Below are 57671 nucleotides of genomic sequence, written 5' to 3' on the forward strand. Positions count from 1 at the left end.
CGGCTCCGATCTGCTTCCATACATGGGCCTCGAAATATTTGGCCACCGATTTGCCGCTTGCCTTTTTTAAGACCCAGCCCAATAAAATCGGGTCAATGCTTTTATACACCCAAACCGTACCAGGTTTGTTAACCAATTTTACTTTCATCAATTGGGCAGCCATATCATCAGTATAATAATATTTGGCTTCGTCAGAAAAAAAAGCTTTTATAATCCCGCCCAACGCATCCTGAAACTCGAGTCCCGATTTCATATCCAACAGGTTTTTTAATGTAATCTGCCCGAAAGCGGGATTCGATTTTAATTCAGGGATATATCTTGTTACCTTATCATTCAGACTTTTAATACTACCATCGGCCAATGCCTGGCCAATCATAATAGAAATCATACTCTTTGCTCCCGAAAATATGGTACATAAAGTGCTATCGCTATAACCTTTATCATATCTTTCGTACAGCACACTATCATTCCTGATCACGATAAAAGCATTGATCTGCCCGTTTTTCAAGTAAGTCTTTAATGGAATCAATCGGTTATTCCCATCCTGTACCTGCAAGGTATCTAAACCATTGCGTGGTTTTGCTGCCCTGACAAAATGAAAGGCCGAATCGCTTTTATGCGAAATTTCCTGCGGAAAAATTTTATAGGTTTCGGCGTTTGGTGTTCTATATTTTAATACATTCAACAAATATGGTTTCCAAAGAAATAATGCGAATAGCGATAAAAAAAAAGAATAAATCAGGATTAAAAGTATTTTTTTGAAGATTTTCATGGATAAGCGTTATAACAACAAATATAAAATATTTGGGAAATTATGCCTGCTTTCGAGATTCATTTGTAGCAAAAAGAAGTTGATGTTTAGGTTTGTGCTTCCACCTCCTATGGCTCCATAGCCAATATTCGGGTTGTGCATTAATTATTTCTTCCAAAAAACGGGTATGTAGTTCAGTAATTTCGAACCCTGCTGTTTCAGCCGGATTTAAACAAAGCGGCACGCAATCAACATCATAAAAACCTCGTTTCAATACATTTACTTTAAAATAAAATATAGGCTGATTAGTGCGCTTCGCAATTTTTTCAATTCCTAGTTGTACAGAACTGGCCTGATGCATAAAACTTGTCCAATAATGCGATTCATCTTTGGAGGGTGCCTGGTCATTTCCGAAACTAAATATACTTGGTTTATCCTTACTCGCCTGCAAAGCCCGCACAGTTTGCCGCATAGCAATTAACTTATTACCAAATTTACTTCGTACTTTTTTAAACCAACTATCAAATGTAGCATTGCTTAAGGGTTTGTAAATTGGATAATGATCTGCAGAAAAGTTAAGTCCAATACCCAAAGTGCCCCACTCCCAGTTACCATAATGTGCTGAACAGATCAACACGCTCTGGCCGCGATCTAAATATTCCTGAACCTGTTCTTTATTTTTAAAAATAAAACGCTTTTCTATTTCTTTTTTTGAGATGCTGCTCATCTTAACGATTTCGAATATCAATGACGCCAGGTAGCGGTAGTAACGTTTTTCGATGACCACGATTTCTTCCAACGTTTTATGGGGTAACGCATTCAATAAATTTTCCCTCACCACTTTCCGACGGTAGCCGAAAACAAAATAAAGCAGCAGATAAGCTCCATCGGCCAAAATGTATAAAACAGACAGTGGAAACAGAGATAATACGCTTAAAAAAAATATTCCCAAATAGGAAATCCCCTTTTTTATCATATATAAGTAGTTGAAACGCTAAATTAAAAAGCAATTCAACAAATTATGCCACAAAAATGTTAGGTTTTAATTTCAGATAAATAGATTATACCATAGCATCCAAGATGTTCTGATCTTTAAATATCGTTTCAACACGTTTTGGTGGGCGTTTGTATTTCCACCTACGGTGACTCCACAACCAATAAGCAGGTGCCTCTTTGATCATGTCTTCCAAGAAATGGGTATGCTGTTCGGTAATCTCAAATTCAGCGGTTTTTGCTGGGTTTAAGCAGATCGGAACACAATCTACCTCGTAATAACCCCTTTTTATAGTGTTAATTTTGAGGTAAAAAACTGGACGGTTGGTTTTTTTCGCAATCTTTTCTACCCCCAATTGAATTGAAGATTCCTGGTTTAAAAACGTTGTCCAATAGGTCGAATCCTCTTTTGATGGCGCCTGGTCACTTCCGAAAGTAAACATAGTAGCTTCATTCTTGGTGGCTTGTATGGCCCTTAAGGTTTGGCGCATAGATACCATATGGTTACCAAACCTACTCCTCATATCCAGAAACCAATTGTCAAAAGCATCGCTGCTCAACGGCTTGTAAATCGGGTAATGTTTGCCGGAAAAGTTTAAACCAATAGCCATACACACCCATTCGTAATTGCCATAATGTGATGAGCAGAAAAGTACACTTTCATTATTTTTAAGATAGGCTTCTACCAGATCGGTATTTTTAAACTTTACCCTTTTGTTTAATTCCTTTTTAGAAATGCTTTTCATCTTGATCACTTCAATAAAAAGTGAAGACAAAAATTTATAAAAACGCTTTTCTATATCATTAATTTCTGAAGTACTTTTTTCGGGAAATGAATTAATCAGGTTTTCCTTAACTACTTTTCTACGGTAGCCGAAAACGTAAAATATTAACACATAAAAAGCATCTGCCAATCTGTATAAAATAAATAGCGGTAATAGAGAGAGCACATTTAATAAAAATATACCCACCTTGGATAACCCTTTATTAATCATGATTGGGACGATTAGTTTGCTTTTAAAATACAAAATTAAAAGTCATAAGAACATCAACTGCCATACAAATGTTATTTTTTTATTCCTGCAGGTTTTATGAAGAATTTATGACAAAATTACTTTAGCGGTTAACAATTCATTTTAGCCTACAACTAGTTATCTGAAGGATTTTCCTAGTACGTATGCTTCATTAAGCCATTTTAAACCTTGGTTTTGGGTAGTTTTTAACAATCTATATATAGACAGGTTTTACACCACAATACTGCAATACACTTTTCTTTAATTGATTAACGCTCAGTCGGCAAAAAAACAATCGATAATACCAGGGTGGCTGAAAATAAAAAAGCCCCGATTTTAATCGAGGCTTTAGCAACATATATTTTATGTCCCCTTTTAGGGATATTGGGGTTAAGCGAATTGCTTTCCTTTAACTTTACGTTCTTGCTCAGTTAAGAAGATTTTGCGTAAACGCATGCTTACCGGAGTAACTTCGATGTACTCATCTGCCTGGATATACTCCATAGCCTCTTCTAACGAAAATTTAATTGCCGGTGCAATACGGGTGTTATCATCAGTACCTGATGCACGCATGTTAGTTAAAGCTTTACCTTTTACGATATTGATTACCAAGTCGTTATCACGGATATGCTCTCCTAAAATTTGTCCTTCGTAAATATCAACTCCCGGATCTACAAAGAAACGACCTCTATCCTGTAATTTATCAATAGAATATGCAGTGGTGGTACCTTTATCCATCGAAATTAATACGCCATTTAAACGGCCAGGGATCGTACCTTTCCAAGGTTCGTAAGCTTTGAAACGGTGTGCCATAATTGCCTCACCAGCAGTAGCTGTTAAAACGTTATTACGTAAACCGATGATCCCACGAGATGGAATTTCAAATTCTAAGTGTTGTAAATCACCTTTTGGTTCCATAATCAATAACTCGCCTTTACGTTGCGTTACCAATTCGATTACTTTACCAGAAACTTCTGCAGGTACATCTACAATCAAAGTTTCAATTGGCTCATGTTTTTTACCATCGATTTCTTTGACAATAACTTGTGGCTGACCCACTTGCAATTCATAACCTTCACGACGCATCGTTTCGATTAATACTGATAAGTGAAGAATACCACGGCCATATACCAACCATGAATCTGCACCTTGGGTTTCAACAACTTTCAACGCCAGGTTTTTCTCCATTTCTTTTATCAAACGGTCTTTGATACGTTGAGAAGTTACCAATTTACCTTCTTTACCGAAGAAAGGAGAGTTATTAATGGTAAACAACATGTTCATTGTTGGCTCATCAATGCTAATTACTGGTAATTGCTCTGGTGCTTCAAAATCAGCAATAGTATCACCAATTTCAAAACCATCAATACCTACAACCGCACAAATATCGCCAGAACTTACTTCAGTAGCTTTTACTTTACCTAAACCTTCGAAAGTATAAAGTTCTTTTACTCTTGATTTAACAATTTTGCCATCGCGTTTAATTAAAGTAACCGGTTGGTTTTCTTTAATTGTACCACGGTGAACACGACCAATTGCAATACGACCTACGAAAGAAGAATAATCTAATGAGGTAATCTGCATTTGTAAAGTACCTTCGTTTATTGGTGCAGCAGGAATATTTTCTACCACCGCATCTAACAAAGCAAAAATATCAGTTGTTGGTTTTTGCCAGTCAGTACTCATCCATCCTTGTTTAGATGAACCGTAAATTACAGGGAAATCCAATTGCTCTTCAGTAGCTTCAAGGTTAAAGAACAATTCGAAAATCTGCTCGTAAACCTCTTCAGGGCGGCAGTTTTCTTTATCTACTTTGTTTACCACCACAATTGGCTTTAAACCCAGTGCCAAAGCTTTTTGCGTTACGAAACGTGTTTGAGGCATTGCACCTTCAAAAGCATCGCAAAGTAAAAGTACACCATCGGCCATTTTCAAAACACGCTCTACCTCACCGCCAAAATCCGCGTGACCAGGTGTATCGATAATGTTAATTTTTACGTCTTTGTATTGAACAGATACGTTTTTAGATACAATCGTGATACCACGCTCACGCTCTAAGTCGTTGTTATCCAATATCAACTCTCCTGTTTGTTCGTTGTCACGAAAAATAGAACAAGAGTGTAAAATCTTATCAACCAACGTGGTTTTACCGTGGTCAACGTGTGCTATAATAGCTATATTTCTAATCTTTTGCATAAAATGCGCCTCAAATTTGGCGCAAAGATAGTGTTTTGAAATGGATTTTCTACTATATCTGTTACTATTTAATACGATGATAATGTTGTAATTATCTCATTTTTAAATAGAAAAGCAGCGCGCTTTATTGTGCAATCAAATAATAGGTTTGAACAAGATGTATAAAAAAGAAAACATAATCTTTAACTTAGTCGCAATAATGCCAACCCATTCCCTATTTTAAAACCTAATGAAAATTGAATCTCACACCTTGAACAATACCAATATTGCAGAAATTATTTCAGAAGAAATAATCATTAATAATGCAGCAGATGGATTGGATTTACTAGGGAACCTATACTACCAGGGATTTGATAAAATCATGATCCATGAACATAATATTACACCCGATTTCTTTGACCTTAAAAATGGAATGGCAGGAGAAATTCTCCAAAAATTTTCAAATTACCGGATAAGCCTTGCAATTATTGGCGATTTTAGTGCATATCAAAGCAAAAGCATTAAAGATTTTATTTACGAAAGCAATAAGGGCAAACACATCAATTTTTTAAATTCAACAGCCGAAGCGCTAACAAAGCAAGGGTGATGAAATTTATATGTTTAACCAATCCTGATAAGAAATCACCCCTAAATCAGGTTTAGCCTCGCCATCCAAAATAGCAATAAATTCCAACGCATGCCCATCGGGGTCATTAAAATAAATGGCTAAAGCGGGCATCCAGGCGAAAACCATAGGTTCGTGATCACCACTTTTGAGAAAATTATAAGGCTTGAGGTTATTGGCTTCAAGAAACGGGATCGATTTATTCAGCACATCATCCACATCGCACCGGAAGGCAAAATGCCTGATGTCGATTTCATCTTTTGGTTTTTCCCAAATACCCAGCATGGCTTCCTGGGGCTTTCCGATCCAGAAAAATACAATCCTGCGTTCTTCTTCATAATGGCATTGTGTTAAACCTAAAACATTACTGTAAAAATCTATTGATCTTTCTAAATCTGCTACATAGATATGTGTTTCAAATAGTCCCTTTATCATATTGTGAAATTAGAGATAAGTTACTGCCTCAAAAAATCATATTTTTCGATATAGCTATCAATAAAATTTATTTAAGCCTTTGGGTTACCAAAACACCAGTGTTGTATTAAAGGTAAAATAACCAGGGCAGTATGAATAACCGGTTTTTAAAATATACAGGCAGATTTTGTATTATTCTTATCCTATTGATCGGAATTTATTTTGTCACAGCATTTTGCGCCTCAAGAATAACGGTAAACCCTAACCCTACAAACCCTAAAGAAATTGCGATTTACATTATGACGAATGGTGTACACACGGATATTGTAGTGCCTACAGTTACCGCGCAGATAGACTGGACGAAAGAAATCAGTTATCAAAACACTTTAGCTGCCGATAGCACTTATCTATACCTGGCCATGGGCTGGGGCGATAAAAAATTCTACCTCGAAACGCCAGAATTTTCAGACCTTAAACTTAGCAATGGATTAAGGGCCATTTCGGGTTTAAGCACATCTGCTATGCACACCACCTATTACAAAAATATACCGGAAGATGCGAACTGCAAGAAAATTATCATCAGCAAAGCGCAATATCTGCAACTGATCGATTATATCTTAAATAGTTTCAAAAAAGATAAAGCCGGACATCTGATCAATGTTAAATCGAAGGTCCATTATGATGTTGGTGATGCCTTTTACGAAGCAAGAGGCAGTTACAGCATTTTTAAAACCTGCAATACCTGGGCAAATGGTGCATTAAAAGCTTGCGGGCAAAGGAGCTGTTTATGGACGATATTTGATACTGGTATTTTTTTAAAGTATGAGTAGATGAACTTTTTTATAACAAGCATCATCTCGACTGAAAAGCAGTGGAATGGAAAGACCTACCTCGAGATAGATTTCTCGACTTCGCTTCGCTCAAAATGATAGTAAATTAGGGGAGTCTTATACCTCAAATGCCCAATCTAAAAAGGCTGGCATTACACTTTCCCAGGTCGGAACATCGTGTTTGCCACCAACTTTTTCGTAATAAAAAACATTTTCAGGCCGTTTGTAACCTTTATTTAGAAGTATTTTAACAATATCTATTGTATCATCTATCGAATCGATGATCATATTTTTATTCCTGTCGGCCTTTTCGTCTTCGGTTCCGGTCATTAACCAGAATTTCATATCTGGCTTGGTAGAAGTATTTTCCAGTTGCTGATGCATAATACGGTCGGCATCGGTATAACCTTCGCTCAGGTCTTTTTTTCTCCACCAAAATGCTCCGGAAAAAACACCAATGGCATCAAAAGCAGAAGGATTATTCCAGGCGATATCAAAGGCAGACAAACCACCCAGAGAAAACCCCGCGAAACCTACTTTACCGGTTATCGGCATCGCAATTTTCTTTTTAACAAAAGGCAGAAGTTCTTTGATTACAAAATCGGCGTATAAATCGGCTTTCGCTCCGCGCCCTTTAAAATCGGGCATACCCGCTACACCATATTCCATAAGGCGGTCTTCTGATGCTTTAATCGCCACAACAATTAACCTATGGTTCCTTTTGCCATGATGGGCTTCTTCCAAAATCCGGCTAAAATCCATTTTGGCCACATCCTGCCCATCATTTAATAAAAGAAGCTCTATTTTCTCATTCCCTAAAATACCTTCAGGTGTGTAAATATCTATTTCTACCTCATGCTTTAAATAAGCCGAGGGTATTTTAAAGTTACTGGTATTAACTTTTACCGATAAAATTGTGGTGTACATCATAATCAAAATCCCCTATCACATGGTTATCGCCTCAGAATTAGGGTGCAAAGGTACAAATCTCCGTAAACTATTAATTATCATAGGTTAATTTTTATAATACGCCTTTAATTTGCATCATTTTACTGCTTAAACAATTCTTTTTGTAGATTTTAATTTATACCTTAAATCATTCAATTTTTATTATGGTTAAAGAAGAACATAAGAAATGGTACAGCCCGAATTTAAGTGGCGAAATCGACATGCTCATCTTTGGTCACGGTGGCATCCCTATCCTACTGTTCCCGACAAGCATGGGTCGATATTTTGAAAACAAGGATTTCAAACTTATAGATTCTGTTGAGGGATTTATCAATGAAGGAAAAATTAAAATCTATTGCCCCGATGGCGTTGACAAGTTAAGCTGGTACAACAAAAATATTCATCCTGCCGACAGGGTTAAAAACCACATCTGGTACGATAAGTATTTATTGGAAGAGGTAGCCCCTCTGGCAAGGCATGAAACCGGGCACAGTAAAATTATTACCGCTGGCTGTAGTTTTGGAGGCTATCATGCTGCTAATTTCGCCTTCAGGCATCCCTGGCTGGTTAGCCATATGTTCAGTATGAGCGGAGCTTTCGATATTTCTGGCCAGTTGGATGGTTTTTATAATGACGATGTTTATTTCAACAACCCGGTTGATTATCTGCTGAATAACAGTAATCCCGAGCTACATTATATGAAAATTGTTTTGGGTACTACAGACCGTGATATGTGCAGGCCCGATAATGAGCGTTTATCCAATATTTTAAATAAAAAGGGTATCAACCACTGGCTTGATATCAGACAAAATGCAGATCACGATTGGCCCATCTGGAGAGAAATGTTTCCAGATTATATTGCTCAGTTATAGGCTTTAGTCTTCAGCCCGGAGTCGATTTAAGTTACAAGTATCAAACAATTACCCGATTAAGCAATTAAACTTAAAATATACCAATGAAACCATCATAAGCAAACAAGTGTAACCAACTACAAAAGCTCACGATCGCTTCATCATCATTGAAAGACAATTAAAACTATGAAAAAAATAGGGATTTTATTTGGACAGGAACGCTCTTTTCCTGAAGCCGTAATCGAAAGAATTAATAAAAAAGCAGAAAAAGGCATTACTGCTGAAGCGGTTAAAATCGATAAAATATTTCAGAATTCACCATTAGGTTATTCCGTAATCATTGATCGTATTTCGCAAGATGTACCATTCTACCGTGCCTCGCTAAAAAATGCTGCCATTACTGGAACTGCTGTAATTAACAACCCATTTTGGTGGAGCGCCGACGAAAAATTTTTTAACAATGCCCTGGCCGAACAAATTGGTGTACCCGTACCCAAAACTGCCTTAATCCCTTCAAGAGAACATCCAACAGGAACAACATCCGAATCTTTTTCTAACCTCGAAATGCCATTAAATTGGGATGCGATTTTCGAGTATGTAGGTTTTCCGGCGTATATGAAACCCTATGACGGCGGAGGCTGGAGGGATGTTTATAAGCTTCATGATAAAGAAGACTTTTTTGATAAACACAGCGGCACCCAACAACTGGTAATGCTTTTGCAGGAAGAAATCATCTTTGAAGAATATTTTAGGTGTTATTGTATAGGCGGCAAATATGTGCGTATTATGCAGTACGATCCACGCAACCCGCATCACTTACGCTATGCAACAGAAGGTAAATCGCCAGATCCGAAATTGCTTAAAACAGTTGAAGAATACACCTTAAAGCTATGCAAATATTTGGGGTACGATTTCAATACCGTTGAATTTGCGGTGCGTAATGGCGTGCCTATTGCAATCGATTTCTGTAACCCTGCCCCCGATGCCGACATTAAGAGTGTTGGTCAGGAAAATTTTGACTGGGTGGTAGAAACCACAGCAAATTATGCCATAGAAAGAGCTAAAGTACAAAAAGACGGGCAAGATAATTTAACCTGGGGCGAATATATTAAATCGTCTGTCGGCGGTAAACCGCTAATAGCTAAAACTGCACCAAAAGTGGCTAAAACAGCTGCACCAAAGAAAGTTACGGCTACAGAAAAGGCTAAAACTGCAACAACAGAAAAAACAGCTGCAAAACCTAAAAAAGCTGCAGCAAAAAAATAATTGGGATTTAATTTTTAATCAATAGATAGAAGGATGAACGAGTTTACGCTGGGCATAGAAGAAGAATATATGGTAATTGATCCCGTTACCAGAGAGCTTACTTCTCACGACCAAAAAATTGTAGAAGCCGCCCAAAAAATCCACAAAGACCAGGTTAAAGCAGAAATGCACCAGGCTGTGGTAGAAGTTGGAACCGGTATTTGTAAAACCACCACCGAAGCTCGCGAAGAGATTTCTCAACTGCGTTATACGGTTTCACAGCTAGCCGGAGAGCAGGGCTTAAGGATTGGGGCCGCTGGTACACACCCTTTCTCGCATTGGGAAAAGCAGTTGATTACAGAACACCCACGCTATAATGAAATTGTGAACGAACTGCAGGAAGCCGCACGTTCTAACCTCATTTTTGGCCTGCACGTACACGTAGGCTTTCAATCTCGCGAGCTGGCCATTCATATTGCCAACCAGGTGAGGTATTTCTTGCCACATGTTTTTGCGCTTTCTACCAATTCTCCATTCTGGGAATCGCGGAATACGGGTTACAAATCTTTCCGTACTAAAATTTTCGACAAATTTCCACGTACAGGTATCCCTGATATTTTTAATAGCATCGAGGATTACGACAACTATGTGAAACTGCTCATTAAAACCAATTGCATGGATAATGCCAAGAAAATTTGGTGGGATATCCGTGTGCATCCGTTTTTCGATACTGTTGAGTTCCGCATTTGCGATTGCCCGATGTTGATTGATGAAACGATGGCTTTTACTGCATTATTTCAGGCATTATGTGCCAAACTATACAAACTGCGCTTGCAGAATATGGAGTTTATCAGCTATTCGAGAGCATTAATCAATGAGAATAAATGGCGGGCTGCCCGTTATGGAATTGATGGGAACCTAATCGATTTCGGGAAAGAAATGGAAGTGAACTGCCGCAACCTTATTTTAGAATTGTTAGATTTTGTAGATGATGTGGTGGATGATTTAGGCTGCCGTGATGACATTAATTATGTGCATAAAATATTAGAGCATGGTACAGGCGCAGATAGGCAGTTGGCGGTTTACCAACAAACTGGTAACTTTGAGGCGGTGGTAGATTACATTACTACTCAAACACTTATAGGCGCAAAGTAATTTTATAATGGATAAAAGTAGCTTAAAGGTGGCCGTTATTGACATGAATAACGGCGCACCTAATCAGGGTATGCGGGGAATTCAGGAAATTTTATCCCGTTTTAAAAACGATAACAATATCGATTTAACCTTTGATATGTTTGATTTAAGGCAAAAAGGAGAAATACCAGGCATCGGTTATGATGCTTATATTTCTAGTGGTGGCCCAGGTAGTCCGATCGAAAGTAAGGGCGAACAATGGGAAAATGATTTCTTTAATCTCTTAGATCAGATAGAAGCTTTTAACCATAAAAACGATGAACGAAAAAAGTATGCTTTTTTGATCTGCCATTCCTTCCAATTGGCTTGTAGAAAATATGGATTGGGCAACGTAACCGAAAGACGGTCGAATGCTTTTGGCATTTTCCCGATTACCTTAACTGAAGATGGAGAAAAAGACGAGGTTTTTAACGGCATCACCAACCCGTTCTTTTCGGTCGACAGCAGAGATTGGCAAGTGATCGAGCCAGATTTTGCTGCTTTTGAGAAAAAAGGCGCTAAATTATTAGCCATCGAAAAAGAACGTAAACATGTCGATTTAGAACGCTGTATGATGTCGATCCGTTTTTCTGATGAAATTATCGGCACTCAGTTTCATCCAGAAGCTGATCCGGTTGGCATGAAAATGTACTTGCTTCAGGAAGAAAAGAAAAAAGCAATTGTTGATATGCACGGGGAACAAAAATACCTGGATATGTTAAACAGTTTAGATGATCCGGCAAGAATTGTGCTTACCCAAAGCGTTATTTTACCTAATTTCTTACAAAAAGCAATTGGGAATTTACAAGAGGCATAGAACTAACACTAATGAAAGCGGTACAAGACTATAAGCTACAAGATATCGAATTACAGGATGTAGAAGATACATTAGGCTACCTAGCAAAAGCTTTCGAACTGAATTTGGCATCTGATGCTTTTTCAGAAACAAAAACATTTGGAGATATCTGCCAGGTTTTCCAAGACAACATTGTTTATCAGAATGAAGAAAGTTGTACCTCTCAACAAGCCTTTTATAAGATCCGAAGTGCCATCGCTGTTTCACAAAAAATTGATAGCGGAAGTATTACCCCTAGGACTCGCCTTGATGAAGTTTTTCCTAGGATTGGTCGTAGGAAGAAAATAAAAGCATTTCAAAAAGAACTAGGTATACCAGTTAATTTTTTAACCATGAAAACCTGGCTAATATTTTTAATTATTGGTGGTTTTATAATCTCATTGGTAGCTTTTTTCTTTAACTGGAAATTTGCTTTGACAGGGATTTTGACTTGTTTGATTATTAACTGGATAGCAATGAAGCTCCGTCAGGAGATTGAATATATCTCAATTGGCGAACTCACTATGAAAATTACAAGGGACCATTATATGCAAGTGAGAAGAAATCCTAACACCATCAATAGAAATGAAATCGTAAAAATAATTCAATGCACTTTTATGTCAGATTTGGATTTAAAACTGTCGGAACTACATAATGACGCACTACTTGGTAAAATCTAAACAGCACATGATACCCTCACAACGCCAAAAATATAACCAGCAGTTTACCGAAGAGAAGTATCAAAACTTCCTTAGCGAATTGCAAAATGGCTATCCCCCAATTCCTTTTCGTGTGGCAGAAACGCCGGTTTTTTTACCTAAAGCGTTAAAAGAAAAGTTGATTGCAGCAGGGGAAGAAATCATAAACTTAATAAAGCAACCTAACTTTAAGGCACTAACGCAAAAATCAATTCCTGTAAGCTGGAATGTGCCCAATGAAAATGAGCAGCCACATTTTTTAACTTTTGATTTTGGTATCTGTAAAAATGAAGCCGGAGAACTTACTCCCATGCTCATCGAAATGCAGGGCTTCCCTTCTCTATACGGTTTTCAGCACCATTTAGCCAAAACCTTTAAAACAAGTTTCGAGATAGATCATTCGGTTAATTATTTCTTAAATGGTTTTAATGAAGAAAATTACATCAGGCTGCTTAAAAAAGTGATTATTGGTCCCCATCAACCTGAAGAAGTAGCACTGATGGATGTAGATGCGCCTAACCAAAAAACGGCCATCGATTTTTTTGTTACCCAAAAAATGTTGGGTATTAAAATTTTGGCACTGGAAGACATTAAAAAAGTAGGTAAACAATTATTTTATAAGGAAAATGGCAAACAGATCCAGCTTAAAAGAATTTATAACCGCCTGATATTTGACGAAGTAGCTAATAATACCGAGATTTTCAAAAACAGTTTCGATCCGCGTGAAGAACTTGATGTGGAATGGGTAACACATCCCAACTGGTTTTACCGCATCAGCAAATACACCATGCCATTTCTAAAAAGCGAATTTGTGCCCGATACACGTTTTTTAAACGAGGTAAAGATTATCCCTGAAGATTTAGAAAACTACGTACTTAAGCCATTATTCTCTTTCGCAGGGATGGGCGTAATTATCGATGTAAGCGAAACGGACATTACCAGTATAAAAGATCCCGAAAACTGGATTTTACAAAGAAAAGTAAATTATGAGCCAGCCGTACAAGCACCTGATGGTGGTGTAAAAGCCGAAATCAGGATGATGTACTTATGGCCCGATGGTGGTGAGCCTCAGCTTTGCATTAATTTGGCAAGACTAAGCAAAGGAAAAATGATTGGTGTACGCTACAACGCCGATTTCGATTGGGTTGGTGGTACTGTTGGCTTTATGGAAGAATAGCTTTTTTTAACCGCAAAGCTCGCGAAGACAAAGCACAGAGAACACAAAACAGGTATCCTTGTCAGTCTGAGCGAAGTCGAAGATTAACCACAAAGATCACAAAGAATAAGACACAGATATGATCCTTCAGTGTATTCTGTGATTCCGTGGCAAGACAAAAAGTTCGTGGCTACATGAATTATAGCGAAAGGAATAATAATTCACCTATTCTCTGTAAAAAAACTCGGTTTCCTCTATAGTAAAACCGTACGTCAATAATTTACATTCATCTGAACACCTTCCCCCTAAAACCCTTTATATTTGTAGTATGGATATTCAAACGATTTTAGTCTTTTTACTTTTTGCGGTAGCATTGGTATATGTTGGCCGTTTGGTTTTTAAATCTTTACAGGTAAAAAAAGATGGATGCGGCGGTAATTGCAAATGTGGTGTAGATTTTTCCGATATTAAGCCCGTAAAAAAATAATATCCCATCTTTATGATTCATCAGTTCCAAAAATACTTACAGGAAAAAATAGAGATAACTGATGAACAGTTCGAAAGTATATCATCTGCTTTAAAGGTTAAAAAATTCGAGAAAAACGAAATAGTTCAATATACTGGCGATAATTTTAAACACGGATATTTTGTAGGCAAAGGCCTATTACGCGCGTACTCAATTGATGCGAAAGGCAAAGAACATATCCTTCAGTTCGCCCCCGAAAACTGGTTGGTTTCTGATCGCAACAACATGAATAATGAGCCGTCAATATTTTTTATCGATGCCATCGAAGCAACCGAAGCCGTGTTAATGCCCAACAATTTCATGGAAGAAGCAGCCAGGCAAGTACCATGTTTGCAACCCATGCAAATTAAACTACTCAACAATTCGATCCGCTTTATGCAGAAAAGAATTAATATGTTGTTAAGTGCTACGGCCGAAGAAAGATACCTCGATTTTATAAAACTTTACCCTAACCTTACCCTCCGCGTACCCCAATGGATGATCGCCTCTTATCTGGGTATTACCCCCGAATCGCTAAGCCGTGTGAGAAAGGAATTGGCCAATAAACATTTCAGACCATAGATCGCATTTTGAATGAGTGAATGGCTTTTTCAAATCTAACCTTTAAACGTACAACTTTTCAAGCTTTTAACAATCCGTATTTCTATCCTCTTCTCATTCAATTATTTCCCTTTCTTACCATACATCAATCTGTAGTAAAAACCTGCGCTGTACTTTTGTGTTGTAAATATTAAACATCTCAAAAAACAAAAGATATGGCAACTACAAAATGGACATTAGATCCAACCCACAGCGAATTACAATTTAAAGTAAAACACTTAATGATTACTACTGTAACTGGTGGTTTAAAATCTTTCACTGCAGAATTAACATCAGAAGGTGATGAATTTGAAAATGCAGAGATTTCTTTCAAAGGTGATATCGGTTCGATTGATACCGGAAATACAGACCGTGATAACCATTTAAAGAGCGGTGATTTTTTCGATGCCGAAAAATTTGCACACATTGAATTTAAATCTAATTCAGTAGAAAAAGATGGTGGCGATTATATCGTTAAAGGTAACTTAACCATTAAAGGTGAAACTAAACCAGTAAAATTGACCGCAGAATTTGGTGGTATTGCTACCGATCCTTGGGGAAATACCAAAGCAGGCTTTACCTTAAGCGGAAAAATTAATCGTTCTGAATTCGGTTTAACCTGGAATGCCGCATTAGAAACTGGTGGCGTAATGGTAAGTGAAGAAGTTCGCATTTTAGGCGAATTACAGTTTGTGAAAAGTGTATAAGCATAGCGCAAAGGAAAATTAAGCATGGGGTTATAGCTCCATGCCCTATGCACCATGCCTTATTTAAATTTGAAGGTCGTGGAAACAAAACAAATAGAAAAAGTACTAAAAGCCCCCGCCCCACATATGGTTGGCGATGGCTTTAGGGTACACAATTTTTTCCCAAGTGGTTATGAAATCAACATGAGTCCATTTTTCTTAATGGATTATGGGTCAAAGATCGAATTTTCTGCCAGGAAAGAACCACGGGGCGTTGGAGTTCACCCGCACCGGGGTTTCGAAACAGTAACTATTGCCTATCATGGTGCTGTTGCGCATCATGATAGTTCCGGAAACAGCGGGGTAATTTATCCCGGTGATGTACAATGGATGACAGCTGCAAGTGGAGTATTGCACAAAGAATATCATGAAGCGCACTACAGTTTAGCAGGAGGACCTTTTCAAATGGTTCAGCTTTGGATTAATTTACCTGCTAAAGATAAAATGGGTAAACCAAGGTATCAAGCAATTAAACAGGTCGACATGGCTCACTTCGATCTTCCAAAAAACGGAGGGAAAATCGAGATCATTGCTGGTAATTATAATAGTTTAAAAGGCAATGCAAGTACCTTTACACCAATCGAACTGTATAATGCGCGGTTAAATAAAGGCGGTGAAGCGACATTTAGCTTCCCTGAAAATTTTAACACTGGATTTATGGTGATTGAGGGTTTGATCAAAATTAACACAACCGAAACAGCATCTGTGAATGATTTTGTATACTTCAAAAATAAAGGCGAAGAGATTAAAATCGAAGCTTTAGAAAACAGTGTTATTTTGATTTTAAGCGGCGAACCCATAGATGAGCCAATTGTTCAGTATGGTCCGTTTTTAATGAATACTGAAGCCGAGATACATCAAGCCATTGAAGATTATAACCAGGGCAGATTTGGTTATTTAGAAGAGTAAATTGACCATAGTCCTACTGAACTTGTTTCAGCATATTTTATATATAAGACCCCGTCTTAAAATAGCTTAAAAAGCTGGCATTTTTTGTAAAATTTGTCGGCTTTTTTGCCTTTATATTGCAACACGATTCAACAAGAACGGAGATACAGTGCTATGGCCATACTAGATGTAAATGTTGCCAGTCGTTCATTTATAAAAAATTGTAAAAAAGTAATAGGACCCCATCTAAAATCTTTGATGATAAACCCGATAGCAGTGGAGCCGATTTTTCATTGGCTGGAACGAATAGCGGGACTACCATAGCCTATGAAACACTGACATTCATTTCCAAAACCTAAAAATCAATAGAAGGAGCCTACCAGCGGCGAACCTATACTGATGTATAAACCATCCCTATCACAAGAAAGACTTAAGAGATATCTTTATTGCTTGGCGTAACTGCAGCCTATCTCTCCCCTCATAAAAGCAATCTTTTCTGCTAACAATACTAAATAAAATTGCTTTCGCCAACTGATGAATAGATCAATAAAAATATTATCTTCGAGAAGAACTAACGATCTAATCTCGCAACGCTTAATTTGAAATCATTCATCCAATCTTCATATTCGTTAGTGACATTTGATCATAAATCAGAACAGAAAAATGTCCGGAAAACAAATATTTCAAACTGAGACTAAAAGACGCTGGCATGCATTTACCTGGGTAAGCCGTACATTTTTTTTAGTCTTTATTATCGCAATTATCTGCGTGGTGTATACCTTATCTTCAGTACAGGCACCCAATTTGCCATTTATTAATACCAATACACCTTTAACACAAAAACAATTAGAGAAGTTAAAGAAATCGCAACAGTACAAAGATTTCACCATCGAAAAATCGAAACTGCAAAAAATCAAAAAAGATCGTGAGCATCGCATTTTAACGCATCGGGGTAACAACAAGCGTATTAACATGGCTTTTTACGTAAGCTGGGCAGCCTCCAAAGAAAACTCACTATCGGATTTGAAACGCAACATCAGCCATTTAGATATGGTAGCTACAGAATCATTCTTTCTAAATGGTGATTCTATTGTAGATAAAGCAGATACGGCGGCATTGAAGGTAATCCATACTGCTAAAAAATCGGCTATTGCAGTGGTTTCTAATTACAATAAAGACCATTGGGATGGTGCAGCCGTGAGGCGGTTGTTGAACGATCTACCCGCACAACAAAAATTAATCTACGACCTCATCGCAATTACCAAAAAATATGGCTATCGCGGCATCAATATAGATTTCGAGGAACTTAATCTCGAAAACGGTGACAGCTTTAATGCTTTTATGAAAAATCTTTACAGCCAATTTCACGCTGAAAAGCTGATTGTTTCTCAAGATATTTCGCCCGAAAACGACGATTATAAACCAGAAATCCTTCAAAAATATAACGATTACCTCGTCCTGATGGCTTATGATCAGCACACCGAACAAAGTAATGCGGGTGATATTTCACACCAGGAATGGGTAGAAGAAAAACTGGATGATATCTGTAGTAAGGTTGATGCAGACAAAGTAATTCTAGCTCTGGCATGTTACGGTTACGATTGGCCCAAAAATAGCATTGGGAAACCCGTTACTTACGAACAGGCTATGACAATGGCTGTTAATTATAAAAGTAAAATAAACTACGATCCGGCTTCTGCCAATTTAAATTATGCCTATAATGACGGAAGTGGAATTAAACATGAAGTTTACTTTACTGATGCCGCAACCTATTTTAATTTAATCCGCAAAGCTGATGATTGGGATATTGCAGGTGTGGCGCTATGGCGTTTAGGCTCTGAAGACAAACGTTTATGGTCTTTTATTTCCAATGATCTTAGTTTAGATACCTTAAAGAAAAAACCATTCGATTTACGCAAAATTGCTTCCTTAAACATGGGTGGCATCTCCTACCTAGGTGATGGTGAAATTCTGGATCTGATTTCTACCCCCACACCAGGAAGTGTAAAGTTTACCTTAAATAAAGACAATTTCTCCATTGCCGATCAAAAATATACCCGACTACCGGAGCAATATGTAATTAAAAGATTTGGAGAGGCCGATAAAAAAATTGCCTTAACCTTTGATGATGGCCCCGATCCCGTTTATACGCCCCAGGTGTTAAATATTTTGAAACAGGAAAAAGTACCAGGCTGTTTCTTTGTGGTTGGGATTATGGCCGAAAAAAATATGGAACTGTTAAGACAGGAATATAATGATGGTTATGAAATTGGAAACCATACTTTTTTCCATCCTGATATGTCGGCCATCGGACCAAGACGGGTAAAATTCGAACTAAATGCTACACGTAGGTTAATTGAAGCCGTTACTGGCCACAGTACAATTTTATTCCGTGCACCATTTAACGCTGATGCAGAGCCACAGAATATTTCCGAAATTTTACCAGTTGCACAAAGCCGCAAAGAGAATTACATCAATATCGGTGAGTATATCGATCCTGAAGATTGGGAACCGGGTAAAACTGCAGATCAGATTTTTAACGAGGTGGTAAAACAGCAGGACAATGGTAATATCCTTTTGCTTCATGATGCCGGTGGAAACCGTGAAGCTACTGTTGCAGCCTTGCCGCGGATTATTAAATTCTTTAAAGCAAAGGGCTATACATTTACAACGGTTGGCGATTTAATGGGTAAAAAAAGATCGGAACTCATGCCTGCTGTAAAATCTACCGCAAATAGTGGTTTTTCAGGCTCTGGCGATTACTTTTTTATCAATTTCTTTTATTATGGCAACATGATTTTAAACATCATATTTTCTGTTGCTATTGTACTTGCTATCTTAAGGACCATATTTATTGCTTATTTAGCTATCAGACAGCGAAAAAGAGCGAAACGCAATGTGGGTAAATTAATACAGCATCCTTCAGAAAAGGTAAGCATTATCATTCCTGCATACAATGAAGAAATTACTGCAGTTCAAACCATAAATAGTCTTTTAAAAACCACCTATCCTGATTTTGAATTAATTTTTGTAGATGATGGCTCGAAAGATAAAACCTTTGAAATCATTAACGAACACTTTGGCAACCACCCTCAGGTAAAGGTTTTCAGTAAGGCAAACGGTGGCAAAGCTTCGGCCTTAAATTACGGCATATCAAAAGCTACTTCAGATTTTGTGGTATGTATAGATGCCGATACGCAATTAAAAAACGATGCAGTTACCGAGTTAATGCGGTATTTCTATAGTGAGAAAATAGCTGCGGTAGCGGGAACGGTAAAAGTTGGAAATGCCAACAACATCATTACCAAGTGGCAGTCTATCGAATATATTACTGCTCAAAACATGGATAGACGGGCTTTTGACTTATTAAATACAATTACCGTTGTACCAGGGGCAATAGGTGCCTTTAGAAAAAATGTGATCTTAGAAATAGGCGGATTTACCATCGATACTCTTGCCGAAGATTGCGATTTAACCATGCGTATTTTACGGGCAGGTTACAAGGTTAAAAACTGTGACAATGCGATTGCTTATACTGAAGCACCAGAAACGGTGAGCATGTTGCTTAAACAACGTTTCCGCTGGAGCTTTGGCGTAATGCAAAGCTTCTGGAAAAACAGAAAAACACTACTGAACAAGAAATACGGCTATTTTGGAATGGTGGGTATGCCAAATATTTTGATTTACCAGATCATATTACCTTTATTTTCGCCACTTGCCGATCTTTTTATGCTTATTTCCTTAATTAGTGGTCTCTTTTCACTAAGCGCTATTAATAATTTAACCCTAACCGGATTTTCAGGGATTTTAAGTTTGCATAACGGTTTTGGTCAGGTACTTTTCTATTACATTATTTTTATAGTTGTAGATATGATTTTTGCTGCAATCGCTTTCCGCATGGAAAAAGAGAAGTATAGAAATTTACTTTACATCTTCCCACAGCGTTTTTTCTGGAGACAATTAATGTATATTGTGCTGTTCCGTTCGTTCAGGAAAGCTATAAAAGGCGAACTAGAAACCTGGGGTACAATAAAAAGAACAGGAAATGTTAAGGAACAGGTAGCATAGTTACTTCCAGTCCTTAAAAAGAAGTCAAGTTTTAATAGCCAATGTGTTATAAAAACTTGACTTCTTTGGTTATCCACCTCACCCTAAAAAACATAAACATTTAATAACAAGCTATTTAAAAAAACATTATTATTGTTAATGGAAAAATCTAACCAAAACTCATTTTCCTTTAAAAAGGTTTTATTAATTGCGCTTATTGCTGGAACATTAGATGGAACGGCAGCAGTAATATTTTTAGGAAAGATGAATTTTATGAAGGTATTTCAATACATCTCCAGCGCTATTATGGGACCAGAAGCTTTTGCCGGCGGTATTAAAACAGCGCTAATCGGATTAGCTTTTCACTACTTTATTGCCTTTAGCTTTACATTGGTTTTCACAATAGCATCAACAAAAACGCCTGTTCTACGAAAAAATATCATCCTATCGGGAATAATTTATGGCATTGTGGTATGGACCATCATGCCCCTATTAATTGTTCCGCTAACTAAAATACCAGCTGCACCATTTCACTACGAAAGGGCAATTTTAAATGTTGTTATTCTAATTTTCTGTATTGGCTTGCCGATTTCTTACTTAACCTCGAAAAAATTCTAATGTTAATTAAGGTTTTTCTATCAGGCAGACAGCATAGGAAACAACGCCCTCTTCTCTGCCAATAAAGCCCATTTGTTCATTGGTTGTTGCTTTTATCGAAATATCTTCAGTAGAAATTCCAATTGCATCAGCAATATTTTGCTGCATGGCAGGAATATGGGGATTAATTTTTGGCGCTTCTAAACAAAGCATCGCATCGATATTGCCAATTTGCCATCCTTTTTCGGCCAGCAATTTAACTGTTTCTTTCAATAAGATGATGCTACTGATACCTTTCCACCTATCATCTGTATTCTTAAAATGAAAACCAATATCGCGAAGGTTAGCAGCACCTAAAAGTGCGTCGCAGATGGCGTGAAGAAGAACATCGGCATCCGAATGGCCAAAAGCACCTTTATGATGATCTAATGTAACGCCACCAACAACAAAAGGGTGTTGATCTTTTAATTGATGTACATCAAATCCGAAACCTACTCTAATTTTCATGTTTATTTGCTTTAATCTTTTTTATCTTTTGCTTTTATTCTCGCCAAAGTTAAACAATAGACCAAAACGTAAGGTATTTGCAAGTGGACTAGTCTGTGCATTTGCAATTAAATAAGAGAAATCGATGTTAAAAACGTTGTATTTTAACCCAAGTCCTAGCGTAAAATAGCGACTATCGCCTTTCATTGGACTTTGGTAGTTGTAACCAGCTCTAACGGCAAACTGTTGGTTGTACCAGTATTCTAATCCGGTTGAAATTCCAACTTCTTTCAGTTCTTCACTAAAACCACCAGGAGCATCACTAAACGATCCGAAAATTCCTGCAGGAACCGATCGGTTTGGATCTTTTCCGCTTACGATTTTGTTATTCGAATCGTATATAGGCTGTGTTGGTACCAAAAGTTTATTAAAATCGAGGGCGAAGGTTAAAGTACTAAAATCATCCATCGTGATTGTCGACGCTCCCCCTAGTTTAAAATTGGTAGGTAAAAAGAAATTCTCTCCTCCATCAGAATAGCTCATTTTAGTTCCTATGTTGGAAATATTAGCGCCAGCAGAAAGAATAGCCTGTTTACCAAATAATGTAGTAGCTGTCTTGTACAATCCTGAAACATCAACCGCTACAGCATTTCCGCTGTGTACTTGCCCGGAAGATGAAAACTGACCTGAAGCTAAATTCGAATAAATATATCTTAATGAAGTTCCTAATGAAAATTCTTTACCAAAGTTACGTGCAAAAGAAACATCAAAAGCCAATTCACTAGGATTGGAGATCCCTAGGTCCTGTTGATTAATATCTGTTAGCTGAATCGAACCCAAAGAAAAATACCTCAATGATGCTCCAATGGTGTTACGATCATCTAATTTATAAAATCCGCTCAGGTAAGCAAGATTAATATCTGGTACCAAGCTCTTTAACCATGGGCTGTAAGAAATAGAAAAACCATAAGGTTTATCTAAAAAGGCAAGTTTCGAGGCATTTATACTTGAAGAGTTTACATCACCAGGAACAGCTACGCCAGCATCTCCCATAGCTCCGGCGCGGGCATCAGGTGTAATGAGCAGAAACGGAACTGCCGTTATAATATTATTCGACTCGCTACCGTTTGTTTGGGTATTGCCTATGGTTACTTGGGCATTTGTTTTACCAAACACCAAGGCCATTGAGAGTGCAGAAAAAGCAAGTTTACTAATGTACTTGAAATTCATCCTTTTAAGGTACGTAATTTTAGATTTGGGTATTTAGCAATAACTGGAGAATATATTCTGTAACGTAAAACCAAACCTTATATTTTACCAAATTACGAATTCTAAGATTATTTACTAATTAAACCTACGATTTTTACATATCGGTGTGACTGCAAAAAACGCAAACACAAGGATAATAACAACTTAGCGCTATAAATCGAATTCATTTTTCTCCTTATATCATTACGATTATTTTAATTCACCCGATTTGAGCGCTATAATTTAAAACTCAAATATGGATAATTTATTTGCAATCTCTGCAAATCCTTAATCGTTAGGCTAATTTTGCAGTTGATTAAATTATAGGCTTACGGCAACGCTAATAATATAAATTTCAATAAAATACACGCTCAATTTAAACAGATTCAGAATAAAAATATTTTTTGAAATGTCTAAGTTAGGCTAATATTATCCAACACCTAAGCACCACAAACAAATGTTTTATCTTCCTTATTTATAATTATTTAGCATTAAATTTACCTAAAAAACAAACAGACACAATACACTTTAAAATAATACGTTATCACTCAAAAATATAATCGATATTTTATTATCACATTATTTATATATTCATTTAAAATTGTTTAATTTTATCGATTGAATCCCCATAGGGACGATATTCCCAACGTACTATATGAAAAAACTATTACTATATTCTTTTACTTGTTTATCATTAGCCGCCTTGCTTTCGAGTTGTAGCTCAAAAAGTGCGAGTTCTAGCAAAACAGGTATTCCTTACGCAGATAGGAAGAGTAAAAACAACCAATCTGGTGCTTTTGCTGTAGCTACTCAATACAAGAGAGCTCCAGGGCCTGGCTTAATTCCAATTGAAGGTGGGGTTTTGGTAGTGGGTGGTAGTGCCATCGAAGTGCCAGGTGTTGAGCCAAATATCTACAACTACAAAAGACAGGTTACTGTGCCATCTTTTTATATGGATGAAACCGAAGTATCTAATACCGATTGGTTAGAATACTTACATTGGATCAGATATAACTACCCTGAAGATCGTGAGTTTTATTATAATGAACTTCCTGATACTTTAGTATGGCGCCGTGCATTATCTTATAACGAGCCTTATGTAGATAACTATTTAAGGCACCCAGCTTATCGTGATTATCCGGTTGTAGGTGTTTCATGGGAGCAGGCATCTCGTTACTGCGAATGGAGAACTTCAAGAGCTAATGAGTTTATTCTACGTGAAAAAGGAATTTTAACTGATTATAAAACTTTAGCTGGAAATGGAAAAGGCAATACTGCTACAACAGCTGCTGCAACTCCAAAGCCAGATAAACCATTTAATACAGATGCCTATTTAAACGGCCAGTACGATGATAAAGGTAAAAATGCACCGATTGATTACAATACAAAAGCTGGCGCAGCTACCACAACCGCAGGAGGAACTGCTGCAACTACAGGAGGCAAAAACGGTCAGCCAAGAAGAACTGCAACATTAGAGGATGGTGTAATTATGCAACCTTATCGTTTACCAACGGAAGCAGAGTGGGAATATGCTGCTCTAGGCTTAATTGGCAATACGGAATATGAGAACATCAACCAGAACAAAATTTACCCTTGGAATGGTTTAGGTGTTAGTTCGGCCAAAAAGAAAACCAGAGGTATGATTCAGGCCAACTTTAAAAGAGCGCCTGGAGATTATATGGGTGTTGGCGGTTCATTAAATGATAAAGGAGATTTAACGGTTCCGGTTATTCAATATGCGCCGAACGATTTCGGCTTATATAATATGGCAGGAAACGTGAATGAATGGGTTAACGATGTGTACAGAACAGGTACATTCACTGATGCAGATGCGTTTAATCCTTATCGCGGTAACTACTTCACCAATAAAAAACTAGAAGATTCTCAAAGCGGGAAAATTGCATTAGATAAATATGGTAATCCTATTAAGGAAAATGCATATGCCGGAAGAAAACAAACCTGGGCAGAAAAACAGGCACAGGCGAAACGTTCCGATTCGATTTCAAAATCAACTGATCCACAATCTCCGGTAGCATCAACCAGCTATCAGGCCGATCAAAGGGGTTATCGTGACAGACAAAATACTTTGCTTAACGAAGAAGGTGTAACACTGGTAAACGATAAATCCAGAGTTTATAAAGGTGGCTCTTGGAACGATATGGCTTACTGGTTAAACCCAGCAACACGCCGTTTTATGCAGCAAGATGAATCATCAGCAGAAGTCGGTTTCCGTTGTGCCATGACGATGCTTGGGGCTCCAGAAATTAGTACTGTAGGTAAAAGAAATTTCAAAAATCCTCCTCAAAAACCTTATAGGGTAAGCAGAGGTAAATAAAAAGGAAAGTCCCGACATTAAATCGGGACTTTTTTATGCTTTATAATTTTATTTTTTTGTGCGTGGTGGCTTCTTAGTGAATATTTTATCATTATTTAGTTAAGGGAATTAAGATTAGTCATAGACATAATCTAAACCTAGTGGCTTATTAGGTATTTAGGCGGCAAAGGAATACAATATAAGCATATTAGCTCACCATTAAGAAGTTAAGGGCATTAAAACTTTCTATGGAAAACAACCTTAATACCTTAATGGTAAAAAGACAAAAGGGTTATTTAAATTGAATCAAAATCTGGTTTTTCTCTACCTTATCGCCTTGTTTAATCAATATCTTCTTGATTGTACCATCAGTTGATGATTTTAAGATATTTTCCATTTTCATCGCTTCGAGCACAAGCAGGTTATCGCCTTTCTTTATTTCGGCGTTTTCTTCAACCAATACCTTTAATACTAAACCAGGCATTGGTGCTTTAATCTCAGAAACTTTATTAGCGGTTAAATTATCGAGCCCCAATTGTTTTAACAAAACGTCGAACTGATCTTCGATGTTAATCTGATAAATATTGCCATTTACCTTTACTTTACAGTTTTTTTCAGCCTTATTTATTTCAACAAGTTCTGTGTTAAAAGACCTGTTTTGGTATAGAACATGCGTATTGCGATGTCCGAGCGTACTTAGATCGAGCTGAACCTGTTCTCCATTTACTAAAAAAGCTGAATCCTTATTCTCAATTTCGAATAAAAACTGATCGTTTACTTTTACTTTATACATGGCTTATTGAGTTAAGGCATATTGAACCAGATTAGCGCCCATTTTAAGCGCTTTTGTCCGTGTTTCTTGCGTATCTTCAGGATAAGTACCAAAATCTTCCCAACCGTTACCTAAATCACATTCGTAGGTGTAATAACACACAATTCTTCCCTTGTAAATCAAGGCAAATCCCTGGGGTCTTTTATTATCATGCTCATGGATTTTAGGTAAACCTCCCGGGAACTTAAATTTTTGGTTATATAATGCATGGTTAGCCGGCAATTCAACAAAACTAAGTTCTGGAAATACCTTTTTCATCTGCGGGCGGATAAATTTATCCAATCCATAATTATCGTCTATATGAAGAAAGCCACCACCCGTAAGGTACTGCCTCAAATTTTTAATTTCCTGATCGTTAAAAACTACGTTTCCGTGGCCAGTCATATAAACAAATGGATAGTTAAAAATTTCCTTTGAGCCTACTTCTACGATGCTTTCTTCAGCATAAAAATTAGTCTTCAGATTGGCATTGCAATATGCAATTAAATTGGGTAAAGCTGTTCTGTCTGCATACCAATCGCCACCACCGTTATACTTTAATTTAGCCATACGGTAGGTTGGAGGAATAAAAGCGCAAAGCATAAAACTTAAAGCTAAAAGGCCAAAGCTTAAAGCCAATGTCGGAAATTTGGGAAACTGAAAACTGAAAACTGAAAACTTCAAACTGATTATCGGTTAAGGTAATTGATTTCAAAACAAACAGATAAAGCAGCCGTTTCTGTGCGCAATCTATTATCACCTAAAGTTAATGCTTTAAAGCCTTTGTTCAAAGCTAAATTAACTTCATCAGGTGTGAAATCTCCTTCAGGACCAATAAGAACTAAATATTTTTGATGTGGAGCCACAAGTTTAGATATATATTGTTTTTCTCCGTTATCAATGCAATGCGCAATTAGTTTATCGCCATCAAACGATTCTTTCAAAAAAGCATCAAAAGAAATAGCATCGTTTAATTTGGGATGATAAGCTTTAATTGATTGTTTTACGGCAGAAGTAATCACTTTATTCAGGCGATCTTCTTTAACTACTCTTCGCTCCGATCTATCGGTAATGATTGGTGTAATTTCATCAATACCCAACTCTGTAGCTTTCTCTAAAAACCATTCGATACGGTCGATATTTTTAGTTGGTGCAACAGCAATGTGCAAGTAATGATTTCTTTTATGAAACTCAGTTTCTACTTTTAAAATAGATAAAGAAACCTTTTTTGGATTATCGGTAGTAATTTCAGCAGTGTAAAAGCCCCCTTTTCCATCAACTAAGTTAACAATTGAGCCAACGGTAAGGCGAAGCACCCTAACACAGTGTTTACTCTCTTCTTCGTTAAGTGTGTAGGTATTTTGGGTTATATCTGGTGTATAAAAAATATGCATAGTTGAAATTAATGATTATCAACCATATCTGCTTTATTGATCACCAATTCTAACTTGATTGTTTCGATATTCTGTTCCGTCTTTTTAAGGATTGTAAACAGGTAGCCGTAAGATTCCGTACTTTCGCCTACTTCAGGAATGCGTTCAAAAACGTGAGAAACCAATCCACCAATGGTATCGAAATCTTCATCCTCTGGTAAATCGTGAGGCAAATGCTCATTTACGTCATATACTGTAGCAAATGCATTTACAATAAATTCATTATCTGAAACTTTTTCTACCAGCGGTTTTTCTTCATCGTATTCATCCTGGATTTCTCCAACAAGCTCTTCAACAATATCTTCTAAGGTAACCATGCCCGCTGTACCGCCAAACTCGTCTAAAACGATAGCAATCTGTATGCGGTTACTTTGCAACTCGCTCATCAGATCGTTAATTTTCTTGGTTTCTGTAACGAAATATGGTTTTCTGATGATGTCGTTTAATGTCCAGTGCTGGTTACCTGCTGCAACTAATGGTAGAATATCTTTTGCATGGATAATCCCTACAATTTTATCCATAATATCATCGTAAACCGGCAAGCGGGAATATCCTTCTTTAATAATCGTATCAATCACTTCTTCTTTCGGAGAAGTTAACTCAATGCCAGAAATCTTGGTTCGGGGTACCATGATATTCTTAACCACACGCTCATTAAAATCGAATACATTTTTAATCAGCTCATGTTCATTATTATCTAACGCACCACTTTCTTTACCCTGATCCAATAAATATTGAAGTTCTTCGGTGCTGTGCAGCGATTCGTGCCCACTGGAGGTGTCGATTCCGAATGGCTTAAGGATAATGGCGGCAAGACTATTTAGCGTCCAAATGAAGGGCTTAAACACCACATAAAACAATTGAAGTGGTACAGAAACGAAAAGCGTTGTAGCTACAGGCCTTTGGATAGCAAAAGATTTTGGTGCTAATTCGCCAAATACAATATGCATAATTGTAATGAGCGAAAAGGCAACGATTGTAGAAGCAGTGTGGATAGAAGCATCGCTTAAACCCCACTCCAAACTATCGAAAAGATTTTTGAAAATGGTATGCATAACGCCTTCACCTACCCAACCTAGGCCAAGTGATGCTAGCGTTATGCCTAGCTGTGTGGCGGCCAAATACCCGTCAAGATTATGAATAATCCCTTTGGCCATTTTGCCTACACGACTGCCTGTTTTTGCTTTAATTTCAATTTGTGATGCGCGAACTTTTACAATAGCAAACTCTGCTGCAACAAAAAATCCGTTAAGTAACACCAAAAATAATGCAAAGAATAATCGCCAACCTACAGAAGTGGTATCGGGTTCCTGTATAGCAACCAAAACTACGTTTGTGGGCAGTATTGCACTTAGCTCTAAATTTAAAAACAAACAGACCGTGGGTAAATCCATTAAGCTAATTCTCTAAATGTTGTATTATAAAGTTCTATGCTTTCTTTAATTACTTTATGCGCATAACGAACACCAAGTAAATGTTCGATCGTTACATTTTTATCCTCTAATGCTTTATAATCCTGAAAGAAACGAACAATCTCTTTCATTTGGTGTGGAGGCAACTCATCTAAATCGTTGATATAGTTTACCGACATATCGTGAGCAGCTACAGCAATGATTTTATCATCCTGTTCGCCATTATCAACCATATGCATTACACCAACCACTTTAGCTTCAATCAATGTCATTGGATAAACATCTACTGAACAAAGTACTAAAATATCTAACGGATCTTTATCATCGCAATAAGTTTGCGGGATAAAACCATAGTTTGCAGGATACATTACTGATGAAAAAAGAACCCTGTCTAACTTAATTAAGCCAGATTCTTTATCTATTTCGTATTTTGCTTTTGAACCTTTTGGAATTTCAATAATTGCGTTTACAATTTCTGGAACATTGTGCCCAGGAGATACGCTATGCCACGCGTGATGATCGTCTTTTGCCATTTTTAATTTAAATCTGTTTTATCCTCTTCAGGACCACTCACTACTTTACTTTTTACAAAGGTAATTAATAATGGTATAGTTGTAATAAGGATAAAGCCAATAATAATATATAATAAATAATCGTTTATTTCTTTTTCAAATCTTCTGCCCAAAAAATAGCCGAGCAAAGTTAAGGAACAGATCCAAAGTACCCCACCCACGGTATTATATAAAGCAAATTTTTTAAAGTCTAGTTTTACAACCCCTGCAAAAATCGGTGCGAAAGTTCTAACAATGGGTACAAATCTGCCCATTATTAATGCAAAGGCACCTTGTTTATGATAATAGTCTTCCGCGGCTTTTAAATATTTCTTCTTAAAAAAGAAACTGTCTTTTCTGGTATACAATACTGGGCCGGTTTTACGCCCGAACCAATAGCCGGTAAAATTTCCAGAAATGGCTGCTATACATAAACCAGCCAAGAGTACCGCAATGTTCACATCAAGCTTGCCTGTTGCAACAAACATTCCTGCTAAAAACAACAAATAATCACCGGGAAGAAAAAAACCAAAAAACAGGCCTGTTTCTGCATAGATAACGAATACAACCAGATAGAAACCGCCTTCCCTCAATAATTTCTCGGGATCAAGTAGCTGATGCAGGTTATTCCAAAAATCGTGCATATTCAATTATTCGTAAAACTACAAATAATTATTAAACAACAGCATACCTATATCAGGTTTAAAATAATTGCAGGATAAATACCTAAAACTAATGTAATTGCAACAGAAACCAACAGAACGACTTTGTACTGCGCAGGCGTTGAAAGCGCTGTTTCTGCGCCATCTTTAAACCACATGGCTACAATTACCCTAAAGTAATAATAGAAGCCAACCAGTGCATTTAAAACCGCAAATGCAACAAGTAAGGTTTTATATTCGGTCATTACATTCAGGAACATTAAATATTTCCCGATAAAGCCAGCTGTAAGCGGAATACCAGCTAGCGAAAGCATTGCTACTGTTAAGCATAATGCTACTAACGGATTCCGTTTAGCCAAACCATTGAAACTTTCGAAGCTATCGCTGCCCGTTTTTTGTTTCACCAATATTAATACCGCAAAAGCGATGATTGATGCGAAGGTATAAGCTGCTGCATAAACCAATACGTTGTTTCCAGAATTTTTGGTCAGTACAATTAGTGAAAACAACAGGTAACCTGCATGTGAAATACTTGAGTATGCCAACATGCGTTTGAAGTTCTTCTGGAAGAGTGCAGTTACGTTTCCGATAAATAGGGTTAAACAAACAATCACCATAAGTGGTGCGACCCAAAAATCGTGAAGTGGTGCAAATGCGCCAGCAAATAATCGTAAAAACGCAGCAAAACCAGCAGTTTTAACCACAGTACTCATAAAAGTGGTGATTAAAGATGGAGCACCTTCATATACATCCGGTGTCCAGAAGTGAAATGGAGCAGCACCAACCTTAAAGCTTAAACCAATCATCATTAGAATAACGCCAGGATAAAATATCGGAGAAACTGCCTGACTATTTACTAAATAAGCCTGGATTCTATCTAAATCGAATGATCCTGTAGCACCATAAATTAAGGTGATACCAAATAATAGGAAGCCTGTTGAGAAAGCACCCATTAAGAAGTACTTTAAAGAAGCTTCGTTAGAGGCAAAATCTTTTTTACGGATACCCGCCAAAATGTATAAACTCACCGACATGATTTCTAAGCCTACAAATAACATGGCCATATTTTTATACGATACCATCATAATCATGCCCGCTAATGCGAAAAGAATTAAGGTATAATATTCAGCTATGTTATCGCTTTTAGCGTGGAAATAGTTCTGTGTTAATAAAAAGATAAAAAGTGTACCCACAATACAGATACCTGAAAATGCCAGGGCGAAATTATCTGTCTCCATCATTCCAAAATGAACAGCATTGCCGTTCCATGCACAAAAAGTAAATCCTAGTGCAGTAAGTAAGCCAACAACGGTAAGTGGTAATAATGCTTTATTTGCCTTAAACAAACCTGCATAAAGCACTATAAAAGCTGTTATACTAATGGTTATAATAATATTCATTGCTTAATTTACTGTGTTTAATTTTTGATTTACCTGTTCTAATAAATGTTGTACAGATGCCTCTGTTAAGTGCAGAACCGGTTTTGGATAAACACCCAAAACAATGATTAATGCACATATGGTATAAAGAACCAATTTTTCAGTTCCTTTAATATCGGTGAAAGTGATGGTTAAGCTTTTGGTTTCGCCCAGCATTACGTTCTGGTACATGCGTAACATATAAACTGCGCCGAAAATAATGGTTAACCCTGCAATAGCGGCAGCCCAAATGCCGTAATTATAAACGCCCATTAGCAACAAAAATTCGCCAATAAACCCGTTCGTTCCTGGTAAAGCTACAGTGCCTAAAACAATAATCAGAAAAGTAAGTGCCAACTGTGGTGCTACTTTTGCAATCCCGCCTAACTCTTCAATCTTATTAGTTTTAACTCTTGAGAAGATGATATCTAAAACAAAGAATAAACCTACCACATTAATACCATGGCTTAACATCTGTACCATTGCACCTTGCATGCCTTGCTGGTTAAAAGCAAAGATACCTGCTGATATTAGTCCAACGTGAGCGATAGACGAATAGGCAACTAAGCGCTTAGCATCCTTTTGTGTAAAAGCAATGAGCGAAGCATAAACAATACCGATGATTGATAAAATAATAACAACCTGGCCCCAATCGTGAACACCAGCCGGAACAATTGGCAACAACCACCTAATTACACCATAAATACCCATTTTTAACATGATACCCGATAGTAACATGGTTCCTTGTGCAGGCGCCGCAGTATAAGTATCAGGCTGCCAGGTATGGAAAGGAAAAATTGGCATCTTAATGGCAAAGGCAATAAAGAAAGCCCAGAAAATCCATCCCTGCTGTGCACTATCTAAGTTTAAGGCATAAAAAGCCTGAATATCAAAATTGTGTGCTGGATTCTGAAGATATAGGTAAATAATACCCATCAACATAAATAATGAACCTGCAATAGTATACACGAAAAACTTCATGTTGATACGGATGCGGTCTTTTCCTCCCCAGATGGCGCAGATAAAGTAGATTGGAATTAATGCTGCCTCCCACCCGATATAGAACAAGAAGGCATCTAATGCAGTAAATACCAATAACAGGCCACACTGCATAAACAAAATCAAGGCGTAAAATGCAGCCGGATTTTTATACTCGTGGTTGTAGCTCGATAAAATAATAATTGGCACCAATAAATTAGTTAGCAATAACACTAGCATGCTAATACCATCAATACCTGCGTGGAAATTGACACCTAAATCTGCAATCCATGGCAAATTAACCTCAAACTGGGTACTTGCATTTGGAATGAAATTACAGGCGATAACCAAAGCCAAACCTAAAGAGACAACCGAAAATATGGTCGAAACTATTTTAGCCGACTTACCCGCAAATGCAGTAACAATTGCACCTACAAGCGGAAGAAATATAAGTAGTAAAAGTTGTTCCATTATTTAATTTTGAACCCTTTTTATATGTATAAAAATGTATATAATAACAATGCGACGATACCGAATACCATCATAAATATATAGAAACCTACGTTTCCACTCTGTAACAAGCGGATACCTTTACTGGCTTCGTTTGTGCTCCATCCTAATCCGTTTACAATTCCATCGATAAATTTGTTATCAATAATTCTATAAAAGAATTTCGAAAGTGCATCTAATGGCTTAGTGATCAGGAAATCATAAATCTCATCCAAATAGAATTTATTGTACGATAATTTTGCCAGTGCAGAACGTGGTGCTTCATCAGCAACAGGAACGCGTGCTCCTTTTACATATCTGCTATAGGCATAACCTAAAGCAATGATGGCTGCAAGTACCGATGTACACATTAAAGCAAGTTCAGTTGAATGGCTTAAATCTAATTCATGTTGTGCAACTTTTGCACCTGATAACCAATGTGCCAACCATTCGTTTCCACCAAAAATATGAGGCCAGTTGATTACTCCACCAAGTGCAGCGAAGATTGCTAAAATGATTAGCGGTAAAGTCATTGCTTTTGGCGATTCATGTACGTGGCTTTCTTCATGATGTGTTCCACGATATTTTCCTGAGAAAGTCAAGAACATCATTCTGAACATATAGAATGCGGTTAAGAATGCGGTTAAAACCCCAATTCCCCAAAGTATTGGACTAGCCTGGAATGCATGCGCTAAAATTTCGTCTTTCGAGAAGAAACCCGAAAATGGTGGCAAACCCGCAATAGCAATGGTACCGATCATCATGGTTAAAAACGTAACCGGAAGTTTTTTTCTCAATCCGCCCATATGGCGCATATCTTGCTCATGATGCATGGCATGGATTACTGAGCCTGCACCTAAGAACAGTAATGCTTTGAAGAATGCGTGGGTTAATACGTGGAAGAATGAACCTGTATAAGCACCAACGCCTAAACCTAAAAACATATACCCCAGTTGCGATACTGTTGAATAAGCCAATACTTTTTTAATGTCAGTCTGGGTTAAAGCAATAATTGCAGCAACTAAAGCTGTAGCCGCTCCAACAATGGCAATGATGTGCTGGGTAAGCGGAGCAAGATCGAACAATACGCTAGAACGTGCAATCATATAAATACCAGCCGTTACCATCGTTGCCGCGTGGATCAAAGCCGAAACTGGCGTTGGTCCGGCCATTGCATCTGGCAACCAGGTAAACAAAGGTAATTGAGCCGATTTACCACAGGCACCGATAAACAATAAAATAGTAATTAAAACCAGCGTATCATTGCCTGGCAACATATTAGCTGCTTGAGGGAAAACTTTAGCAAATTCTACACTACCAAAAGTGGTAAAGATTAAGAATACACCTAACAAAAAGCCTAAATCGCCAATGCGGTTCATTACAAAAGCTTTTTTAGCTGCCGATGCATAAGAACTGTTGGTGTACCAGAAACCAATTAAGAGGTACGAGCATAAACCTACGCCTTCCCAACCGATAAACATGACAATATAGTTCGATCCCAGCACCAATAAAAGCATGAAGAATACAAACAGGTTGAGATAAGCGAAAAACTTACCGAATCCTGCATCATCGTGCATGTAGCTGGTAGAATATAGGTGGATCAGGAAACCAATTCCGGTGATGATCAAAAGCATGATCGAGCTTAAAGGATCAACCAGGAAAGATAGTGGAATGTGTAATGCGCCCGCGCTGATCCAATCGAATAAAAATACTTCGTGAGATTTTTGTGTGTCGCCTTGTAAACTAAAGAAAATAACTACGCTGATAATAAAGGAGGCGAAAATTACCCCGCTCCCAATGATACCAACAAGTCCTTTAGATAAAGAGTTTCTGCCTAGCCCATTAATTACAAACCCTAAAAAAGGAAGTAACGGAACCAACCAAATCAATTGTTCTATTGTCATTCTTATTATATATTTACCACTTAAGGCGATTTAAAACATTAATATCTATCGATTTCGTATTTCTGTAAACCATTACAATAATGGCTAAGCCTACTGCAACCTCCGCAGCTGCTAATGCCATAATAAAAAATACGAAAACCTGTCCAGATGGGTCATTGCTATGTACCGAGAATGCGGTTAAAAGTAAGTTAACGGCATTAAGCATCAGCTCAACCGACATAAAAATTACGATGGCATTTCTACGGGTAAGTACACCAATTACGCCAATAGAAAAAATAATGGCACTTAAGTAGATGTAGTGGTTTAGCGGAACGCCCTGAAGTTGTGATGTTAAATTTTCCATTATGCTTCTACCTCATCTCTTTTAGATAATAAAACGGCTCCAACCATGGCTGCCAATAGTAATAGGGATGATAATTCAAATGGCAATAAGAACGGGCCAAAAAGCTCCTTGCCTAGATTTTCTACCAATCCTAAACCTGGGTTTTTCAAAATCAATGGGCTTGTTATGCTTGCTGATTTTAAAGAACCGATTAAAGTTACAACCAAACAACCGCCAGCAATAACACCTACAATTTTAATCAAAGGTGATTTGCTCGGCTCGGTTTCCTTATTCAGGTTAAGCAGCATCAGTACAAAAAGGAATAATACCATTATGGCCCCCATGTAAACGATAAAGTTTACCACCGCTAAAAACTGTGCATTTAACAGCACATAGTGAATAGTGAAGGTAAAAAAGGTAAGAATTAAGTACAATACACTGTGGATCGGATTTTTTGCGAAAATTACCAGCAGCGAAAAGATGATACTTAATGTGGCTACGAAATAGAATACTTGTGTACTCATTAATTTGTTTTTTGTTTATGTTCCATGGCTTGCGTCTACACAAACCAGTATTTATATTTCGTTCTGTTTTACGGAACGGGGCTTAAAGCCATTTTAGTTGTTTAGTCCTTCGCCAGGCTCAGGATGACAACAATTATTTTTTCATCTCTAACGGAGCCTCTACCAGTTTATCTTTTCCGTAAATGAAATCTTTACGTAAATAATCGGCAGGTACAATTGGTCCGTCTAAGTAAATTGCTTCTTTAGGGCAAGCTTCTTCACATAACCCACAGAAAATGCAACGCAACATGTTAATTTCATAAGTTGCCGCATATTTCTCTTCACGGTATAAATGTTTTTCTTCTGGCTTACGTTCTGCAGCAATCATGGTAATGGCTTCAGCAGGACAAGATAAAGCACATAAACCGCAGGCCGTGCAACGTTCTCTACCATTCTCATCACGTTTTAACGAGTGCATCCCCCTAAAGTTGGTAGAGAATTCGCGTTCTACTTCAGGATATCTTACAGTAGCCTCTTTCTTAAACAAGTGACTGATGGTGATGCCCATCCCCTTGGCAATTGCAGGCAGGTACATCCTTTCCATAAAGCTCAATGGCTTTTGTTCCAGTACTTTTTTCTTATTACTTAATGATTCCATAATTAAAACTTCTCAATAATCGCAATCACAACTCCAGTTATTATAATGTTGGCAATAGCTAAAGGAATTAAACCTTTCCAACCTAAATTCATCAATTGATCGTAACGGAAACGCGGGATGGTCCAGCGTACCCACATGAAGAAGAAGATGAATCCGCATATTTTCCCAAAGAAAATTATCACACCGATAATAGATGCCCAGTTCTGGCCCCAATGGGTAGCTGCCAGATCCATAAATGGATAATTGAAGCCCCCGAAATATAATGTAGCCATTACTGCAGACGATACAAACATGTTGATATACTCGGCAAAAAGGTAAAACCCTAATTTCATTGAAGAATATTCGGTATGGTAACCACCAATCAACTCCGTTTCACACTCTGGTAAATCGAAAGGTGCACGATTGGTTTCAGCAAAAGAACATACCATGAAAATGATAAATCCTAGTGGTTGTTTAAAGAAATACCATGTAAACCAGCCATTTTCCCAAAACCCATGTTGTTTACTTACAATTTCCTTTAAACTCAAAGAGTTGGTTACTAGTAACAAAGCAATGATTGATAAGCCCATTGCAATTTCATAGCTGATATTTTGTGATGCGGCGCGGATTGCACTTAACAATGAATATTTATTGTTAGATGCCCAGCCTCCAATCATTACACCATAAACACCAAGAGAAACAACACCAAAAATATATAAAACACCTACATTGATATCTGTAACTTGTAATGGAATAGTTTTTCCGCCAATTTCTATCGGATTGCCCCAAGGAATAACTGCGGTGCCAATGCAGGCACAAAGTAATGCTAAACCAGGTCCCACAATAAATAACCACCTGTTTGAGGTTGTAGGAATAATTTCTTCCTTCATAAACATTTTAACCCCATCGGCGAGTGGCTGTAAAATTCCAAAGGGGCCAGCTCTATCCGGGCCTAAACGATCTTGCAAAAATGCAGCAACCTTACGTTCGGCATAAGTAGAATACATGGCGATTACCAAACTGATACCGAAAATTACCGCTACCAGAATAAATTTTTCTATAATAAAACCTGTATCCATTAGTATTTTACTGTTTTATGTAACTCAATTTCATTTGCAGCTTGTAATGCCTCATTTGGCTGAATTACATGCAAAGGTTTTAATGTTTCGTAGTGGTTAGATGCAATTACCGAGGTATCATCAATGTGTGTTGGATGTTCAATCACCCAATCAGCAGTTGCTTTTTTATCAAAGCGGCAAGTATTGCAAATAAATTCTTCTACCTCTCCAAACTGATCTTTACGGGCAGTAACACGTAAAACATCTGCTCCTTTATACCAAAGTGTTACTTTACCGTTGCATTTTTCGTGATCGCAATCGCGGTGTGCATCAACAGGCTTGGTAAACCAAACACGGTTTTTAAAACGGAAAGTTTTATCGGTTAAAGCGCCAACAGGGCAAACATCGATTACATTTCCTGAGAAATCGTTATCAACAGCCTGTTGGATATAAGTAGAAATTTCGGAGTGATCGCCACGGTTTAAGATACCGTGAACACGTTTATTGGTAATCTGATCAGCAGTAAAAACACAACGGTAGCACAAAATGCAACGGTTCATGTGCAACTGGATCTTATCGCCAATATCAATACGCTCGAAAGTACGGCGCTCAAACTCATAACGTGTTTTTTGCAAACCATGCTCATAACCCAAATTCTGCAAATCGCACTCTCCTGCCTGATCGCAAACAGGGCAATCTAAAGGGTGATTGATCAATAAGATCTCTACAACACCTGCACGTGCTTCCAAAACTTCTGGTGAAGTAATGTTAAGCACCTCCATCCCATCCATTACGGTGGTACGACAAGAAGCCACCAACTTAGGCATTGGGCGAGGATCTTTCTCCGAACCTTTAGTCACTTTTACAATACAGGTACGGCATTTACCGCCACTGCCTTGTAATTTAGAATAATAGCACATTGCCGGCGGAACAATATCACCTCCGATCTGCCTTGCAGCATTCAGAATGGTTGTTCCGTTATCAACCTCTACTGTTATCCCATCTATCGTAACCTTAACTTTTTCACTCATGGTTAATGATATTCTTTTATTTTTTATACTTCTACCATCGTTGTGAGGCACAAAGCAATCTTTTTTTATAATTTATTATTTCTCTTTCGAGATTTTATAACCAATTTCTTTTCTTGGTTTTTCTTTTTGTTCCAGTAATTCATCAAAATACCTGAAGATCACTTCAATATTTTTATCCTGATTGTCTACTTTCTTTTTAATCTTTTCTATTTCTAATCTTATTTCTGTATTACTTAAAACTATTGTTCTAAGTTGTACAAACACATCAATAATTTTAATACTTACTTCTACCGCCTGCTTACTTTTTAAAACATTTGATAATTGCAAAATACCATGTTCGCTAAATGCGAACGGAAGGTATTTTGAATGTTGTCCGTGTCTTAAGGCCGCAAATTGCGACCTTAAGATTTCATTTTCTTCTTTTGTTAATTCGAACATAAAATGTTCAGGGAACCTTTCTATGTTTCTCCGAACCTGTTCTTTTAATCGCTTAGTTTCAACACCAAAGAGTTCTGCTAAATCAGAATCTAACATCACCTTAACTCCTCTAAAAAGATAAATTTTGTTTACAATTACCTCATTAGGAATTATTGATGTCTCTTGTTTCGGCATTTACAAGTTTATTTTCTAAGATCACAAATTGTGATCTTAGGTTTTAAATTAAATATTCAACCGGTCGCAAAATGCGATCACAGGAATTTATTTCTCTTCTGTTACCGGAGCTTTTTCAATCGGTGTTGCATAATTGGCAATACCATAGTTCTGGCTCTGGCTTTTCACCGGCTCTTTAATGTGCCATTCAAATTCATCCCTGAAGTGACGGATTGCGCTGGCAACTGGCCAAGCTGCTGCATCACCTAACGGACAAATGGTATTTCCTTCAATTTTACGCTGAACATCCCATAGCAAATCTACATCATCCATGGTACCATGTCCGTGCTCAATTTTATGCAGGATTTTTTCCATCCAACCAGTACCTTCACGGCATGGTGAACATTGCCCGCAACTTTCGTGATGATAGAAACGTGAAAAATTCCAGGTATTACGTACGATACACTGATCTTCATCAAAAGCAATAAAACCACCCGAACCCAACATGGTTCCGGTAGCAAAACCACCTTCCGATAACGATTCGTAACTCATTAAACGAGGCTCACCATTAGCATATTTCAAGGTTAAATTAGCAGGTAAAATAGGCACAGATGATCCACCTGCCACCGTTGCTTTTAAACGTTTACCATTGGCAATACCGCCACAGTATTCATCCGAATAGATAAATTCTTCTACAGGTAAACCCAATTCTATTTCGTAAACACCTGGTTTAACTAAGTTTCCTGATGCTGATATTAATTTTGTACCCGTACTTCTACCGATACCAATTTTTGCATATTCATCGCCACCATCGTTGATAATCGGCACGACTGCAGCAATAGATTCAACATTGTTCACAACTGTAGGGCAGCCATATAAACCTGCAATTGCCGGAAATGGTGGTTTAATACGTGGGTTACCTCTTTTGCCTTCAAGCGATTCTAACAAAGCAGTTTCTTCGCCACAAATGTAAGCACCGCCACCTGGCTGAACATATAATTCTAAATCGTAACCCGTTCCTAAAATGTTTTTACCCAACCATCCGGCGGCTTTAGCTTCAGCAATGGCTTTTTCTAAAATGCGGATCTGTGGCATCATCTCGCCTCGTACATAGATGTAAGAAACCTTGGCACCTAAGGCGAAACTTGATACAATCATTCCCTCAATTAATGCATGGGGAATATAAGTCATCAAATAACGGTCTTTAAAAGTTCCCGGCTCTGATTCATCAGCATTACACACCAAATAACGCGCAACACCTTCTGGCTTAGCCAAAAAGCTCCATTTCATCCCGGTTGGGAACCCCGCACCTCCGCGACCACGTAAACCCGATTTCTTAACTTCTTCAACAATCTCTTCAGGTGTTAAAGTTTTAAGGGCTTTTTCCACAGCACGGTACCCGCCTTTTTGGCGATAGACTTCAAGTGTATTGATGCCTGGTACGTTTATATGCTCAAGTAACAGTTTTCGAGACATTTTAATTAGTCTATAGTCTGTAGTCCATAGTCCATAGTCCTGAATCAAGCGACTCATGACTTAAGACTCTCGACTTTAGGACTTATTTTTCAAATCTTCAATCAGTTTATCTACACTATCGGTAGTTAAGTTTTCGTAGAAAGTATATTCCGGGCTAATTTGTAGCACAGGCCCGAAACCACAGGCAGCTAAGCATTCAACTCCTCTAAAGCTAAATAAACCATCGGCTGTAACTTCACCTTCTTTAACACCTAACCTGTTTTCCAGGTGGCTTAATATTTTTTCGGCACCAACCAGGCAACAAGGACCCGTACGGCAAACCTCCAAAGCATACTTACCCTGTGGTTTTAAAAAGTACATGGTATAAAATGTGGCCACTTCATAAACTTCAATGGGCTGAATATTTAAATATTCGGCAACTTTATCCATTGCTGGCGTACTCACCCAAAGGTATTCGGCCTGTACCAAGTGCAATAATGGCAGCAAAGCTGATTTGTGTTTACCTTCAGGATAACGGCTTTTAACTTCATCAAATTTGGCCAGCAATTCTGATGAAAACACTACAGGTGTTTGTTCTTCTACTTTAAGCATCTAATTCTCCTGCAATAATATTCATACTACTCATGTTGATAATAGCATCAGACAATAACATGCCTTCGCTCATTGGTGCAAACATCTGGTAGTTTATAAAACTTGGTCTGCGGAAGTGTAAACGGTATGGTGTTCGGCCCCCATCATTAATCAGATAGAATCCTAATTCACCATTTCCACCTTCAACAGCGTGATAAACTTCTGCTTTTGGTGCATCAATCTCACCCATCACAATTTTAAAGTGATAGATTAATGCTTCCATATTATTATAAACTTCTTGTTTTGGAGGAAGGTAAAATTCAGGAACATCGGCATGAAAAATACCTTTTGGCTCTGTTTTTAACTTCACGATTGCCTGTTCGATAATGCGTACACTTTGCCACATTTCTTCGTTACGCACTAAATACCTGTCATAAATATCTCCGCTAGTACCAACGGGTACTTCAAAATCGAAATCCTGATATGAAGAATACGGATCGCTTACACGAACATCATAATCTACACCGGTAGCCCGTAAAAGCGGGCCTGTCCAACTGTATTCTAAAGCGGTTTCTTGAGTTACCTCTGCAACACCAGCCGTTCTATCAATAAAAATACGGTTACGCGTTAACAGGTTTTCAAATTCTTTTAACGCTTTAGGGAATTCTTTTAAAAACTTATCGATTTTAGCAAAGGCGATATCATTGAAATCTCTTTCAAAACCACCAATACGACCAATATTTGTAGTTAAACGTGCGCCACAAACTTCTTCGAAAATTTCGTAAATATGTTCACGGAATTGAAATAGATAAAGGAAGGTAGTTGTAGCTCCTGTATCCTGACCAATAATCGTGTTACAGATAATATGATCGGCAATACGCGAAAGCTCCATAATAATTACCCGAAGATAATCTACACGTTTCGGAATTTGAATATTCAACAACTTCTCAACCGTCATATGCCAGCCCATATTATTAATAGGCGAAGAGCAGTAGTTTAAACGATCGGTAAGTGGCGTAATTTGATAGAAAGGGCGATGTTCGGCAATCTTTTCGAAAGCACGGTGAATGTACCCAATAGTAGAAACGCCGCTAACAATACGTTCGCCATCTAATTGCAGAACATTTTGAAAAACGCCGTGGGTTGCAGGGTGTGTTGGCCCTAAGTTTAGGGTTACCAGCTCACTTTGCGGGTCGTTATCTGTAAATACCGGATGGTTATGATTCATAGTTTACCTTCCAAAAAATTCGTCTTTTTTATCTACTCTGTTCGGATCTTCCAATGGATATTGTTTCAGCATCGGATGAACACCTAAATCGTCCATATTTAAAATACGACGTAAATCAGGGTGACCTTCAAATTTAACCCCGAACAGATCATAAGTTTCGCGCTCCATCCAGTTGGCACCTTTCCAAACCCCGGTAGCAGTTGGGATAGTTGGATTCTGCTCAGAGATGAAAACTTTAATTCTAATCCTAACTTTTTCCACCATGTTGTGCAGATGATAAACAACAGCAATACCGTGGTCTTTACCAGGGTAATGAACTGCAGTAATATCGGTTAAGAAATTAAATTTTAATTCGTTTTTAAGATGCGAAAGCACATTGATGATAACATCTTTATAGGTTACAAAGGTTAATAAACCATAAGGCTCAGAAACAGCAGTAACTTTTTCACCAAACCTTTCGGTCAGCTTAACATGGATGTCGTTATTTAGTGTCGTTTCTTCCATTATTTAATGCCGTATTGACCTAAAAGTTCTTTGTAATAATCAGAGTTCCGTCTTCTGCCGGATTCATTTTTCACTAAATCCTGAATGCGTTGAAAACCATCTAAAATGGCTTCAGGCCTTGGCGGACAACCTGGAACATAGACGTCTACAGGAATAACCTCATCAATACCCTGCAATACAGAATAAGTATCGAAAATACCACCACTACTTGCGCAGGCGCCTACCGCCATCACCCAACGTGGCTCTGCCATTTGGATATAAACCTGTTTTAATACCGGAGCCATCTTTTTAGCGATGGTACCCATAACCATTAAAACATCAGCCTGACGGGGAGAAAAGCTTAGGCGTTCGGCACCGAAACGACCTAAATCGTAATGAGAACCCATGGTTGCCATAAACTCGATTCCACAACAAGAAGTTGCGAAAGGTAAAGGCCATAATGAATTTGAGCGGGCCAAACCAATCACTTTATCAAGAGAAGTGGCAAAAAAGCCAGATCCTTCTATTCCTGGAGGCGCATCAACTATATTAATTTCACTCATGTTTATAAACAAAAAATGCTCATCCCTTTGCAGAATGAGCAACAAATTTACAATATTTTAAAGGCAAACAAACTAGCTTTACTCGATTTAGAACCTTTCTAAATAACCAAAAGTTCTATGAGTTAGTGTAAGTGATACACATTTCAATTTGCAATTGGTAATTTTCAGTTTACAGTTCGTAAACCGAGAGCTATTAGCTGCCAATTGTGAACTAAAAACCGTGAACTGAACTAGTTCCAGTCTAAAACTTTTTTCTTGATTACGTAGATGAAACCCAATAATAATGTCCCCATAAAAATAAACATTTCGATCATTCCATCCATTCGTAATGAACGGAAATTAACCGCCCAAGGATACATAAAGATTACCTCAACATCGAAAAGCACAAATAAAATGGCCACAACGAAATATTTGATAGAGAAGGGCTGGCGGGCGTTACCTACCGATTTAATACCAGCTTCAAAAGTTTCTAGCTTATCACTCGTTTTGCGTTTTGGGCCTAAAAAGTGGGTAACAACCAATGTGGTTACCACAAAACCTAAAGCAACAATTACTTGAAATATAATTGGTAAAAAATCTATAGAGGAACTTTGCGCTTGCATAATTTTTATTTTGTGATGCAAAAGTAAAAGAAAAAGGCAGAGTAACCAAACTCTGCCTTTTCTAAATTATTTAACTTTAAAATTATTTGCCTTTACCTTTTGCTTTTGGAGCAGCTGCAGGCGATTGCAATTCTTTTAGCTTAGCCGCCGCAAAAGGGCCTTGAGGATCTAACGCTATACTCTTATTTAAAAAATCGATAGCTTTTGCTTTATCCTTATCAGCATAATATGCACCTAAGTAATCGTAAGATTCAACAAGGTTTGTTTTATTAGCTGCTTGCTCTTCTGGTTTAACTAAACTGATATATTTTTCAAAGAACGGAATTGAAGCATACTTTGGATTCGCTTTATCTTCCAAAAGATTGGCAATCCTAGCTCTTGTAAAATAACCTAGTGCAAATTCAGGAGAAACTTTATTTAAGTGACTCAATGCTGAATCCGCCTCAATCAATGCAGCTGTATTTAAAGGTTTCTTATCTCTTTGAGCAAAATATCCTTCCAAGAACCTGGTTTGACCTATATAATAGTAATTAGTTAATGACCCTTTACCATTTGGATTATATTTAGTTGCTAAAGTATAAATTTCTGCTGCTTTTCCGTATTTCTTAGCCTTGTACAAGGCTAAACCAGCTTCAGCTAAGGCATCAGCATTAGTAGAATCCATTTTAGCAGCTTCTATGATATTAAGAACACCTAAGCTATCTTGGCCAGCCTTCACTTGGGCTTTACCTAAATAAAGATAATCGTTACCTAAAATCTTTGTTTTATCCTTTTCTTTTGCAAAAAAATCAGTTAAGCTAGCTAACGCCTGAGGATAATTGCCATTTTCATAAGCTGCCCAACCTTTCATCCTTGAAACAATAGTACCTTTAGGATCGTTCGCAGGAACTTGTAAGGAAGTAGCAACTTGCTCTAATGTTTTGTAATCTTTAGCATAAAATAAGAATTGAGCATAACGCAATTGAGATTCTAAAGATTTATCTGTCAAATCCATGTATTTTTTATAATTCTCAATCGCTTTAGCTGCTTTTTCTTTGTCAACACCAAAGCTACTCCACTGTAAGTATAACTCACCTAACTCGCGATACGCAGGCCCGTAGTTTGCATCAGCAGCAATTACATCTTGTAATTCTTTCTCACCTTCTGGAAAAGCTCTTGATTCTTTATACATTTTACCAATCTGCGTTTTGGCTCTTCTGTTGTTTGGATCAACATCACCAACACGCATGTATGGACCTAATGCCTCAGAGTTTTTCTTCTGTAAAGCATAAGCATCACCTTGCGCTAAGAAAACTTCAGCATCTTTATCTTTAGAATCTAATTCGTCTGCTTTGGTAATGTTAGCCAAAGCACTAGTGAAATCAGGTTTAGAGACATCATCACTAGGTTTATCTTGTGCTAAATAGGCTTTGCCGATATACAAATACGTTTTGTAATCTTTCGGTGCCAAAGCTACCGCCTTATCGAAGTTAGTTTTAGCAGAACTTGGGTTATTAGATAACATATCTGCTTCGCCCAAACCAATTAAGTTTAAGTTATTTTTTGGATCAGCAGTTACACCTTTCGTAAAAACGGCTCTTGCTGAATCGATGTAACCTGTTTTCAGGTAAACCAAACCTAGGTTGTAATAATTTTCGCCATCTGAGGCTTTAGCGCTTACCAACGACTTAAGCATCGATGAAGCTTTCTGATACTGTTCTGCGTCGATGGCTTTTTTCGCATCAGTTAAACTTTGAGCAAAAACTGCAGAACCCATCAACACCAAACCTACATTTAAGGTTATTGCTTTCTTTGAAATTTTCATTGGATCAATTTTTTGTTTTTAAACGTTTTTAAAATCGGGCTGGAGTGAGTTCTATTTTATCCAAAATCTCCAACCAAACTTAGCTAACATTGGTTTTAACAATAATGAAGCATTATATCTAAATACTTCGTGGTTCAATTTATAATTTATTTATTACTTTCTTTAGTTAAATTTATTTCTCTTGGCATTAGCTTGTGCGGGCCAAGTCCAGATTTAAGTACAATCAATTGTCCCCGCTGACTTCTTAACCATGTTGCAAATCCTGTGCCTAAACCATCTCTTCCTTCGCAATCTATAATATTTATATTTCTTAGAAAAGGATAAACACCATTGATTAAGTTATTTTGAGTTGGCTTATAGAACTGATCATCTCCTACCTCGCCTTTTACATTCTTTACTCCCAGCACTTTTATCTGAGAAAGGTATCCGCTCATCTCTGCATCTTTGCCCGTAATCCAGTTCACGCCCAAAATACCAATAAAATTCTTATCCTCAGCAATAAGTTTAATTACTTCTTTGCTGGAATTTTTAGAGTAAACACCTGTAGCTGGAAATTGGTTGATATTAGCCAACTTTTTAAAATATTGAAAGGTACTTGAATAAGCGTTATCAAAGACCAACTTTTTATCTGATTTCTTTCCCTGTAATATGTCAATCACCTCTTTAACGTTAATTGTACTGTCAATATTGCCCTGATTTGTGATTAAAGCAATACCATCTACAGCAAATCGTGAGGTGTTTATCTTTATATTCCGTTGGTTATAATATTTTTCTTCGGCCTTGGTTAATAACCTGGGCAAAACAATTACCCTTACACTATCATTAAGAAAGGCAGGTAATAATTTTTCTTCAGGTTTTACTGTTGTCTGAAATTTTGCATCCGGATAATCCAAACTAAAAACATCAATCTGATCTTGAACAATCGGTCCAACGCTTTCGTCAACCAATATTTTTAAGGTACCACTTGTTCTGGTTTCTTTAACGGCATTGGCTTTATTTTTACCTTTGCAGGATATAAGTAAAGCTAGTACACAAAATATTAAGAGGAAATTTTTCATTGTGCTGATTAGTCGCGCCTTCCCAGGCTTAAAAGTCTTACAAATGCATAAATAATTAAGAAGATACCAATTGCGATGCGGCCCCATTGTGGAATAGTGCTTAAGCGCAGGGCAATTGGTTCGTAAAATATAAATGCAAAGCCCAACACCACATAAAAAACGAACATAACAAGGCCTAAAATGAGCAAAAACCGCTGTTTAGGCGATTTTTGCTTAAAAATATCAAAATTTAACATCTACTATTAGTTCAATGTAAAGTTAACGTTGATGTTGTATTTTACCCTTACTGGCTTACCATTTTGGATACCTGGATTCCAACGTGGGCTAGCTTTCAATACACGGATGGCTTCTTCATCAGTTCCGCTACCCAAACCACGGGTAACTGTGATATCAGTTAATTTACCATCTTTTTCAACAACGAAAGATAAAAACACTTTACCTTGAACGTTGTTTTCTTGTGCCATTGGCGGGTACTTTATTGCTTTACTTAGGTATCCATAAAACTTAGAGATACCTCCAGGGAATTCTGGTTGTTTTTCTATACTAACAAAGTCGTAAACTTTATTATCATCAACCGCAACAGCTGCTTCTCTTTTCGGTCCTTCACCCACTGGTTCAGCGATATTGATCTCTGCCGTTGGATCACCTTTAATATCTCTCTGACCTGGATCTGCTTCTTTCAATTTTTCAACCGTAGGTGGTTCATCACGAACCTCAATATCAGGTTTTACAATTGGAGGTGGCATTTTCACCTGGTCAACCTTTGGTGGCGGTGGCTCTACCGGTGGCGGAGGTGGCGTTTTAGGGTCAACTGGTGGAGGTGGAGCTAAAATAACTTCCTGTGCTTTTAATTGTTCGTCCGGCTGATCCATTGAGCCCTTAATCAGGCTATAGATTTTTGGAGAGAAGAATAACACTAGAAATATAATAGATCCAATAATTAATGCTTTGGTGGTGTTGGCACCATTGGTTTTACGCAATTGGTACGCACCGTAGCTTTTGTTTTTATCAGCAAAAACCACTTCAAGCCATTCTTTTCTGAATATATCTAACTTCGACATTACTTCTGGTTTTATTGATTATAAAATTCCCTTTTCTTTCATGAACTGCTTCTCATTATCAAGGATATTATCATCATCAATCTGACGAACCTTTACTTTAAGAATTTCCAACTCGTCCATAATATCAACAAAGTTCTGAAAGGTAGCACCCGATGTTGGTTTTACAAGCACAACAAAGTCGCCTGCAACACCTGAAGCATCAGCATTTTTTCTATTTTTTACAATAGCATCTTCTATCTGTGAACCTGATTCGATTGTTGGTGCGCTTTCGCCAGCTACTCCCATGTACCATGCTACTTTATTGTTTTTACCCAATAAGATGGTCATCGTTTTACTCGCTTTCAGCTCTAACCTGTTTTCAGGTAACTTTTCATTTTTATCCGGTTTTGCAATATCCATCGCTTGTGGCGTAGAGATTACTGTTGTTAAGATAAAGAAAGTTACCAAAAGAAACATTAGATCCACCATTGGGGTCATATCAACCCTTGGCGTGGCTTTCTTCCCGCCCGTGTTTAATTCTGCCATTTCTTATTTCTTTTTAGCTTCAGAGTTGGTTACCAACAAAAATTTGTTCACACTTTGTTTCTGAAGCACATCAATAATCTTTTTTACAACTGGATACTCTTCTTTAGCATCACCTTTGATACTGATACGCATATCCTGATTGTTGATTTCCTTTGTAGCCTTACGTGCATTTAACACCCAAGAATTTAACTGATTATCAGTTGAATCTGAAGGTATACCCGGTTGAACCCCTGGTTTCATACGGTCGCCACCATTCATAGCAATAAGCGACTTCAAACTCTGAATCGGTACACCGAAACTCCCTATATTAGAGAAACGTTGTACTTCTAAAGGTGTGAACGATATCTTATACTGTTCGCCCATTAGTTCCAATGTTTTCGCTCTTACTTTTGTACCTGCTACTTCAAAGAAAACTTTACCCTGCCCAATGGTTAATATTGCATTGTTTTCTACAGGCACCTTAAACTCATACGTTGATGATGGTGTAGAAACGGCTAGTGGTTCTGGTTGCCTCGCTGTAGCAGTTAAGATGAAGAAAGTAAGTAACAACGATGCCACATCACACATGGCAGTCATATCTGTTACTGTACTTGTTCTTTTAACTTTAATTCTAGGCATAATATTTTTTACTAGTTTTTAATAATGATGATCTTTTTTCCGGTTTTCCATAAAGCCGGTAAAAATTTTTTCAAAATTCTTATTTATGCGAACTAGCGTATGTTTGAACGATGCTGAAACCAGCCTCATCGATAGCGTAAGTTAACTTGTCGATTTTAGAAGTTAATACGTTGTACATGATAATTGCCACAGTAGATACCAAGATACCAGTTGCAGTGTTGATAAGTGCCTCAGAGATACCTACCGCTAATGCTGACTGATCTGGAGCTCCAGAGTTTGCTAAACCGGCGAATGCACGGATCATACCTGTTACTGTACCCAATAAACCTACTAATGTACCGATTGATACCAAAGTTGCAATTACAGTTAAGTTTTGCTCCAACATTGGCATTTCTAAAGCTGTAGCTTCTTCTACCTCTTTTTGGATAGCAACGATTGATTGTTCCACATCCATATTAGTATCAGCTTCAACTTCGCTGTATTTTTTCAAACCAGATTTAATTACGTTAGCAACTGAACCTTGTTGTTTATCACACTCAGCTTTTGCAGCCTCGATGTTACCTGCGCTTAATAAACCTTGTACTTTGCGAATGAAAGTATCTAAGCTAGATTTTCCACTTGCTTTACCAATAACGATAAAACGTTCGATAGAGAATACAATTACTACTAATAGTAGTCCAACTAAGATCGCTACGATAGGACCTCCTTTGTAAGCTGTTCCAAGATAGTTACCAGCTAATGGTAATTTTTCTCTGTCACCATCGATAAAGTTACTTCCTTCTCCGAATACGAATCTCCAAACACAGAATCCAATTACAATACAAATTGGAATAACGAATGTTGCAAATACATTTGAAGCACTAGAAGAGCTCTCTTTTTTAACAGTTGTTGGTTTTGGTGCGTTTGCCATTTTTTTTGAAATTTTAGTTTTAGTTCTTGTTTTTAATTTTTAGCTGTTTTTTTCTTTTGTACTACACTCAACGTTTCTTATCCGAAATTGTTGCGAAAAACAAATTTATAAATTGATTTTAAATTACAAATTAATAAATCAATAAACAATTAAATCGTTACTTAGAATTTAGTTTCGGTAAACCACCAAGGGTGTATAACAAAAAAATTGCCCCAGCCGAGGCAATTCTTCCACAATAAAAACTAAAAAAAAATCGAATTGCAAATTTTTCGCTCAAAAAATGCATTTTAAAGTGCATTTAACATAATTTTAACGCTTCTTGTCTGCTTTTTGGTACTTTCGTCAGTTCAAATTGTTTGAAATTCTCAGTAAAGGCATTAGACAGTTCGTAGGCTTTTAAAAAGTATTCTTCCTGATTGCCCCATGTTTTAGAGGGGTCTAAAATTTCGTCTGGTACCCCAGGGCAATTTAGTGGCATCATCAACTTAAATACATGGTGCTGCTTATATTTATTATGATCTAAATCTCCATTTAGCGCCGCAGTAATCATTGCCCTGGTATAACTTAATTTCATCCTTTTACCAACGCCGTAAGCGCCTCCGCTCCATCCTGTATTTACTAACCATACGTTTACCTGGTGTTTTTCCATCTTCTCGCCTAATAATGCAGCATATTTAGACGGATGCAGTGGTAAGAAAGCCTTACCGAAGCAAGCCGAAAACGTTAACTGTGGTTCTGTTATCCCTGTTTCTGTTCCCGCAACCTTTGCTGTATAACCGCTCATAAAGTGGAACATGGCCTGCTCTACATTTAATTTTGAAATTGGAGGCAACACCCCAAACGCATCTGCAGTTAAGAAAAAGATATTTTTCGGAACAGCCGCTATTGATGGTAAAATGGCATTATCAATGTAATCTATAGGATAAGCTACACGGGTATTCTCTGTCTTACTGATGTCACTATAATCAACCTCCTGCGTACCCGGGAAAAAATTAACATTCTCCAGTAATGCACCAAATTTGATCGCCTTAAAAATCTGTGGCTCTTTCTCTTCGGTTAAATCTACGCATTTTGCATAGCAACCGCCTTCGAAGTTAAATACCGAATCTTTGCCCCAGCCATGTTCATCATCGCCTATTAATCCTCTTTCCGGATCGGCAGATAAAGTGGTTTTTCCAGTTCCCGATAAGCCGAAGAATATAGCAGTATCGCCATTTTTTCCCACGTTAGCAGAGCAGTGCATAGATAACGTATTCTTATATACAGGCAGGATAAAGTTTAAAACAGAAAAAATTCCTTTTTTAATTTCACCGGTATAACCTGTTCCCCCGATCAAAATCATTTTCCTGGTAAAATTGATGATGGAGAAGTTTTCCTGCCTGGTTCCATCTATAGCCGGATCGGCCAAGAAACCTGGCGCAGCAATGATGGTCCACTCTGGTGTGATACCCAAATGATCTTCCTCTGGGCGGATAAACAAATGGTGAGCAAAAAGATTCTGATAAGCCGTCTCTGTAATTACCCTGATCGATATCGAATAATCGGGATTGGCACAGGCGGAAGAATCGCGGACATAGATTTTCTTATCTTCAAGGTAATTGGTTAGCTTATAAAATAACTGATCGAATTTTTCGGGAGAAATTTTGATGTTTACATCGCCCCACCAAACCAGATCTTCGGTTACTTGATCGCATACAATAAAACGATCTTTAGGAGAACGTCCGGTAAACTTTCCGGTATCAACCGCTAATGCCCCTGAAGCAGCCAACGTACCTTCTTTATTTAATAAGGCATCATCAATTAATTCCATTGGAGATAATTGGTACTCTACAGCAATGTTTCCACCTAGATTTAAATAGCTTAAATCTGGCGTTTGCAGTTTCTTTTTGCTCATAACAATAAGTTAGTTAGTACTGCAAAGGTAAATACTTATCTTCCACAAAAACTAGTTTTGAAGCGTTATTTTTTACATATTGTAGCAAATACACTATTATGTAAATATTTTATTTACAGATATTTACATCCGTTTTTACAGGTTAAAAAAAATTAAAAAATTACACTAAGTAAAATACAGTAAATGGTTTTAGCTGATTTAAACTTTTAATGGGTAAGGTTTTGAAAATCAATGATGCTTTGTTAAATGATTAAATATCAATCACTGCACCTCCCCTCCAAAGGAAAGGAATTAGGCCCTGGAAAAGCAACCGACTTTAATAGTAACACCAACCCGTATGAAATAAACCTGATAAAAGCGGCAGCTCCCCATCTCACCAACAACAAAGCAGCACTTCCATGGGGACTATAGCGGTTAGCAGGACTGCCGTACCCGAAAAATTACGACAGAACCTTTTCAAATATTTAAAATCTTTTCACTAACCCTCCCGCCTTTCAGCCCCGCCTCCTTAAAAAAGAAGGAGACTTGCAATTGTCGCAAATAGATTCCACATTAGTTTCGGGTTCAAAAAATACGGCTATTTCATTCACTTAAACGTTTTAATAGAAATTTCGAAATAAATATGAAAAAACATTTGCATTTTAAAAAAATAATCTCCTACTTTACGGTGTACAAAGTACACGAAGACAAGATGAATTTTAACACTTCAATTATTACAACGATTATTATTACCACCGGTATAAACCAGCGGGGCTAATTTGTTGTAAATTGAAAAAACATAAAACACAGAGAGCGTCCCGATGAAAGTCGGGACGCTTTTTTTTTAAACCCATGCTGAATGAAACCTGTACGAGCAACCATGAATTATCCGCACAGCATCAAACAGTTAAAACCAATATAGACTAATGAAAGTACTCAAATTCGGCGGCACATCCGTAGGTTCGGCCGAGAACATTAAAACCCTCTTACGCCTGGTTGGCGAAGAAAAACAGAAGAACAGCCCGGTAGTTGTATTATCGGCAATGAGTGGTGTAACCAATTTGCTTACTGATATGGCCGAAATGGCCGAGCGCGGGGAGGATTATGACACACATTTAAAAGAAATCGAAGCTAAACACTTTGCTGTAATCCGTACGCTTTTACCTGCAACCGCACAAAACCCTGTGTTTACGCGCTTAAAGATCTTTTTTAACGAGTTAGAAGATCTGTTACAGGCCGTAGCCAATCTGCGTGAATTAAGCTTACAAACCAAAGATCAGATTTTGAGCTATGGTGAACGTTGTTCTACCTTTATGATCAGCCATATTGCTTCGAAAAGCATTGGCGATTCGCTTTATGTCAACGGATCTGACCTGATTAAAACCGACAGTAATTTTGGGCAAGCGAAAGTAGATACCGAATTGACTGAAATGCTGATCAACAATTTCTACCAGGAAAATAAAGACAAAGTACTTTTTGTGACTGGTTTTATAGCAAGCAATGCGGCAGGCAGGGTAACAACTTTAGGCCGCGGCGGCTCTGATTATACCGCGGCGGTTTGGGGTGCAGCCTTAAATGCAGAAGAGATAGAAATATGGACGGATGTAAACGGTATGATGACCGCCGATCCACGGATGGTTAAAAAGGCTTTCTCTTTACCTGAACTGAGCTATACAGAGGCTATGGAGCTGAGTTATTTCGGCGCAAAGGTGATCTATCCTCCAACAATGATCCCTGCTTTTATGAAAAAGATTCCGATTGTGATTAAAAACACCTTCGAACCTGATTTCGCAGGAACTTATATCAAAAGCGATGTAAAAGTATCAAGTTTACCCATAAAAGGAATTTCCTCTATCAATCATATCAGCATTATCAACTTAACCGGAAGTGGTATGGTAGGTAAGGCAGGCTTTAGCGGACGATTATTCTCGCTGCTTTCGCGCGAGCAGATCAATGTGGTATTGATTACGCAATCTTCATCAGAACATAGCATTACTTTTGCAGTTAAACCTACAGATGCTTCGCAGGCCATTTCCTTAATCAAAAAAGAATTTGAGCTGGAGCTAGAAGCTAAAAAACTAGAGCTGCCAGAAGTTGAAAATAATTTGGCTGTATTGGCTATTGTTGGTGAAAATATGAAACGTACCCCAGGCATGAGCGGACGTTTGTTCAGCGCTTTAGGCCGTAATGGTATCAATGTAAGGGCTATCGCCCAAGGTTCTTCAGAATATAACATCTCGGTAATTATCAGTGCAGCTGATCTATCAAAGGCTGTAAATGCAGTGCATGATGCCTTTTTTACCGACTTGAAAAGAACTTTAAACATTTTCTGTTTAGGTACCGGAAATATCGGTAAAACTTTGTTCAACCAATTGAAAGAACAGATGCCTTTCCTCGCAGCCAATAACGATTTACAAGTTAAGGTAACAGGTATCAGCAATACACGCAAAATGATTTTTAACGCTGATGGTCTTTCATTAGAAAATTGGGAAGCAGAATTGGATACAAATGGCGAACAGGCAGATTTAGCCGGTTTTGTTGCTAAAATGAAAGCCCTAAACTTGCCAAACTGTGTTTTTGTAGATAATACAGCTGCAGAATCGCCTATTGAATTTTATCAAGGCATATTCGAAAGCAGCATTTCGGTGGTAACCTGCAATAAAAAAGGAAACTCAGCAGATTACGCACAATATAAATCGTTTAAAGATACTGCCCGTAAATTCGGTGTGGATTTTTATTATGAAACCAATGTAGGTGCGGGCCTACCAATTATCCGCACACTGCGCGAACTCATGATGAGCGGCGACAAAGTAGCTCGGATTGAAGCGATTTTATCAGGAACTATTTCTTACATCTTCAATAATTTTAAAGGTGATGCAGGTTTTTACGAAACCGTAAAAGAAGCACAGGAACTGGGCTATACCGAACCAGATCCTCGCGACGATTTAAACGGAAAAGATTTTATGCGTAAAATGCTGATCCTTGCCCGCGATGCCGGCTATCCATTGGAAGCCAGCGATGTGAAAATCGACAATATCTTACCTGAGGCCTGCTTAAATGCGACATCAGTTGAAAATTTCTATTCTGAATTACAAGCTAATGCGGCTTATTTCGAAAATTTAAAAAATACAGCAGCTAGTGAAGGGAAGGTTTTACGCTACATTGGCAAACTTGAAAACGGAAATGTAGAAATCAGCTTACAAATGGTTGACGATAGTCACCCTTTTTATATGCTATCGGGAAGTGATAATATTATCTCTTTTACCACAGATCGTTACAAAACCCGCCCATTGGTGGTTAAAGGCCCTGGTGCAGGTGCTGAAGTAACTGCTGCCGGAGTTTTTGCCGATATCATTAACGTAGGTACCTTAAATAAATAATAACATGAATTCGGTTTTAGATAAAAAGAATGAGATCCTTAACCTGGTTAATCAGGCGATGATTGATTTTGAAAATATTACGGAAGAAGCATGGAATAATAAACCACAGCCTTTAAAATGGTCTAAAAAAGAACTGTTAGGTCATTTAGTAGATAGTGCAGTCAACAACATTCGCCGTCTGGTTGTTGGACAATACGAACAAGGGGTTAAAATTATTTATCAACAGGATGAATGGGTAAACTATCAAAATTACCAGTCAGCAGATATTGCAGAGGTTAAAACGATCTGGAAGTTATTAAACTATCAGATTAGCCGTGTAATTGAAAATATTCCAGAAGAAAAACTTCAAAATAACTGTGACTCAGGAAAAGGGAAAATAGAAATGCACACGCTTTCTTTTTTTATAGACGATTATCTAGTGCATTTGAAATATCATTTAAACCAAATAAAGCTTACAAATAGCTAAGCCAATTAATAATGAAAAATAGTATAAAAGTTTTCGCTCCGGCAACCGTTGCAAACGTAGTTTGTGGTTTCGATGTACTGGGTTTCGCTGTAAACGAACCTGGCGATGAAGTTGAAATGCGATTTACCGATTCGCCTGGTGTGGTAATCAAAAGAATTACAGGCGACGACGGCCGTTTGCCCTTAGATGCAGCAAAAAATACTGTAAGTGCCAGTGTTCAGCATTATTTAAAGCATATAAACCGTTTAGACGTAGGTGTAGAGATTGAACTGCATAAGAAAATGCCTATTGGCAGCGGACTGGGCTCAAGCTCAGCCAGTACAGTTGCCGGTTTATTTGCCATTAACAAATTAATGGGCGATTTATTAACCGCGAAGGAGCTGGTTCCTTTTGCCATGAAAGGTGAAGAACTTGCCTGTGGTTACGGCCATGCCGATAATGTTGCACCTGCTTTGTTGGGTGGTTTTGTACTGGTAAGAAGTTATGAACCACTGGATGTAATCTCTTTACCCACACCAGCCGGCATGTATGCTGCTATTGTTTACCCAGAAGTAGATGTACCTACTAAAGATGCCCGCCAAATGATCCGCAGTAAGGTGGCATTAAAAGATGCGGTTACACAGTGGGGAAATGTTGCAGGTTTAGTGAGTGGACTATTCATGAATGATTTCGACCTGATTGGAAGGAGTATGAAAGATGTTCTGGTAGAACCAACACGTTCGATCTTGATACCTGGTTTTGAAGAAATGAGAAAACTAGCGATGGAAAACGGCGCCATTGGTTTCGGAATTTCAGGTTCCGGGCCATCGGTCTTCGCACTAACTAAAGATGAAGAAACGGCCAGAAAAATTACCAAATCGCAACAACAACATTTACATAAAATAAATATTAACAGCAAAGCTTTTGTTTCTCCGGTTAATGCCGAAGGGCCGAGAGTAATTTCTTAAGGCTGGAAGGTAGAGGGTTTAAAGGTGGAGGGCTAAGCATCCAAAACCTTACAACCTTCAACCTTCCCCCCAACCTCAATAAAAATGAAACTATACTCAACCAATAATAAAGATTTACGTGTTTCTTTCAAAGAAGCCGTTTTTAACAGCATGCCGCAAGATAAAGGCTTATATATGCCGGTTGAAATTCCACAGCTTGATCCGGCATTCATCCAAAATATTGAGCAGTATTCTTTACCTGAAATTGCTTACAAAGTAGCTTCAACGCTATTAAAAGATGAGATTCCGGCTGAAGATTTAAAGGCCTTAATTAATGATGCCATTAATTTTGAAGCACCAGCTGTTAAATTAGACGACAAAACCTTTGTTTTAGAACTTTTCCACGGCCCGTCTTTAGCCTTTAAAGATTTTGGCGCCCGTTTTATGAGCCGCGTAATGGCTTATTTTTTAAAAGATGGCGAGCAGCTCTTAGATGTCCTGGTTGCAACTTCCGGTGATACTGGCGGCGCAGTAGCTTTGGGATTCTTAGGCGTACCAAATACCAGGGTAACGATTCTTTATCCAGAAGGAAAAGTAAGTCCGATTCAGGAATTGCAGTTAACCACCAATGGGGAAAATATTAGAGCCATTGAGGTTAAAGGCACTTTCGATGATTGCCAGGCCTTGGTAAAACAGGCTTTCGCTGATGAGGAGCTGAATGCAAAATTCAGATTAACTTCTGCGAATTCTATTAATATCTCTCGATTGATTCCGCAAACATTTTACTATTTCAATACCTATGCCCAACTAAAAAAACAAGGTTTTAATAATGTGATATTTTCAGTACCAAGTGGAAATTTCGGGAATATTGGTGCTGGTTTATTGGCATACAAACTAGGATTACCTGTTAAACAGTTTATTGCAGCTACCAATGTTAATGATACTGTACCACGCTTTTTAGAAACTGGTGTGTACGAAACCAAACCATCAACACAAACCTACTCGAATGCGATGGATGTTGGAGCACCAAGCAACTGGGTACGCATTATGGATCTGTTTAATCAGGATGTAGAAGCCATAAAAAAAGTGGTTACTTCTTACCGCTTTACTGATGATGAAACATTAGCAGGCATCAAAGAAATTAACAGCAAATTAAACTACGTGGCGTGTCCGCATACTGCTATTGCGTA

General features: G+C 37.7%; 56 protein-coding genes (2 of these 56 cut by a window edge). 19 read left to right on the forward strand and 37 right to left on the reverse strand.

Annotated features, from left to right (window positions below; translation table 11 throughout):
• The 4 genes from HDC90_RS11285 to typA form a co-directional block, all read right to left on the reverse strand.
• Positions 1-772: the 5' portion of a serine hydrolase gene (locus tag HDC90_RS11285; RefSeq protein ID WP_184466393.1), read on the reverse strand. Its footprint begins 419 nt before the window's first position; the window shows 772 of its 1191 coding nt (coding positions 1-772); the start codon lies at positions 770-772; its stop codon lies beyond the left edge, outside the window.
• A 40-nt stretch (positions 773-812) separates the two neighbouring features.
• Positions 813-1727: a lysophospholipid acyltransferase family protein gene (locus tag HDC90_RS11290; RefSeq protein ID WP_184466395.1), complete on the reverse strand. Its 915-nt coding sequence runs from the start codon at positions 1725-1727 to the stop codon at positions 813-815.
• Positions 1728-1812: 85 nt separating this feature from the next.
• On the reverse strand, positions 1813-2739 hold the full coding sequence (locus HDC90_RS11295; RefSeq protein ID WP_184466397.1) for a lysophospholipid acyltransferase family protein: 927 nt from the start codon (positions 2737-2739) through the stop codon (positions 1813-1815).
• Between the two features lie 408 nt (positions 2740-3147).
• On the reverse strand, positions 3148-4953 hold the full coding sequence (gene typA / locus HDC90_RS11300) for a translational GTPase TypA (protein ID WP_184466399.1): 1806 nt from the start codon (positions 4951-4953) through the stop codon (positions 3148-3150).
• A 229-nt stretch (positions 4954-5182) separates the two neighbouring features.
• Between typA and HDC90_RS11305 the strand changes: the two genes are divergently transcribed.
• Positions 5183-5539, forward strand: coding sequence for a DUF4180 domain-containing protein (locus HDC90_RS11305; protein WP_184466401.1), 357 nt, complete (start codon positions 5183-5185; stop codon positions 5537-5539).
• A 6-nt stretch (positions 5540-5545) separates the two neighbouring features.
• Here HDC90_RS11305 and HDC90_RS11310 read toward each other — a convergent pair whose 3' ends face one another.
• Complete coding sequence (locus HDC90_RS11310; RefSeq protein WP_184466403.1) at positions 5546-5992, reverse strand: VOC family protein; 447 nt, start codon at positions 5990-5992, stop codon at positions 5546-5548.
• 131 nt (positions 5993-6123) lie between these two features.
• On the opposite strand from HDC90_RS11310, the gene HDC90_RS11315 reads away from it, so the two are divergent.
• Positions 6124-6801 (forward strand): TIGR02117 family protein, encoded by a 678-nt coding sequence (locus HDC90_RS11315; protein ID WP_184466404.1) that lies wholly within the window; start codon positions 6124-6126, stop codon positions 6799-6801.
• A gap of 117 nt (positions 6802-6918) precedes the next feature.
• On the opposite strand, the gene HDC90_RS11320 is transcribed toward HDC90_RS11315, so the two are convergent.
• Positions 6919-7731, reverse strand: a complete 813-nt coding sequence (locus HDC90_RS11320) for an esterase family protein (RefSeq protein ID WP_184466406.1) — start codon at positions 7729-7731, stop codon at positions 6919-6921.
• A gap of 182 nt (positions 7732-7913) precedes the next feature.
• Here HDC90_RS11320 and HDC90_RS11325 point away from each other — a divergent pair, with 182 nt between their 5' ends.
• The 12 genes from HDC90_RS11325 to HDC90_RS11380 all read left to right on the forward strand — a co-directional run bounded on the left by HDC90_RS11325 (position 7914) and on the right by HDC90_RS11380 (position 21111).
• Positions 7914-8621, forward strand: coding sequence for an esterase family protein (locus tag HDC90_RS11325; RefSeq protein ID WP_184466408.1), 708 nt, complete (start codon positions 7914-7916; stop codon positions 8619-8621).
• Positions 8622-8786: 165 nt separating this feature from the next.
• Positions 8787-9866, forward strand: a complete 1080-nt coding sequence (locus HDC90_RS11330; RefSeq protein ID WP_184466410.1) for a RimK family alpha-L-glutamate ligase — start codon at positions 8787-8789, stop codon at positions 9864-9866.
• A gap of 33 nt (positions 9867-9899) precedes the next feature.
• Positions 9900-11000, forward strand: a complete 1101-nt coding sequence (locus tag HDC90_RS11335; RefSeq protein ID WP_184466412.1) for a carboxylate-amine ligase — start codon at positions 9900-9902, stop codon at positions 10998-11000.
• Between the two features lie 7 nt (positions 11001-11007).
• Positions 11008-11835 carry a type 1 glutamine amidotransferase gene (locus HDC90_RS11340; RefSeq protein ID WP_184466414.1) on the forward strand — a complete coding sequence of 276 codons (828 nt, stop codon included), beginning with the start codon at positions 11008-11010 and terminating at the stop codon, positions 11833-11835.
• A gap of 11 nt (positions 11836-11846) precedes the next feature.
• A complete protein-coding gene (locus HDC90_RS11345; RefSeq protein WP_184466416.1) occupies positions 11847-12533 on the forward strand; it encodes a hypothetical protein in 687 nt (228 codons plus the stop codon).
• Between the two features lie 7 nt (positions 12534-12540).
• The gene (locus HDC90_RS11350; RefSeq protein WP_184466418.1) at positions 12541-13728 is read left to right on the forward strand and encodes a hypothetical protein; all 1188 of its coding nucleotides are present in this window, start codon (positions 12541-12543) and stop codon (positions 13726-13728) included.
• A 307-nt stretch (positions 13729-14035) separates the two neighbouring features.
• On the forward strand, positions 14036-14194 hold the full coding sequence (locus HDC90_RS11355) for a FeoB-associated Cys-rich membrane protein (protein ID WP_082458743.1): 159 nt from the start codon (positions 14036-14038) through the stop codon (positions 14192-14194).
• Positions 14195-14206: 12 nt separating this feature from the next.
• On the forward strand, positions 14207-14794 hold the full coding sequence (locus tag HDC90_RS11360; protein ID WP_184466420.1) for a Crp/Fnr family transcriptional regulator: 588 nt from the start codon (positions 14207-14209) through the stop codon (positions 14792-14794).
• Between the two features lie 194 nt (positions 14795-14988).
• The gene (locus tag HDC90_RS11365) at positions 14989-15519 is read left to right on the forward strand and encodes a YceI family protein (RefSeq protein ID WP_184466422.1); all 531 of its coding nucleotides are present in this window, start codon (positions 14989-14991) and stop codon (positions 15517-15519) included.
• A 78-nt stretch (positions 15520-15597) separates the two neighbouring features.
• Positions 15598-16467, forward strand: coding sequence for a pirin family protein (locus HDC90_RS11370; RefSeq protein WP_184466425.1), 870 nt, complete (start codon positions 15598-15600; stop codon positions 16465-16467).
• Positions 16468-17109: 642 nt separating this feature from the next.
• Positions 17110-20514: a glycosyltransferase gene (locus HDC90_RS11375; protein ID WP_184466427.1), complete on the forward strand. Its 3405-nt coding sequence runs from the start codon at positions 17110-17112 to the stop codon at positions 20512-20514.
• 138 nt (positions 20515-20652) lie between these two features.
• A complete protein-coding gene (locus HDC90_RS11380) occupies positions 20653-21111 on the forward strand; it encodes a DUF1440 domain-containing protein (protein ID WP_184466429.1) in 459 nt (152 codons plus the stop codon).
• A 6-nt stretch (positions 21112-21117) separates the two neighbouring features.
• On the opposite strand, the gene ispF is transcribed toward HDC90_RS11380, so the two are convergent.
• A complete protein-coding gene (ispF, locus tag HDC90_RS11385; protein WP_108197423.1) occupies positions 21118-21597 on the reverse strand; it encodes a 2-C-methyl-D-erythritol 2,4-cyclodiphosphate synthase in 480 nt (159 codons plus the stop codon).
• A 21-nt stretch (positions 21598-21618) separates the two neighbouring features.
• A complete protein-coding gene (gene porV, locus HDC90_RS11390; RefSeq protein ID WP_184466431.1) occupies positions 21619-22806 on the reverse strand; it encodes a type IX secretion system outer membrane channel protein PorV in 1188 nt (395 codons plus the stop codon).
• A gap of 673 nt (positions 22807-23479) precedes the next feature.
• Between porV and HDC90_RS11395 the strand changes: the two genes are divergently transcribed.
• Complete coding sequence (locus HDC90_RS11395) at positions 23480-25159, forward strand: SUMF1/EgtB/PvdO family nonheme iron enzyme (protein ID WP_184466439.1); 1680 nt, start codon at positions 23480-23482, stop codon at positions 25157-25159.
• Positions 25160-25430: 271 nt separating this feature from the next.
• On the opposite strand, the gene HDC90_RS11400 is transcribed toward HDC90_RS11395, so the two are convergent.
• The 29 genes from HDC90_RS11400 to pckA form a co-directional block, all read right to left on the reverse strand.
• Positions 25431-25931, reverse strand: coding sequence for an acetyl-CoA carboxylase biotin carboxyl carrier protein subunit (locus tag HDC90_RS11400; protein WP_184466441.1), 501 nt, complete (start codon positions 25929-25931; stop codon positions 25431-25433).
• 3 nt (positions 25932-25934) lie between these two features.
• Positions 25935-26552: a DUF4159 domain-containing protein gene (locus HDC90_RS11405; protein ID WP_184466522.1), complete on the reverse strand. Its 618-nt coding sequence runs from the start codon at positions 26550-26552 to the stop codon at positions 25935-25937.
• A gap of 86 nt (positions 26553-26638) precedes the next feature.
• Positions 26639-27343, reverse strand: a complete 705-nt coding sequence (locus HDC90_RS11410; protein WP_184466443.1) for a 16S rRNA (uracil(1498)-N(3))-methyltransferase — start codon at positions 27341-27343, stop codon at positions 26639-26641.
• Positions 27344-27351: 8 nt separating this feature from the next.
• Positions 27352-28776, reverse strand: coding sequence for a hemolysin family protein (locus HDC90_RS11415; protein ID WP_255497612.1), 1425 nt, complete (start codon positions 28774-28776; stop codon positions 27352-27354).
• Complete coding sequence (locus HDC90_RS11420; protein WP_025146339.1) at positions 28776-29327, reverse strand: inorganic diphosphatase; 552 nt, start codon at positions 29325-29327, stop codon at positions 28776-28778. The genes HDC90_RS11415 and HDC90_RS11420 overlap by 1 nt, the downstream gene beginning before the upstream one ends.
• Before the next feature lie 2 nt (positions 29328-29329).
• Positions 29330-29989, reverse strand: a complete 660-nt coding sequence (locus HDC90_RS11425; protein WP_167296299.1) for a DedA family protein — start codon at positions 29987-29989, stop codon at positions 29330-29332.
• A gap of 47 nt (positions 29990-30036) precedes the next feature.
• The gene (locus HDC90_RS11430) at positions 30037-31407 is read right to left on the reverse strand and encodes an NADH-quinone oxidoreductase subunit N (protein WP_184466445.1); all 1371 of its coding nucleotides are present in this window, start codon (positions 31405-31407) and stop codon (positions 30037-30039) included.
• Between the two features lie 3 nt (positions 31408-31410).
• On the reverse strand, positions 31411-32874 hold the full coding sequence (locus tag HDC90_RS11435; protein WP_184466447.1) for a NuoM family protein: 1464 nt from the start codon (positions 32872-32874) through the stop codon (positions 31411-31413).
• Positions 32875-32894: 20 nt separating this feature from the next.
• Positions 32895-34790 carry an NADH-quinone oxidoreductase subunit L gene (nuoL, locus tag HDC90_RS11440; RefSeq protein WP_184466525.1) on the reverse strand — a complete coding sequence of 632 codons (1896 nt, stop codon included), beginning with the start codon at positions 34788-34790 and terminating at the stop codon, positions 32895-32897.
• 19 nt (positions 34791-34809) lie between these two features.
• The gene (gene nuoK / locus HDC90_RS11445; protein ID WP_055908793.1) at positions 34810-35139 is read right to left on the reverse strand and encodes an NADH-quinone oxidoreductase subunit NuoK; all 330 of its coding nucleotides are present in this window, start codon (positions 35137-35139) and stop codon (positions 34810-34812) included.
• A complete protein-coding gene (locus HDC90_RS11450; protein ID WP_184466449.1) occupies positions 35139-35642 on the reverse strand; it encodes an NADH-quinone oxidoreductase subunit J in 504 nt (167 codons plus the stop codon). The genes nuoK and HDC90_RS11450 overlap by 1 nt, the downstream gene beginning before the upstream one ends.
• Positions 35643-35775: 133 nt before the next feature.
• Entirely contained in the window at positions 35776-36279 is a 504-nt protein-coding gene (locus HDC90_RS11455; protein WP_184466451.1) for an NADH-quinone oxidoreductase subunit I, read from the reverse strand.
• A gap of 2 nt (positions 36280-36281) precedes the next feature.
• Positions 36282-37337 (reverse strand): NADH-quinone oxidoreductase subunit NuoH, encoded by a 1056-nt coding sequence (gene nuoH, locus HDC90_RS11460; RefSeq protein WP_184466453.1) that lies wholly within the window; start codon positions 37335-37337, stop codon positions 36282-36284.
• Positions 37337-38347 carry a 2Fe-2S iron-sulfur cluster-binding protein gene (locus HDC90_RS11465; RefSeq protein WP_025146330.1) on the reverse strand — a complete coding sequence of 337 codons (1011 nt, stop codon included), beginning with the start codon at positions 38345-38347 and terminating at the stop codon, positions 37337-37339. Before HDC90_RS11465 ends, nuoH begins: the two co-directional genes overlap by 1 nt.
• 75 nt (positions 38348-38422) lie before the next feature.
• Positions 38423-38959, reverse strand: a complete 537-nt coding sequence (locus tag HDC90_RS11470; RefSeq protein ID WP_184466455.1) for an ORF6N domain-containing protein — start codon at positions 38957-38959, stop codon at positions 38423-38425.
• Positions 38960-39046: 87 nt separating this feature from the next.
• The gene (nuoF, locus tag HDC90_RS11475) at positions 39047-40414 is read right to left on the reverse strand and encodes an NADH-quinone oxidoreductase subunit NuoF (protein WP_184466457.1); all 1368 of its coding nucleotides are present in this window, start codon (positions 40412-40414) and stop codon (positions 39047-39049) included.
• Between the two features lie 75 nt (positions 40415-40489).
• The gene (gene nuoE / locus HDC90_RS11480) at positions 40490-41005 is read right to left on the reverse strand and encodes an NAD(P)H-dependent oxidoreductase subunit E (RefSeq protein WP_184466459.1); all 516 of its coding nucleotides are present in this window, start codon (positions 41003-41005) and stop codon (positions 40490-40492) included.
• Positions 40998-42212, reverse strand: coding sequence for an NADH-quinone oxidoreductase subunit D (locus tag HDC90_RS11485; protein WP_184466461.1), 1215 nt, complete (start codon positions 42210-42212; stop codon positions 40998-41000). The genes nuoE and HDC90_RS11485 overlap by 8 nt, the downstream gene beginning before the upstream one ends.
• A gap of 3 nt (positions 42213-42215) precedes the next feature.
• Positions 42216-42716: an NADH-quinone oxidoreductase subunit C gene (locus HDC90_RS11490; protein ID WP_184466463.1), complete on the reverse strand. Its 501-nt coding sequence runs from the start codon at positions 42714-42716 to the stop codon at positions 42216-42218.
• Positions 42716-43258 carry an NADH-quinone oxidoreductase subunit B gene (locus HDC90_RS11495; protein ID WP_108197409.1) on the reverse strand — a complete coding sequence of 181 codons (543 nt, stop codon included), beginning with the start codon at positions 43256-43258 and terminating at the stop codon, positions 42716-42718. The genes HDC90_RS11490 and HDC90_RS11495 overlap by 1 nt, the downstream gene beginning before the upstream one ends.
• A gap of 230 nt (positions 43259-43488) precedes the next feature.
• The gene (locus HDC90_RS11500) at positions 43489-43860 is read right to left on the reverse strand and encodes an NADH-quinone oxidoreductase subunit A (protein ID WP_184466464.1); all 372 of its coding nucleotides are present in this window, start codon (positions 43858-43860) and stop codon (positions 43489-43491) included.
• An 82-nt stretch (positions 43861-43942) separates the two neighbouring features.
• Entirely contained in the window at positions 43943-45664 is a 1722-nt protein-coding gene (locus HDC90_RS11505) for a tetratricopeptide repeat protein (protein ID WP_184466465.1), read from the reverse strand.
• Positions 45665-45810: 146 nt separating this feature from the next.
• Positions 45811-46722, reverse strand: coding sequence for a PstS family phosphate ABC transporter substrate-binding protein (locus HDC90_RS11510; protein WP_184466466.1), 912 nt, complete (start codon positions 46720-46722; stop codon positions 45811-45813).
• A gap of 8 nt (positions 46723-46730) precedes the next feature.
• Positions 46731-46958 carry a hypothetical protein gene (locus HDC90_RS11515; RefSeq protein WP_029274767.1) on the reverse strand — a complete coding sequence of 76 codons (228 nt, stop codon included), beginning with the start codon at positions 46956-46958 and terminating at the stop codon, positions 46731-46733.
• A 6-nt stretch (positions 46959-46964) separates the two neighbouring features.
• Complete coding sequence (locus HDC90_RS11520) at positions 46965-47783, reverse strand: energy transducer TonB (protein ID WP_184466467.1); 819 nt, start codon at positions 47781-47783, stop codon at positions 46965-46967.
• Between the two features lie 18 nt (positions 47784-47801).
• Positions 47802-48308 (reverse strand): biopolymer transporter ExbD, encoded by a 507-nt coding sequence (locus HDC90_RS11525; protein ID WP_184466468.1) that lies wholly within the window; start codon positions 48306-48308, stop codon positions 47802-47804.
• Positions 48309-48311: 3 nt separating this feature from the next.
• Positions 48312-48926, reverse strand: coding sequence for a biopolymer transporter ExbD (locus HDC90_RS11530; RefSeq protein ID WP_184466469.1), 615 nt, complete (start codon positions 48924-48926; stop codon positions 48312-48314).
• A gap of 79 nt (positions 48927-49005) precedes the next feature.
• Complete coding sequence (locus tag HDC90_RS11535; RefSeq protein ID WP_025146310.1) at positions 49006-49836, reverse strand: MotA/TolQ/ExbB proton channel family protein; 831 nt, start codon at positions 49834-49836, stop codon at positions 49006-49008.
• A gap of 298 nt (positions 49837-50134) precedes the next feature.
• Positions 50135-51730 (reverse strand): phosphoenolpyruvate carboxykinase (ATP), encoded by a 1596-nt coding sequence (gene pckA, locus HDC90_RS11540; protein ID WP_184466471.1) that lies wholly within the window; start codon positions 51728-51730, stop codon positions 50135-50137.
• Between the two features lie 905 nt (positions 51731-52635).
• Here pckA and thrA point away from each other — a divergent pair.
• From thrA to thrC, 4 genes are all read left to right on the forward strand, one after another.
• Positions 52636-55089, forward strand: coding sequence for a bifunctional aspartate kinase/homoserine dehydrogenase I (gene thrA / locus HDC90_RS11545; RefSeq protein ID WP_184466473.1), 2454 nt, complete (start codon positions 52636-52638; stop codon positions 55087-55089).
• A gap of 4 nt (positions 55090-55093) precedes the next feature.
• On the forward strand, positions 55094-55555 hold the full coding sequence (locus tag HDC90_RS11550) for a DinB family protein (protein WP_184466475.1): 462 nt from the start codon (positions 55094-55096) through the stop codon (positions 55553-55555).
• An 11-nt stretch (positions 55556-55566) separates the two neighbouring features.
• The gene (locus tag HDC90_RS11555; RefSeq protein ID WP_184466477.1) at positions 55567-56502 is read left to right on the forward strand and encodes a homoserine kinase; all 936 of its coding nucleotides are present in this window, start codon (positions 55567-55569) and stop codon (positions 56500-56502) included.
• Between the two features lie 84 nt (positions 56503-56586).
• On the forward strand, positions 56587-57671 hold the 5' portion of the coding sequence (gene thrC, locus HDC90_RS11560) for a threonine synthase (protein ID WP_184466479.1). The gene runs 226 nt beyond the window's last position; the window shows 1085 of its 1311 coding nt (coding positions 1-1085); it begins with the start codon at positions 56587-56589; its stop codon lies beyond the right edge, outside the window.

The sequence above is a fragment of the Pedobacter sp. AK013 genome (assembly GCF_014205835.1).
In the GTDB taxonomy this organism is placed as follows: domain Bacteria; phylum Bacteroidota; class Bacteroidia; order Sphingobacteriales; family Sphingobacteriaceae; genus Pedobacter.

What these genes read in the sequence shown, in the direction of transcription:
- HDC90_RS11380 (WP_184466429.1), top strand. Translation starts at nt 20,653, where the DNA reads ATGGAAAAATCTAACCAAAACTCATTTTCCTTTAAAAAGGTTTTATTA.
- HDC90_RS11525 (WP_184466468.1), bottom strand. Translation starts at nt 48,308, where the DNA reads ATGGCAGAATTAAACACGGGCGGGAAGAAAGCCACGCCAAGGGTTGAT.
- HDC90_RS11305 (WP_184466401.1), top strand. Translation starts at nt 5,183, where the DNA reads ATGAAAATTGAATCTCACACCTTGAACAATACCAATATTGCAGAAATT.
- thrA (WP_184466473.1), top strand. Translation starts at nt 52,636, where the DNA reads ATGAAAGTACTCAAATTCGGCGGCACATCCGTAGGTTCGGCCGAGAAC.
- HDC90_RS11500 (WP_184466464.1), bottom strand. Translation starts at nt 43,860, where the DNA reads ATGCAAGCGCAAAGTTCCTCTATAGATTTTTTACCAATTATATTTCAA.
- HDC90_RS11430 (WP_184466445.1), bottom strand. Translation starts at nt 31,407, where the DNA reads ATGAATATTATTATAACCATTAGTATAACAGCTTTTATAGTGCTTTAT.
- HDC90_RS11410 (WP_184466443.1), bottom strand. Translation starts at nt 27,343, where the DNA reads ATGCATATTTTTTATACACCAGATATAACCCAAAATACCTACACACTT.
- HDC90_RS11505 (WP_184466465.1), bottom strand. Translation starts at nt 45,664, where the DNA reads ATGAAAATTTCAAAGAAAGCAATAACCTTAAATGTAGGTTTGGTGTTG.
- HDC90_RS11375 (WP_184466427.1), top strand. Translation starts at nt 17,110, where the DNA reads ATGTCCGGAAAACAAATATTTCAAACTGAGACTAAAAGACGCTGGCAT.
- HDC90_RS11510 (WP_184466466.1), bottom strand. Translation starts at nt 46,722, where the DNA reads ATGAAAAATTTCCTCTTAATATTTTGTGTACTAGCTTTACTTATATCC.
- HDC90_RS11395 (WP_184466439.1), top strand. Translation starts at nt 23,480, where the DNA reads ATGAAAAAACTATTACTATATTCTTTTACTTGTTTATCATTAGCCGCC.
- nuoE (WP_184466459.1), bottom strand. Translation starts at nt 41,005, where the DNA reads ATGCTTAAAGTAGAAGAACAAACACCTGTAGTGTTTTCATCAGAATTG.
- HDC90_RS11400 (WP_184466441.1), bottom strand. Translation starts at nt 25,931, where the DNA reads ATGTATAAAGTAAAAGTAAACGATCAGTTTTTATTCGAAATTGAGAAT.
- HDC90_RS11470 (WP_184466455.1), bottom strand. Translation starts at nt 38,959, where the DNA reads ATGCCGAAACAAGAGACATCAATAATTCCTAATGAGGTAATTGTAAAC.
- HDC90_RS11365 (WP_184466422.1), top strand. Translation starts at nt 14,989, where the DNA reads ATGGCAACTACAAAATGGACATTAGATCCAACCCACAGCGAATTACAA.
- HDC90_RS11330 (WP_184466410.1), top strand. Translation starts at nt 8,787, where the DNA reads ATGAAAAAAATAGGGATTTTATTTGGACAGGAACGCTCTTTTCCTGAA.
- HDC90_RS11310 (WP_184466403.1), bottom strand. Translation starts at nt 5,992, where the DNA reads ATGATAAAGGGACTATTTGAAACACATATCTATGTAGCAGATTTAGAA.
- nuoF (WP_184466457.1), bottom strand. Translation starts at nt 40,414, where the DNA reads ATGTCTCGAAAACTGTTACTTGAGCATATAAACGTACCAGGCATCAAT.
- typA (WP_184466399.1), bottom strand. Translation starts at nt 4,953, where the DNA reads ATGCAAAAGATTAGAAATATAGCTATTATAGCACACGTTGACCACGGT.
- HDC90_RS11450 (WP_184466449.1), bottom strand. Translation starts at nt 35,642, where the DNA reads ATGAGTACACAAGTATTCTATTTCGTAGCCACATTAAGTATCATCTTT.
- HDC90_RS11290 (WP_184466395.1), bottom strand. Translation starts at nt 1,727, where the DNA reads ATGATAAAAAAGGGGATTTCCTATTTGGGAATATTTTTTTTAAGCGTA.
- HDC90_RS11350 (WP_184466418.1), top strand. Translation starts at nt 12,541, where the DNA reads ATGATACCCTCACAACGCCAAAAATATAACCAGCAGTTTACCGAAGAG.
- HDC90_RS11345 (WP_184466416.1), top strand. Translation starts at nt 11,847, where the DNA reads ATGAAAGCGGTACAAGACTATAAGCTACAAGATATCGAATTACAGGAT.
- pckA (WP_184466471.1), bottom strand. Translation starts at nt 51,730, where the DNA reads ATGAGCAAAAAGAAACTGCAAACGCCAGATTTAAGCTATTTAAATCTA.
- HDC90_RS11535 (WP_025146310.1), bottom strand. Translation starts at nt 49,836, where the DNA reads ATGGCAAACGCACCAAAACCAACAACTGTTAAAAAAGAGAGCTCTTCT.
- HDC90_RS11515 (WP_029274767.1), bottom strand. Translation starts at nt 46,958, where the DNA reads ATGTTAAATTTTGATATTTTTAAGCAAAAATCGCCTAAACAGCGGTTT.
- HDC90_RS11455 (WP_184466451.1), bottom strand. Translation starts at nt 36,279, where the DNA reads ATGGAATCATTAAGTAATAAGAAAAAAGTACTGGAACAAAAGCCATTG.
- HDC90_RS11295 (WP_184466397.1), bottom strand. Translation starts at nt 2,739, where the DNA reads ATGATTAATAAAGGGTTATCCAAGGTGGGTATATTTTTATTAAATGTG.
- nuoK (WP_055908793.1), bottom strand. Translation starts at nt 35,139, where the DNA reads ATGGAAAATTTAACATCACAACTTCAGGGCGTTCCGCTAAACCACTAC.
- HDC90_RS11355 (WP_082458743.1), top strand. Translation starts at nt 14,036, where the DNA reads ATGGATATTCAAACGATTTTAGTCTTTTTACTTTTTGCGGTAGCATTG.
- HDC90_RS11320 (WP_184466406.1), bottom strand. Translation starts at nt 7,731, where the DNA reads ATGATGTACACCACAATTTTATCGGTAAAAGTTAATACCAGTAACTTT.
- HDC90_RS11465 (WP_025146330.1), bottom strand. Translation starts at nt 38,347, where the DNA reads ATGAGTGAAAAAGTTAAGGTTACGATAGATGGGATAACAGTAGAGGTT.
- porV (WP_184466431.1), bottom strand. Translation starts at nt 22,806, where the DNA reads ATGAATTTCAAGTACATTAGTAAACTTGCTTTTTCTGCACTCTCAATG.
- HDC90_RS11420 (WP_025146339.1), bottom strand. Translation starts at nt 29,327, where the DNA reads ATGGCAAAAGACGATCATCACGCGTGGCATAGCGTATCTCCTGGGCAC.
- HDC90_RS11495 (WP_108197409.1), bottom strand. Translation starts at nt 43,258, where the DNA reads ATGAGTGAAATTAATATAGTTGATGCGCCTCCAGGAATAGAAGGATCT.
- HDC90_RS11405 (WP_184466522.1), bottom strand. Translation starts at nt 26,552, where the DNA reads ATGCTTTGCGCTTTTATTCCTCCAACCTACCGTATGGCTAAATTAAAG.
- HDC90_RS11315 (WP_184466404.1), top strand. Translation starts at nt 6,124, where the DNA reads ATGAATAACCGGTTTTTAAAATATACAGGCAGATTTTGTATTATTCTT.
- HDC90_RS11550 (WP_184466475.1), top strand. Translation starts at nt 55,094, where the DNA reads ATGAATTCGGTTTTAGATAAAAAGAATGAGATCCTTAACCTGGTTAAT.
- HDC90_RS11530 (WP_184466469.1), bottom strand. Translation starts at nt 48,926, where the DNA reads ATGCCTAGAATTAAAGTTAAAAGAACAAGTACAGTAACAGATATGACT.
- HDC90_RS11340 (WP_184466414.1), top strand. Translation starts at nt 11,008, where the DNA reads ATGGATAAAAGTAGCTTAAAGGTGGCCGTTATTGACATGAATAACGGC.
- HDC90_RS11485 (WP_184466461.1), bottom strand. Translation starts at nt 42,212, where the DNA reads ATGAATCATAACCATCCGGTATTTACAGATAACGACCCGCAAAGTGAG.
- HDC90_RS11555 (WP_184466477.1), top strand. Translation starts at nt 55,567, where the DNA reads ATGAAAAATAGTATAAAAGTTTTCGCTCCGGCAACCGTTGCAAACGTA.
- nuoH (WP_184466453.1), bottom strand. Translation starts at nt 37,337, where the DNA reads ATGGATACAGGTTTTATTATAGAAAAATTTATTCTGGTAGCGGTAATT.
- HDC90_RS11425 (WP_167296299.1), bottom strand. Translation starts at nt 29,989, where the DNA reads ATGCACGATTTTTGGAATAACCTGCATCAGCTACTTGATCCCGAGAAA.
- HDC90_RS11415 (WP_255497612.1), bottom strand. Translation starts at nt 28,776, where the DNA reads ATGGATTTACCCACGGTCTGTTTGTTTTTAAATTTAGAGCTAAGTGCA.
- HDC90_RS11435 (WP_184466447.1), bottom strand. Translation starts at nt 32,874, where the DNA reads ATGGAACAACTTTTACTACTTATATTTCTTCCGCTTGTAGGTGCAATT.
- HDC90_RS11520 (WP_184466467.1), bottom strand. Translation starts at nt 47,783, where the DNA reads ATGTCGAAGTTAGATATATTCAGAAAAGAATGGCTTGAAGTGGTTTTT.
- HDC90_RS11335 (WP_184466412.1), top strand. Translation starts at nt 9,900, where the DNA reads ATGAACGAGTTTACGCTGGGCATAGAAGAAGAATATATGGTAATTGAT.
- HDC90_RS11490 (WP_184466463.1), bottom strand. Translation starts at nt 42,716, where the DNA reads ATGGAAGAAACGACACTAAATAACGACATCCATGTTAAGCTGACCGAA.
- HDC90_RS11325 (WP_184466408.1), top strand. Translation starts at nt 7,914, where the DNA reads ATGGTTAAAGAAGAACATAAGAAATGGTACAGCCCGAATTTAAGTGGC.
- HDC90_RS11360 (WP_184466420.1), top strand. Translation starts at nt 14,207, where the DNA reads ATGATTCATCAGTTCCAAAAATACTTACAGGAAAAAATAGAGATAACT.
- ispF (WP_108197423.1), bottom strand. Translation starts at nt 21,597, where the DNA reads ATGAAAATTAGAGTAGGTTTCGGATTTGATGTACATCAATTAAAAGAT.